The organism is Arsenicibacter rosenii (assembly GCF_001870735.1).
GTDB classification, from domain to species: domain Bacteria; phylum Bacteroidota; class Bacteroidia; order Cytophagales; family Spirosomataceae; genus Arsenicibacter; species Arsenicibacter rosenii.
In genome coordinates this window covers 1-57,671 of record NZ_MORL01000019.1, presented here as the reverse complement: position 1 = coordinate 57,671, position 57,671 = coordinate 1, and the positions used below count along the sequence as shown (strand labels likewise).

At 51.8% G+C, this 57,671-nt stretch carries 50 protein-coding genes; 24 read left to right on the top strand and 26 right to left on the bottom strand.

The annotated features are described in order from the left end of the window. The first annotated feature begins 46 nt into the window (after positions 1-46). Entirely contained in the window at positions 47-382 is a 336-nt protein-coding gene (locus BLX24_RS23410; RefSeq protein ID WP_071505642.1) for a PadR family transcriptional regulator, read from the top strand. Then, positions 379-3,009, top strand: coding sequence for an ABC transporter permease (locus BLX24_RS23405; protein WP_083422137.1), 2,631 nt, complete (start codon positions 379-381; stop codon positions 3,007-3,009). The genes BLX24_RS23410 and BLX24_RS23405 overlap by 4 nt, the downstream gene beginning before the upstream one ends. Positions 3,010-3,196: 187 nt before the next feature. On the opposite strand, the gene BLX24_RS23400 is transcribed toward BLX24_RS23405, so the two are convergent. The 3 genes from BLX24_RS23400 to BLX24_RS23390 all read right to left on the bottom strand — a co-directional run bounded on the left by BLX24_RS23400 (position 3,197) and on the right by BLX24_RS23390 (position 7,066). Further along, positions 3,197-4,621 carry a DUF4932 domain-containing protein gene (locus BLX24_RS23400; RefSeq protein ID WP_071505641.1) on the bottom strand — a complete coding sequence of 475 codons (1,425 nt, stop codon included), beginning with the start codon at positions 4,619-4,621 and terminating at the stop codon, positions 3,197-3,199. Positions 4,622-4,691: 70 nt separating this feature from the next. Then, positions 4,692-5,438 carry a LytR/AlgR family response regulator transcription factor gene (locus tag BLX24_RS23395; RefSeq protein WP_071505640.1) on the bottom strand — a complete coding sequence of 249 codons (747 nt, stop codon included), beginning with the start codon at positions 5,436-5,438 and terminating at the stop codon, positions 4,692-4,694. Next, the gene (locus tag BLX24_RS23390) at positions 5,435-7,066 is read right to left on the bottom strand and encodes a sensor histidine kinase (RefSeq protein WP_071505639.1); all 1,632 of its coding nucleotides are present in this window, start codon (positions 7,064-7,066) and stop codon (positions 5,435-5,437) included. The genes BLX24_RS23395 and BLX24_RS23390 overlap by 4 nt, the downstream gene beginning before the upstream one ends. A 211-nt stretch (positions 7,067-7,277) precedes the next feature. Between BLX24_RS23390 and BLX24_RS23385 the strand changes: the two genes are divergently transcribed. Beyond that, a complete protein-coding gene (locus BLX24_RS23385) occupies positions 7,278-8,462 on the top strand; it encodes a hypothetical protein (RefSeq protein ID WP_071505638.1) in 1,185 nt (394 codons plus the stop codon). 10 nt (positions 8,463-8,472) lie between these two features. Here BLX24_RS23385 and BLX24_RS23380 read toward each other — a convergent pair whose 3' ends face one another. Next, a complete protein-coding gene (locus tag BLX24_RS23380) occupies positions 8,473-10,452 on the bottom strand; it encodes a hypothetical protein (protein ID WP_143092773.1) in 1,980 nt (659 codons plus the stop codon). A 108-nt stretch (positions 10,453-10,560) separates the two neighbouring features. Beyond that, the gene (locus BLX24_RS23375; protein ID WP_071505636.1) at positions 10,561-11,358 is read right to left on the bottom strand and encodes a sulfite exporter TauE/SafE family protein; all 798 of its coding nucleotides are present in this window, start codon (positions 11,356-11,358) and stop codon (positions 10,561-10,563) included. A gap of 65 nt (positions 11,359-11,423) precedes the next feature. On the opposite strand from BLX24_RS23375, the gene BLX24_RS23370 reads away from it, so the two are divergent. Continuing rightward, a complete protein-coding gene (locus BLX24_RS23370) occupies positions 11,424-11,660 on the top strand; it encodes a DUF4834 domain-containing protein (RefSeq protein ID WP_071505635.1) in 237 nt (78 codons plus the stop codon). Here BLX24_RS23370 and BLX24_RS23365 read toward each other — a convergent pair whose 3' ends face one another. Further along, positions 11,661-12,041, bottom strand: a complete 381-nt coding sequence (locus tag BLX24_RS23365) for a hypothetical protein (RefSeq protein ID WP_071505634.1) — start codon at positions 12,039-12,041, stop codon at positions 11,661-11,663. It lies immediately after the preceding gene. Positions 12,042-12,205: 164 nt separating this feature from the next. After that, a complete protein-coding gene (gene purN, locus BLX24_RS23360) occupies positions 12,206-12,769 on the bottom strand; it encodes a phosphoribosylglycinamide formyltransferase (protein ID WP_071505633.1) in 564 nt (187 codons plus the stop codon). A 60-nt stretch (positions 12,770-12,829) separates the two neighbouring features. Here purN and BLX24_RS23355 point away from each other — a divergent pair, with 60 nt between their 5' ends. From BLX24_RS23355 to BLX24_RS23340, 4 genes are all read left to right on the top strand, one after another. Then, positions 12,830-13,456, top strand: coding sequence for an ATP-binding cassette domain-containing protein (locus BLX24_RS23355; RefSeq protein WP_071505632.1), 627 nt, complete (start codon positions 12,830-12,832; stop codon positions 13,454-13,456). A gap of 1 nt (position 13,457) precedes the next feature. Continuing rightward, positions 13,458-14,168, top strand: coding sequence for a peptidylprolyl isomerase (locus tag BLX24_RS23350; RefSeq protein ID WP_071505631.1), 711 nt, complete (start codon positions 13,458-13,460; stop codon positions 14,166-14,168). A gap of 70 nt (positions 14,169-14,238) precedes the next feature. Continuing rightward, positions 14,239-15,150 (top strand): SDR family oxidoreductase, encoded by a 912-nt coding sequence (locus BLX24_RS23345; protein ID WP_071505630.1) that lies wholly within the window; start codon positions 14,239-14,241, stop codon positions 15,148-15,150. Positions 15,151-15,313: 163 nt separating this feature from the next. After that, positions 15,314-15,577: a DUF167 domain-containing protein gene (locus tag BLX24_RS23340; protein WP_071505629.1), complete on the top strand. Its 264-nt coding sequence runs from the start codon at positions 15,314-15,316 to the stop codon at positions 15,575-15,577. Positions 15,578-15,612: 35 nt separating this feature from the next. On the opposite strand, the gene BLX24_RS23335 is transcribed toward BLX24_RS23340, so the two are convergent. The 4 genes from BLX24_RS23335 to BLX24_RS23320 all read right to left on the bottom strand — a co-directional run bounded on the left by BLX24_RS23335 (position 15,613) and on the right by BLX24_RS23320 (position 20,835). After that, complete coding sequence (locus BLX24_RS23335; protein WP_071505683.1) at positions 15,613-16,398, bottom strand: polyprenol monophosphomannose synthase; 786 nt, start codon at positions 16,396-16,398, stop codon at positions 15,613-15,615. An 89-nt stretch (positions 16,399-16,487) separates the two neighbouring features. Next, the gene (locus BLX24_RS23330) at positions 16,488-17,534 is read right to left on the bottom strand and encodes a class I SAM-dependent methyltransferase (protein WP_071505628.1); all 1,047 of its coding nucleotides are present in this window, start codon (positions 17,532-17,534) and stop codon (positions 16,488-16,490) included. A 96-nt stretch (positions 17,535-17,630) separates the two neighbouring features. Continuing rightward, positions 17,631-19,172, bottom strand: coding sequence for a YifB family Mg chelatase-like AAA ATPase (locus BLX24_RS23325; protein ID WP_071505627.1), 1,542 nt, complete (start codon positions 19,170-19,172; stop codon positions 17,631-17,633). Between the two features lie 217 nt (positions 19,173-19,389). Further along, positions 19,390-20,835, bottom strand: a complete 1,446-nt coding sequence (locus BLX24_RS23320; protein WP_143092772.1) for a M20/M25/M40 family metallo-hydrolase — start codon at positions 20,833-20,835, stop codon at positions 19,390-19,392. Between the two features lie 268 nt (positions 20,836-21,103). Between BLX24_RS23320 and BLX24_RS23315 the strand changes: the two genes are divergently transcribed. Next, positions 21,104-21,712, top strand: a complete 609-nt coding sequence (locus tag BLX24_RS23315; RefSeq protein WP_071505625.1) for an inorganic pyrophosphatase — start codon at positions 21,104-21,106, stop codon at positions 21,710-21,712. On the opposite strand, the gene BLX24_RS23310 is transcribed toward BLX24_RS23315, so the two are convergent. Continuing rightward, a complete protein-coding gene (locus BLX24_RS23310; RefSeq protein ID WP_143092771.1) occupies positions 21,669-22,400 on the bottom strand; it encodes a hypothetical protein in 732 nt (243 codons plus the stop codon). The two genes, BLX24_RS23315 and BLX24_RS23310, sit on opposite strands and share 44 nt — an antisense overlap. Positions 22,401-22,614: 214 nt before the next feature. Here BLX24_RS23310 and sppA point away from each other — a divergent pair, with 214 nt between their 5' ends. The 4 genes from sppA (at position 22,615) to BLX24_RS23290 (ending at position 30,112) form a co-directional block, all read left to right on the top strand. Continuing rightward, entirely contained in the window at positions 22,615-24,381 is a 1,767-nt protein-coding gene (gene sppA, locus BLX24_RS23305) for a signal peptide peptidase SppA (protein ID WP_071505623.1), read from the top strand. A gap of 72 nt (positions 24,382-24,453) precedes the next feature. Further along, a complete protein-coding gene (locus BLX24_RS23300) occupies positions 24,454-25,566 on the top strand; it encodes a helix-turn-helix domain-containing protein (RefSeq protein ID WP_229201880.1) in 1,113 nt (370 codons plus the stop codon). Between the two features lie 189 nt (positions 25,567-25,755). Beyond that, on the top strand, positions 25,756-26,970 hold the full coding sequence (locus tag BLX24_RS23295) for an acyltransferase family protein (RefSeq protein ID WP_229201879.1): 1,215 nt from the start codon (positions 25,756-25,758) through the stop codon (positions 26,968-26,970). A gap of 91 nt (positions 26,971-27,061) precedes the next feature. Beyond that, positions 27,062-30,112 carry an alpha/beta hydrolase family protein gene (locus BLX24_RS23290; RefSeq protein WP_071505621.1) on the top strand — a complete coding sequence of 1,017 codons (3,051 nt, stop codon included), beginning with the start codon at positions 27,062-27,064 and terminating at the stop codon, positions 30,110-30,112. Between the two features lie 84 nt (positions 30,113-30,196). Here BLX24_RS23290 and BLX24_RS23285 read toward each other — a convergent pair whose 3' ends face one another. The 4 genes from BLX24_RS23285 to BLX24_RS23270 form a co-directional block, all read right to left on the bottom strand. Continuing rightward, on the bottom strand, positions 30,197-30,556 hold the full coding sequence (locus BLX24_RS23285) for a hypothetical protein (protein WP_071505620.1): 360 nt from the start codon (positions 30,554-30,556) through the stop codon (positions 30,197-30,199). Beyond that, a complete protein-coding gene (locus BLX24_RS23280) occupies positions 30,535-30,957 on the bottom strand; it encodes a HEPN domain-containing protein (RefSeq protein ID WP_071505619.1) in 423 nt (140 codons plus the stop codon). The genes BLX24_RS23285 and BLX24_RS23280 overlap by 22 nt, the downstream gene beginning before the upstream one ends. Positions 30,958-31,085: 128 nt before the next feature. Further along, positions 31,086-31,433, bottom strand: coding sequence for a cupin domain-containing protein (locus BLX24_RS23275; RefSeq protein ID WP_071505618.1), 348 nt, complete (start codon positions 31,431-31,433; stop codon positions 31,086-31,088). Beyond that, positions 31,430-32,338, bottom strand: coding sequence for a carbon-nitrogen hydrolase family protein (locus BLX24_RS23270; RefSeq protein WP_071505617.1), 909 nt, complete (start codon positions 32,336-32,338; stop codon positions 31,430-31,432). Before BLX24_RS23270 ends, BLX24_RS23275 begins: the two co-directional genes overlap by 4 nt. Positions 32,339-32,547: 209 nt before the next feature. On the opposite strand from BLX24_RS23270, the gene BLX24_RS23265 reads away from it, so the two are divergent. Next, entirely contained in the window at positions 32,548-33,249 is a 702-nt protein-coding gene (locus BLX24_RS23265) for a FadR/GntR family transcriptional regulator (protein WP_071505616.1), read from the top strand. Positions 33,250-33,329: 80 nt separating this feature from the next. Here the strand turns inward: BLX24_RS23265 and BLX24_RS23260 are convergent, their stop codons facing one another. The 6 genes from BLX24_RS23260 to BLX24_RS23235 are packed head-to-tail and all read right to left on the bottom strand — an operon-like array spanning position 33,330 to position 42,578. Continuing rightward, positions 33,330-34,487 carry a sialidase family protein gene (locus BLX24_RS23260; protein ID WP_177225902.1) on the bottom strand — a complete coding sequence of 386 codons (1,158 nt, stop codon included), beginning with the start codon at positions 34,485-34,487 and terminating at the stop codon, positions 33,330-33,332. After that, entirely contained in the window at positions 34,480-35,715 is a 1,236-nt protein-coding gene (locus BLX24_RS23255) for an MFS transporter (RefSeq protein WP_071505615.1), read from the bottom strand. The genes BLX24_RS23260 and BLX24_RS23255 overlap by 8 nt, the downstream gene beginning before the upstream one ends. Positions 35,716-35,736: 21 nt before the next feature. Then, on the bottom strand, positions 35,737-36,840 hold the full coding sequence (locus BLX24_RS23250) for a tRNA wybutosine-synthesizing protein 4 beta-propeller domain-containing protein (RefSeq protein ID WP_218160714.1): 1,104 nt from the start codon (positions 36,838-36,840) through the stop codon (positions 35,737-35,739). Continuing rightward, the gene (locus tag BLX24_RS23245; protein ID WP_071505614.1) at positions 36,821-37,774 is read right to left on the bottom strand and encodes a dihydrodipicolinate synthase family protein; all 954 of its coding nucleotides are present in this window, start codon (positions 37,772-37,774) and stop codon (positions 36,821-36,823) included. Before BLX24_RS23245 ends, BLX24_RS23250 begins: the two co-directional genes overlap by 20 nt. Before the next feature lies 1 nt (position 37,775). After that, entirely contained in the window at positions 37,776-39,254 is a 1,479-nt protein-coding gene (locus tag BLX24_RS23240) for a RagB/SusD family nutrient uptake outer membrane protein (protein ID WP_083422135.1), read from the bottom strand. Between the two features lie 30 nt (positions 39,255-39,284). After that, positions 39,285-42,578 carry a SusC/RagA family TonB-linked outer membrane protein gene (locus BLX24_RS23235; RefSeq protein ID WP_071505679.1) on the bottom strand — a complete coding sequence of 1,098 codons (3,294 nt, stop codon included), beginning with the start codon at positions 42,576-42,578 and terminating at the stop codon, positions 39,285-39,287. A 539-nt stretch (positions 42,579-43,117) separates the two neighbouring features. Between BLX24_RS23235 and BLX24_RS23230 the strand changes: the two genes are divergently transcribed. Further along, entirely contained in the window at positions 43,118-43,972 is an 855-nt protein-coding gene (locus BLX24_RS23230) for a lytic transglycosylase domain-containing protein (protein ID WP_071505613.1), read from the top strand. Positions 43,973-44,088: 116 nt separating this feature from the next. Here BLX24_RS23230 and BLX24_RS23225 read toward each other — a convergent pair whose 3' ends face one another. Together BLX24_RS23225 and BLX24_RS23220 are read right to left on the bottom strand one after the other, a co-directional pair. Next, positions 44,089-45,783: a DUF262 domain-containing protein gene (locus BLX24_RS23225; protein ID WP_071505612.1), complete on the bottom strand. Its 1,695-nt coding sequence runs from the start codon at positions 45,781-45,783 to the stop codon at positions 44,089-44,091. 30 nt (positions 45,784-45,813) lie between these two features. After that, the gene (locus BLX24_RS23220) at positions 45,814-47,037 is read right to left on the bottom strand and encodes a TlpA family protein disulfide reductase (protein WP_071505611.1); all 1,224 of its coding nucleotides are present in this window, start codon (positions 47,035-47,037) and stop codon (positions 45,814-45,816) included. Positions 47,038-47,164: 127 nt separating this feature from the next. On the opposite strand from BLX24_RS23220, the gene BLX24_RS23215 reads away from it, so the two are divergent. The 3 genes from BLX24_RS23215 (at position 47,165) to BLX24_RS23205 (ending at position 48,646) form a co-directional block, all read left to right on the top strand. Beyond that, positions 47,165-47,593, top strand: a complete 429-nt coding sequence (locus tag BLX24_RS23215) for a cation transporter (protein ID WP_071505610.1) — start codon at positions 47,165-47,167, stop codon at positions 47,591-47,593. 113 nt (positions 47,594-47,706) lie between these two features. Beyond that, positions 47,707-48,192, top strand: a complete 486-nt coding sequence (locus tag BLX24_RS23210) for a group I truncated hemoglobin (protein WP_071505678.1) — start codon at positions 47,707-47,709, stop codon at positions 48,190-48,192. Positions 48,193-48,298: 106 nt separating this feature from the next. Beyond that, positions 48,299-48,646: a glutamyl-tRNA reductase gene (locus BLX24_RS23205; RefSeq protein WP_071505609.1), complete on the top strand. Its 348-nt coding sequence runs from the start codon at positions 48,299-48,301 to the stop codon at positions 48,644-48,646. Between the two features lie 63 nt (positions 48,647-48,709). On the opposite strand, the gene BLX24_RS23200 is transcribed toward BLX24_RS23205, so the two are convergent. After that, a complete protein-coding gene (locus BLX24_RS23200; protein ID WP_071505608.1) occupies positions 48,710-49,117 on the bottom strand; it encodes a DUF1573 domain-containing protein in 408 nt (135 codons plus the stop codon). Positions 49,118-49,373: 256 nt separating this feature from the next. On the opposite strand from BLX24_RS23200, the gene BLX24_RS23195 reads away from it, so the two are divergent. The 6 genes from BLX24_RS23195 to BLX24_RS23170 all read left to right on the top strand — a co-directional run bounded on the left by BLX24_RS23195 (position 49,374) and on the right by BLX24_RS23170 (position 56,071). Continuing rightward, entirely contained in the window at positions 49,374-50,672 is a 1,299-nt protein-coding gene (locus BLX24_RS23195; RefSeq protein WP_071505607.1) for a sensor histidine kinase, read from the top strand. A gap of 94 nt (positions 50,673-50,766) precedes the next feature. Further along, positions 50,767-51,474, top strand: coding sequence for a response regulator transcription factor (locus BLX24_RS23190; protein ID WP_071505606.1), 708 nt, complete (start codon positions 50,767-50,769; stop codon positions 51,472-51,474). Positions 51,475-51,706: 232 nt separating this feature from the next. Next, positions 51,707-52,987 (top strand): WD40 repeat domain-containing protein, encoded by a 1,281-nt coding sequence (locus BLX24_RS23185; protein ID WP_071505605.1) that lies wholly within the window; start codon positions 51,707-51,709, stop codon positions 52,985-52,987. A gap of 84 nt (positions 52,988-53,071) precedes the next feature. Next, positions 53,072-54,568, top strand: a complete 1,497-nt coding sequence (locus tag BLX24_RS23180; RefSeq protein WP_071505604.1) for a gluconokinase — start codon at positions 53,072-53,074, stop codon at positions 54,566-54,568. Positions 54,569-54,656: 88 nt separating this feature from the next. Next, positions 54,657-55,655, top strand: coding sequence for a biotin synthase BioB (bioB, locus tag BLX24_RS23175; RefSeq protein WP_083422133.1), 999 nt, complete (start codon positions 54,657-54,659; stop codon positions 55,653-55,655). 98 nt (positions 55,656-55,753) lie between these two features. Then, positions 55,754-56,071, top strand: a complete 318-nt coding sequence (locus tag BLX24_RS23170) for a low molecular weight protein tyrosine phosphatase family protein (protein ID WP_071505602.1) — start codon at positions 55,754-55,756, stop codon at positions 56,069-56,071. Positions 56,072-56,075: 4 nt separating this feature from the next. Here BLX24_RS23170 and BLX24_RS23165 read toward each other — a convergent pair whose 3' ends face one another. After that, complete coding sequence (locus tag BLX24_RS23165; protein WP_071505601.1) at positions 56,076-57,524, bottom strand: Gfo/Idh/MocA family protein; 1,449 nt, start codon at positions 57,522-57,524, stop codon at positions 56,076-56,078. Between the last annotated feature and the right edge of the window lie 147 nt (positions 57,525-57,671).

Genomic DNA, 57,671 nt, shown 5'->3' with positions numbered 1-57,671 from the left:
TATAATACATACATTTACGGAAAATATAGCAACTATATAATGACGTATGAAAGGAACTAACCTGGGTGAGTTTGAAGAGCTGGTATTACTAACCATAGCAGCACTGGGACGTGATGCGTACAGTGTGGCCATTTGTGATGAACTGGAGCGGTACACCGGCCGTGCCGCAAAACTGGGAGTGGTACATGCCGTTCTGAACAGGCTCGAAGAAAAAGGATTAGCGAAAAGCTATCTGGGTGAAGCCAGTGCCACGCGGGGCGGCAAACGGAAGCGGTTTTACGAAATCAGCCAGGCGGGTAAGGTGGCGCTGGTGCGGTCGAGAGAGATCCGCGAAACCATCTGGCAGCATATTTCGGGCCTCAATCTGGAAGGATTATCATGAAAAGAACCCGACAAGACGAAACGCCTCCACAATGGGCCGTCAGCTTTCTGAGATGGTATTGCCATCCGCGTCTCGCCGAGGATCTTGAAGGCGACCTTTACGAGTATTTCCAACGTAACATTACGGAAAAAGGGCTGCGCCGCGCCCGATTGATCTATGCCATTGATGTGATTAAGTTTCTGCGCCCTTATACCATCCGTCCTGTTCAACCGCTTACTTTTCTTTCCCGTTTCATCATGCTCAGCAGTTATCTCAAATCGTCCGGACGCAACCTGGTGCGGAATAAGTTATTTTCTTTTATCAACATTGCCGGCCTGGCCATTGGCATGTCGGTTGGCCTCCTGGTGATAGCGATTCTGAACGACCTGCTGGCCTACGATCAGTTCCACGAGAAAAAAGGCCGGATTTACCGGATTATTACCCACCATCAGGAGCACGGCAATCCGGAAATGAAACTGGCCTCAACATCGGTCAAAGCGGGCCGGCAAATCAGGGTCGCAATTCCCGGCATCGAAGATGTCACCATCCTGCGGAGCGGGTTCGGGGGAGATGCACAGATCGGGGAGAAAAAAATTCCGGTTGAAGGCAAATGGGCGGATAATTCCTTTTTCCGGGTCTTCTCCTTCCCGCTCGTAGCCGGTGATCCGAAAACAGCGCTGAATGAGCCTTATTCGCTGGTTATCACCGAACAAACTGCGAAGAAACTGTTTGGCGATGACAATGCGCTGGGCCGTACCGTTCGTTTTGACAGCCTGGCGTATACCGTAACCGGCATTGCCAGGGAGGTTCCCCATCAATCGCACCTGCGCTTAGACGTTCTTGTTTCATTTGCCTCCGCTGACGCCACGCTCGGGAAAAAACAACCGGATTTATACAACTGGGATAACATCTGGCAGAATTACGTATACCTCACCTTGCCCCCAACAACCACACCCGCCGCCGTTCAGCCTGCCCTCGACAAACTGTGTGCCGAAGAAAACAAAGCCTTGCATGACCTGAAGCTGACGGTTTCCCTGCAATCTCTCAGCGAGATTACATTCAGCAAAGGCCTGAATAATAACATCGGACCGACCGTTGATCCGCTCTGGTTGTGGGGGCTGGGCGGACTGGCGTTCATTGTCATTCTGTCGGCCTGCTTTAACTACACCAATCTCTCGGTCGCCCGCTCGCTGCGCCGGTCACGCGAAGTAAGTGTACGAAAAGTAATCGGCGCACGGCGAAGCCACATTATGGGGCAGTTCATGACCGAATCTGTCATTATTGCCTTAGCCAGCCTGCTGATTGCCTTTGGGTTATATATTTTTCTGCGAAAGGAGTTTCTGTCACTTACCCCCGAAATTACGGAGATGGTATCCCTTACCTTATCCGTTCGGACTATGCTTTATTTTATCGGGCTGGCAGTAGTTATCGGTCTGGCGGCCGGGTTCCTGCCTGCGGTTTTCTTCTCCGGAATCAACGCCCTGGCGGCCATGAAGACCAGGCTCGCCTTTAACCCGGGCAAACGCTTCGGACTACGCAAGGTGCTGATTGTTACCCAGTACACGTTCTCGCTGATTTTTATCTCAACGACTATTGTTGGGTATAGTCAGTACAAAAAGATCCTGCACTTCGACTTAGGGTTCACGACTGACAACGTTATCAACCTGAAACTGTACGGTGCTGATCCGGCAGCTCTGAAAAAGGACCTGGCCGGACTTCCGGAAGTTAAACAAATTTCGCAGTCGATGATGGTGACCAGTCTGGGCAGTTTCTTCGGGTTTACCATGAAGTACCAGCCCGGTGATTCGGCTCTGGTTTGGGAAAACCGGGTGGATGAGCATTATCTCCCGCTCCATGAGCATACGCTGCTGGCCGGAACCAACTTTACCGTACGCCCGGAAAAAGGCCAGGAGCGTGAAGTCATTGTTAATCAGCAAGTCTTGAAGCGGTTTAACATCGGCGGGCAGAGCCCGCGCAACGCCATTGGCCAGTTTGTAACAGTCGACGGACAGAAACTGGCGATTGTCGGGGTGTTGAAAGACTTCAATTACGGCACACTGGAGCAAAAAATTGACCCTGTAATGTTCCGCTATACCCGAAGTGAGCCGTGGGGCTTTCTGAATCTTAAGGTGACTACCGATGACATGGCCGCTACACTTGTGAAGCTTGACGAGGTCTGGAAAAAATATGACAAGGTTCACCCGATCAACGCCCGTTTTTATACGGATCAGATCGAAGCGGCTTACAGCCGGTATGCTATCATGGTGAAAGTAATCGGGTTTATTGCGGTACTGGCTATCTGTATTGCTTCGCTTGGTTTGTTCGGCATGGTCGTTTTTACCATCGAAACGAGGCTGAAGGAAGTCAGCATCCGGAAAGTGCTGGGCGCCGATGAGGCCGGACTGGTTTATTTGCTGTGCAAGAATTTTCTCCTGTTACTGCTGCTGGCCGCCGCGATTGCCCTACCCGTTACTTACCTGCTGTTTGACAAGCTGGTGCTGCCACGGTTTGTGTACCACAAACCAATTGGCTGGGGCGAATTGCTCATTGGTTCCCTGCTGGTGATGTTGTTTGCCTTGCTGATGATCGGCTCTCAGACAGCCCGGGCGGCCCGGATCAATCCGACTAATGTATTAAAAGGCGAATGAGGCCGTAGCAACATTATTTCGTAAAAACACAAAGCCCGCTTTGCGAGGGCAAAACGGGCTTTGTTGCTGTGTATGGTGGTAAAACGCCTGAGATTGGTAAAAAGTTTATGCAATGAAAAATAGTCTGATTATTTTCCACATTATTCACATTGTGCATAATTATGCATAAAAGGTAACGTCAATACCCTCATCTATGGGCCTGCAACGTACTCCTCACGGTAATTTTGACACGCGAATAAGGCGGTAAATCAATTCCCTGACGGCTTCTGAGCGGCACGCTGGTTTTCCACGGATAATTAAACAGCAGGTGGTTAACCGCCCCGCCGGCTAACTGAATCCGGAAACGTACGGCTCTACCATTCTGCAACCAGGTGAGCTCATTTGCTTTTCGGGTCAGCATGATACGTTCCTGCGTTGTGGTCCCCTGATGCTCAGCAACCCTGACAACATCCGGTGCCGACAGCCGGTGCATGGGTTCAGAAAAGGTGATCATAACAGTGGCGGTAGTGTCACTGACGGTTTGATCAGCCAGGTTACAGGCCTTAATCGCCGGTTTCCGCAGGGTTTGTTGCAGCTTGCCAAGCTGTTTGATAAACACCGGATAAATATCCCGGAGGGTCTGTCCGGCTTTGCGTTGCCGGTAAAGTGAGGTCAGTTTCTGCGTAAACAAAGCGCTTGCCCAAAAGCCACGGGTTTCATTCTGCAGTGTCCAGTCGGTACACACTGTTGACGGCACCGACGGGAAGTAACGCGCCACAAACAGGTCATACACAGCCCAGGTCATGTACTCGTTAAACGTTGCCAGGCTATCCCGCTCATAACCACTGCCTGCGTCCCACAACCGGTTGTCGAAACCGGTCTGCACCAGTGACCGGTACTGCTCCGTCAGCGGGTTAACAAAGGCATGATCCAGCTCGGTGAATAACATGTGAGTCCCCGAAGCGATTTCGGCCGGCGTAGCCTCCTGCACCGCTTTGCCCGACAGCAGAAAACCGGGTAGGGTGATAAAATCCGTACCAACCCCGCCGTTGGTGCGGTGGCAGTTCATCCGCCCCACCAACGGCGACATAACAATGGCATAGGTACCGGCAGCAGTTTGTTTCCCCAGCTCGGTTTCCAGAAACTGCCGCATTTCAGGATAATGCTGCGAAGCCAGATAGGCCGTTGCCAGGTTCTGATAATAAGGCAGATGCGCGCGGTAAAACTGCCGGAAGCCCGATACACGGGCAAACGCTTCGACCTGTGCCACATGCTCCTCAAACGGGTTAACCCCTTTATTGGTCATCAGCGGAAACTGCCGTACCAGCCGGCCGGTACTGTCGAAGGCAAAGGCATAGGCGTCGGTCCGGAAGCTGAGGTACTTTTCCCACTCCTTCCGCGAATAATTCACACTCGCCAGCAGCGGGTGGTTGGTAAAGGCGTCAAAATGGGTGCGGACTTCACGGTAATAGGCCGATTGCTGCGATACCTCCCACGGATCGGTTTTGCCGTAGTCGGTCAGCGCCAGAATGATATTGGCCAGCTCATAGGCTTCGGATAAACGAACGGGCGAATCCGTACCGGAAAGACCCTGCCCCATCGCACCGGAACCGCTCCAAAAGAGCATAAGCATAACAGCTGATAAGTATCTCATCAGAAAAAGGGAGTTAATAAATTGTAGAGAAAACTAAAACAGGGCGATGCTACAGCCGGAGCGCAGCTTTGACGGCCTCCTTTTTACCACGCGACACAGGCACCTGTGCTCCGTCGGTCATTTGCAGGAAGTCGCCGTATTCTTTCTGCCAGCTCCGGATAAATGCTTTATTGACCAGATGGGACTGGTGACAGCGGATGAATCCGTAAGGGGTCAACAGATCGTCGTATTCATAAATCGGTTTGCTGACCAGCAACGTCATACCGTCGCTCAGCCAGAAGGTCGTATAGTTATTGGCCGACTCGCAACGGATGATTTCCGTCGTTTTCACAAAGCGGGTTTCCTGCATCGTTGACAGGGCAATCCGGAGGTCTTCCTTCTGCGATTGTGCTTCCAGCCACTGCATCAGGTAGCCGACCTGCCGGTTCTGCGCCTTTAGCTGACGTTGCTTTGCCGCACGGTCTACCGCAGCCTGCAATTCGCTGATGCTAACCGGCTTCAACAGATAATCAACCGCCGAAAACCGCATGGCCTGAATGGCATACTGGTCGTAGGCGGTCACAAAAATGACTTCAAAATCATAGCTGCTCAGGCTACGCAGCAGCGAAAATCCATCCTGTTCCGGCATCTGAATATCCAGAAAAAGCAAATCTGGCTGATGAGTATACAACGCCGCTTTGCCCCCGGCGGCATGCTGCGCCATAGCACACACCTCAACCTGCGGGCAATAGGTTTCCAGCAACGCTTTCAGGTTGTGCAGGTTCGGTAGTTCATCATCAATCAGAATCGCTTTCATGCAAGCCAATGAGTAAGGGTCAGGACCGCTTCGGTACCGGTTGGCCGGTTAACGGCAAACGTCAGTGTGATCGGTTGTTCAGGATTGATTTCGTTTAACAACCGGATGCGGTTGCGGGTTAGCGGCAACCCATACCCGCCGGTCTTTTCCAGGCTCGGTATTCCGTTGCCATTATCAGTGATCGTAACAACCAGATTATCGGCCAGCCGGGTAACGCGAACTGAAATCCGGCCCGCCTCCTGCAAGGAAGCCACGCCATGCTTGACAGCATTTTCCAGCAACGGCTGCCAGAGCATAGGCGGCAGGTTATTACCGAACACATCCAGCTGTTTATCGACGTCAATGGCGTATTGAAACCCAAACCGGAGTTGCTCCAATTTCAGGTAGGTTTCCATCATTTGCAACTCCCTGCCCAGCGGAACCTCCTCTTTACTACCATTAGAAAGCGATTCCCGCATCAGCCGGGCAAAATCAGACAGATAGTCGTTAGCCGCTTTGAGGTCCTGCCGGTTAACCAGTCCCTGAATCGAACTGAGCGCGTTAAACACAAAATGCGGATTCAGTTGCGCATAGAGTACCTGCATTTCCATTTTTGCCTTTTGCTTCCGGACGGCTTCCAGCCGTGTTTTGGCCCGTTGCCGGATCAACAAAAGCACAAAGACAATCAGCGCCGTAACGGCCAGCAGGATACCTCCCATCGCCAGCCGGAACCAGATGGTCTGATACCAGGCGGGTTCGACGGTAAACCCACATTCAGTGATGTGCTGCGGCTGGGCGGTATACCGGATCTGAAGCCGGTACGTGCCGGGTTCAGCCTTGTTCAGCCAGATAAAACTGTTGTCGTACTCATTATCCCCCCAAGGCCGAATTACCTGCCCATCGTGTAACAACCGGTATTGCAGCTGCGTTTTTGCATAAATGTCGGCCTTGAGCACATAGACCAGGTTATCGTTTGTGGCCGGTAGCCGAAGCCCGTCCAGGGAATACGTCAGCCGGCTGGTTCTGGTTTTAGCCCAGGGATATTGCAGTTTTTGCAGAAAAATATCGAGATCGGGCGAGGCATAGATACCAGTAACTACGGGCCGGATCGACTCCCGGGCAATGAGATTCGTCGCTACAATAGCGCCGGTTGCCCGCCTGCAGACGTCAACAATCAGCATCTTGCCTAAAGATGTTTTATAACCGCCCAGATAAGCCATTTGCGGCAAACCTGAAACCTTGCTGAGTTCGGCATCGGTAAAACGGGTAATAGCCTGCCAGGGAACTACTACCCGCTTCGACGGATACTCTACTACCCGAAACTGGTAATCAGCGGCATTACGGGCATTGACACCATGGAGAAAAAACTGCGCCCGTGCCGTATCAAACGTGGTCCTCGCGACAGCTCCTTCCGGACGAATGCGGGTCATGGCCGAATCCCGCGCAAACTCCGTAAAGCGATCACTGCTTTCCTTTACCGTCCAGAACGAGTTGTTTTCCTTTGGAATAGCCAGGATCAGGGCTACCGTTTCCGGCTTGTCCATTGCTCCTTCCTTAAAACTCTGTGAGTAACGTCCCCACGGTATCTGTGCGTGAAGGCCGGCAGGCAGGAGGATAAGGTAAAGCAGAAAAAAGCGTATCGGGTTCATGACTAGTGTTACTGATACCTCAAAGGTCTGCGGTTTTTCCGGATCGTTTAGGCGAAACTGTGAATCTGGCAGAAACTACTGTGAATTCCGTGAGTCAATACTACCTTAACGCTTGCCAATAAATTACCATAACACACACAATTGTAACTTATCTCAGGCGTTATGCTACAAATCAACCATCCATCTATGTCATTAATCTACTCCCCACCCTATGTTCCGGCTTATTGTATTTATTTGTCTGCTGGCGGGCTGGCTGTCGGCATGTAGCAGCGGCCAAACCGCATTCCGGGAGGGTAATTATGACCTTGCGGTTCAGCGGGCGGCGTTCCGGCTCCAACAAGCTAAGGGGCCTTTCAAACGCGGGCACCGGCTTGCCCATATCATTATCAGGGAAGCGTTTGTCCGCGCCTATAACCAGCATCAGGCAGCGATCCGGCAGTTGTCTGCCCGGCCCGACCCCGCCAATCCGTTCCGGTGGGAACCGGTTTTTCAGCGGTACACGCAGCTACAGTTGCTGACCGACAACGCACGCAGTGGCTCGCCCCATCAGTGTGATAGCTGTGCGGCATGGCTGGCTACCTATCCGGCATCGTATGCAACGCAACAGCATGAAGTCCGGCAGCTGGCGGCAGAAGATCGCTATCAGGCGGCCGAAGACGCCTTCGCGGAGCGTATCCGGGACCGGTTAGCCGCCAAAGAGGCGTATCTGAACTACAATAAAGCTACAGACTGGGTACCCGGTTATCGTGACTCGCGGGATAAATCGGCACAGGCCCTGCCGTTTGCCATTCTGCGGGTGGTTGTCGACCCGATTGGCCCTACCCGCGAAATCGACTCCGACGACAACCGTGAACTGGAACAGCTTATCTTCCGGAACATCGAACGTAACCCGACCCCTTCGACATTTGTCCGGCTATACCTGCCACAGCAGGCAGTGGATACAGATTTTAACGTTCATCAGGTAGTTCAGATGAAGGTAACCGATTATTCGCCGTTTAACGAAACCCTCTCGTCGTCATCGACCAAGGTGTATAGTAATCAAACCTACAAGGTTGGCGAGAAAAAGATCAATGACTCGACCAAGGTGGCGATTATGGAGAAAGTCAGCGGGACACTTACGACACACCGGCGCGAAATCAAGGCCGGTCTCGATTTGCGGATGCGGGCCCTCAACACATTTACGGACAAAGTCGTGTGGGAAGAAACCGTTTGGGAGACCCGCACCTGGGTAACGGAATGGGAAACGTTCAGCGGCGACGACCGGGCCCTCAACGGCAATTCGCTCAAGACCGCCGACCTGCATCCGCCTTCCCGCTGGCAGCTCTACAGCAGCATGCGCGACGAACTCGCCGACGACGTTGCCCGCCGCCTGCGGTCGCGGTATGCGAAGGATTAGCGCAACGTTGTTAGCGCACAGTACGGCGTATCTGACCTAATAAATTACTCCCGTTCCGGTTTGCATATTCAGTGTATTCCAGACTGAATGGCGTTAAAATAAGGTTTTCCCAGTTATACGTTGTAGCGGACTCCGTAATGCGAACCTTTGTTCGTTCTGCATTGACAAAATTCCAAGTAATTGGCTTCACAATTCCATCATTGGTGTACTCTCCTGTACCGTCGACAAAAAAACGGTATATATTGCTGTTATCATAGTTACTGGTATTACCGGTAGTCGCACCACGTTTGTAGTAGTCAATAACATTATTGGACATGCTCCTTAATTCATCAACCTGCCACGTATTCTGCGTCAGTAATGTATGAGGATCAGCCGTCATCGGATTACAAGGCTCTCCGCCTAGCCGCAGCAAACTACCTTTCTGAAACAAAATCCTGCCTCCCGGACCATAGGACACTTGTTTTGCCTGTCCCGCCACATAGTTTGGTACTGTCACGGTATGGCTAATCGTAACAGGGGTACTCAAATCAGGAACGCGTCCCCACAACCAGATCGACGGGCTATTCCACGGTCCCGACTGTACCGTAAAAAGGGCATTATTACAAACCAAGACATACGTCAATGATTTGCCAAAACACTCATTATCAGGATTATATTGCTGATCTCCGTTAAGGTCAATATAAGGTATTGCGGTCACACTTATCACTACTGTTACGGCAGGATCAGGTAATACAAATGGACCGACACTTCGGTCAAAATACCGGTTGTTGACCGTATTTGCTCCGGAACTAAAGGTCAGTGAAGCTGCCGTTATCAACCCAATATCGGTTATGACCGGGCTACTATAGGTTACTTTTTCAAGGAACCGCAGATTATTTAGCGGAACGTTTGAGGTACCCTGGCTAAATTGTAATGAACCGCCACTCCCGAGGATTATTGTCGGACTTACCGGACTAGTGTTAGAAAGCGGTACCGGCGTGTTGCCGGTTAATGTATAGCTGAATGTAACATCGGCACAAGCTATGGTCGTACTAACCGGCCTTTTAATTTGATATACAAGGTAGGCCGGTTTTCCCAGGCACTCTGTTCCCGCATTATACTGACCATCAAAATTCAGATCAAGATACGGTGTAATGGTTGAGCTAAGTACAACAGATATACTTGACTCGGGCAACATGTATGGTCCATATGTGCGGTTGAAATACGTACCAGCGCTTGTATTGAAGGTAAGTAACGGAGCTGTAATCAAGCCCATATCCGTAATAACGGGACCGCTGAAAGCAACATTTTCGATGAACCGGAGAGCTGCCACAGATGTGTTGGTTGTAAGCGCTCCTACCTGAAAATAGTCCCCGCTAGTCATCTGAATTGTCGAACTCGACGGGTTTGTATTGGCAACCGTCACCAGATTCGTTGTAGACGAACTGCTCGTTACGACATAACTAAATGTAACGTCAGTACAGTTTGTTGTACTGACAGGGGCGTTAATCACAAACGTAATCAATACAGGAGCTCCGATACACTCACTTGCTTCATCAAACTGCCCGTTATTATTAGCATCAATAAATGGCGTCATCGTCTGACTCGTAAACCCGCTTATTGCGGGGTTAATCCGCGAGTAGCTACCATACGAATTGCTGAAATAGCTCAAGTCTGATACCCCATCCGGACGACTGACCGGCAGTGGTATCCCGCGTTCTGCCACATTCCCGTTTGACGTCCATTTGGTTAAAAAGCGCAAGTTATTGGTTGATATTGTAGCCGTTAGCGGACTAACCTGCATCATTCCTTCATTAGCAATGACTACAGTTGTACTAACACCATTATTGTTTAAAGTAGATGCCGCTGCGCCAGTGATCGTAAAACTAACGCCAATAGAAGGACAGGTTTCGCTGACAACTGAGCTGGTTAAGGACTGATGAGGCTTGGCGGAAGCCATAACAATAACTGCGAAAAAAAGCAGTGTGAATAGCGTAGTGATCTTTTGCATAATCTTATGTCAATGAGTACTGAACTATTTAAAATATGATAAAAAAGCAAAAAGTTGTTGGATAGTCAATCTCTGCTCTTTGAAAAAGGACAGCTTCTTGTTATTCAGTCACAACACCTCCCGCAACACAATATACCCCGCCACCACCAGTACAAACCAGCCGAAGCCCCGGCGCAGATGGGCCGGATGAATGAACGGGGCCAGCCAGAGCCCGCCGAAAATACCTATTACTGACAGGCCAGTGAAGGGCAGCAGAAACTGGTAATTCAGGTCAGTATGGTGAATGTCACCCAGAAAGCCGACAAATGAGTTGGCCGCAATGATCAGCACAGACGTCGCAACGGCGCGGTGTACGGGCAGACCCGCCAGCAGAACCAGCATCGGCACAATCAGGAAACCACCACCGGCTCCGATGGTGCCCGTCAGCAAACCAACCGCCAGGCCATCAAGCGCCAGCGGTACATAGCGCGGGCGGCCGTCGGCCGCTTCACCGGCCTCGGGGCGCTGGTTCCGGATCATGGCGCGGGCGGCCATAATCATCACAAAGGCAAAGAAAAAGAGAATGGCTTCACTCTTAGGCAACGCATAAGTCCCGAACTGGAACAGCGGGTCGGGCAAAGCGGGGACCAGCAACCGGCGCGCCAGATATACCGATACAAACGAAGGCAGTGCAAACGCCGCCGTTACCCGTAAATCAACGCGGCCGGCGCGGAGATGGGCCACTGAGCCCACTAACGAGGTCACCCCAACCACAAAAAGCGAATAAGTAGTGGCCAATATCGGCGGAATAGAAAACAGGTAGACAAACACCGGAACCGTCAGAATCGACCCTCCCCCGCCTGCCAGACCAATGACAAGACCGACCACCAACGCTGCGATATATCCGATAATTTCCTGTGTGTTCATGCTGGGCAAAGCTAAAGGTTTAAACTAAATTTGTGCCCGGCACGTTTTGATTAAAAGAAGAAGAAATTATGTTAAAGTACCTTTTTATCGCCTTTTTGATTATCGTTTTTGTCCCGTCGGTCCGGCGGTTTCTGTTCTGGCTGCTGGTTGGCCGGCAATTGGTAAAAGAGCAAAAACGGCAGAATGAGCAATTCCGGCCACGTCGGGATGGCGAAACGTACGTGCAGCCCCGCACACCCGACCAGAAGCCGGGACAGGGCTTCAAAGGCGGGGAATACGTTGATTATGAAGAGGTAAAATAACTAGTTCTCCTGCCGGTAGCGAACGGCCGTTGCCGTCAGGGTATATCCGTTGACAGTAGCGGTGGTGTAGTAGGTATACTTAATATTGACCAGCGCAGTTGCTCCCAGCTTCTTGGCTTCCATCGACATTTTTGCCAGCAACAACTCTTTATCCTGCATATTATTTCCACGGCTGATCATCCGGCCGCTTTCCATCTGACGGCTGGTTACCAGGGTTTCCTGCGTCATTTCCAGCTTTTGTAATTCTTCAAATGACCGGTCGGGCCGCTGATTTTCGTAAAAGACATCAACGGGGTAATTAGGTTGCGTCGAAATCGGAATGGCCGGCCGGAAACACCCCGTCAACCCCGCCAGCAACCCTGCAATCAGTATTTTTCTCATCAGTCGTGTAAGAATAGTTATGGACCATGAATCATCAGAGGCCATCTTCCCGGAATCCTGTTGCTTCTAAACCACAGAGCTCACGGAGGTATAGCACAAAGAACACAGCGTTACAACATTAACGGGTTTCCGGTTTACCCTCATTATTCATCATGCATTTTACATTATTTTAACAATTCATCGACCACGCGGGGGAAGTGCTCGTGTTCGAGTACCTGCACCTTACGCGCTACATCGTCCGGCGTATCGGTCGGCTCTACCACACAGCTGGCCTGGAAAACCGGAGCCCCTTCGTCGTAGTGATTGTTTACAAAATGAATGGTAATCCCCGACTCCCTTTCACCCGCTGCCACAACAGCTTCATGCACGAAGTGGCCGTACATGCCTTTGCCGCCATATTTCGGCAACAACGCCGGATGGATATTGACAATTTTGTCCGGAAAAGCCGCTACCAGACCCGCCGGTACAAGCCACATAAATCCCGCTAATACAACCAGATCAACGTGCTGCGCCAGCAGGAATTGCGTGATGCGGTCGGTTTGGTAAAAAGTTGTCCGGTCGAAGAGCAGCACCGGAATATGCAGCCGCCGTGCGCGGTCGATGACACCTGCTTTGGGGTTATTGGAAAGGATAAGCGAGATCTCTACGTCTGTGCGACCCGCAAAATAGTCGGCAATCTTTTCGGCATTACTGCCTGAGCCCGAAGCAAAAATGGCAATACGTTTCATAATGGGCGAAATTACGAGTTTTGCGTAACTTTGTCCGAACCGTTGCCCCGACAAATCAACATGCTGACCACTCGTCAACTGACATTTTCCTACTCGCCAGCGAAACGATTTGCGTTTCCGGACCTGAATTGTGCCGACCGGGAAGCCTTGCTTATCCTCGGACGCTCAGGAACCGGCAAAACTACGTTTCTGCACTTACTGGCGCTGCTCCTCAAACCGGAAACCGGATCGGTGACCATCAACACAACCGACCTGACGAAGCTGAGCCCTGCTGAAACGGCCGCGTTCCGGGCACAGCATGTGGGTATTATTTACCAGAAACCGCACTTTGTCAGTTCGCTCTCCGTAATAGACAACCTGCTGTTAGCCAACTATCTGGCCCAGAAGCCACAGGACAAATCCCGTGCCCGTCAGCTGGCCGAACAGCTTGGCTTTGCCGAGCACCTGTCGAAGAAAACGAGTCAGCTGAGTCTGGGCGAGCAGCAACGGGTCAGCATTGCCCGCGCCATGATGAACCAGCCCAACATGATTCTGGCCGACGAACCGACCTCCAGTCTGGATGATGTAAATACGGAAAAGGTGATTGCCCTGCTGCGGCAACAGTCAGAACAGATCGGAGCCAGTCTGGTAGTAGTGACCCACGACCAACGGCTGAAAGATGCATTTGCCAACCGTGTTGAATTGTGATATGAAACAGGTATTACTGATATTGTGTCTGTTGCCGCTGACGCTGGTGGCCCAGAACAAAAAGAAAAAAGATTATCTGGTTAAACTAACCACCGACTACGGGACCATGCACCTGATCCTGTATGACCAGACGCCAAAGCACAAGGAAAACTTCATCAAGCTGGTTGATTCGTCCTTTTACAACGGGTTGTTGTTTCACCGGGTGATCCAGAATTTCATGATTCAGGGCGGAGACCCGAACTCAAAAAATGCGCAGCCAGGGCAGGCTCTGGGCAGTGGCGGCAAAAACTACCGCGTACCGGCAGAGTTTGTACCGGAGCTGTTTCACAAGAAAGGAACACTGGCAGCCGCCCGTGACAACAACCCTGAAAAAGCCTCCAGCAGCTGCCAGTTTTACATTGTGCAGGGCCGTGTCTGGGACGAAGCCTCGCTGGCTCAGCAACGCGACCGCATTAAAGGCATGAACGGCCACCTGCCTACCGAAGAGCAGGCCAACGTCTACAAAACGCTGGGCGGAACGCCCCACCTCGATGGGAATTACACGGTTTTCGGCGAGGTGATTGATGGCCTTGCGGTAGTAGACAGTATTGCAAAACAGCCCCGCGACAACCGCGACCGTCCACAGAAAGACGTCCGGATGAATATGGAGGGGAAATGGATAAAAAAGAAAAAGATCACGAAACAGTTCGGATATATCTACGCTAAAAAGTAACGGCACGTTTTGGCAACTCAACCGGTTAGCCCTTACTTGCACAGGACCTTTCTCATGCGTTACCTGATTTATGGCAAAACGAATCTTAATCACCGGCTCCAATGGGTTATTGGGCCAAAAACTGGTTGACCTCCTCGTTAACGAATCAACAGTTGAGCTCATCGCCACCGCACGCGGCGACAACCGGTTACCATATACGGAAGGCTACGAATACCGGCCGATGGATATTACGAGCAAGGAACAGGTCCTCGACGTGATTACCTCGGTAAAGCCCGATGTGGTGATCCATACCGCGGCAATGACAAATGTCGATCAGTGCGAGTTTGAAAAAGATGCCTGCTGGCAGCAAAACGTGCTGGCAGTTCACTATATCATTGAGGCCTGCAAGGCAACCGGCGCCTTTCTGTGCCACGTATCCACCGACTTTGTGTTTGACGGTACCGCAGGCCCATACACCGAAACCGACGAACCAAATCCGGTCAGTTTCTACGGCTGGAGCAAGTATGCGGCCGAAAAGGCCGTAATGCACTCCGGCATCAAATGGGCCATTGCACGCACCATGCTCGTCTACGGCATTGCCCACGACATGAGCCGGTCGAACATTATTCTCTGGGTGAAAAAGTCGCTGGAAGAAGGTAAAAACATTAAGGTCGTTACGGACCAATGGCGCTCCCCGACACTGGCCGAAGACCTTGCCATGGGCTGTTACCTGATTGCCGACAAAGAAGCCGAAGGTATTTTCAATATTTCGGGGAAAGGCGTACTGACACCCTACGAAATGGCGATTCAGACGGCCGACTATTTTGGTCTGGACAAATCGCTGATCGCTCAGGCGGATTCGTCAACGTTCACCCAACCAGCTCAGCGGCCGCCGCGTACCGGCTTTACGCTCGACAAGTCAAACGCCATACTGGGCTATGATCCGAAAACTTTTTCGGAAGGCATCGCCATTCTGGCCGGGCAGATTTCAGCAAACGCGTAGTATTCAGGTACCGTCTATATACTGCAGAAGCACGGCAACTGCCACTCGCAGTCATGTCGTGCTTTTGTTTATGAACCCCATGAGCCAGATAAAGATTTACGGAGTCAGAGAAGCTTTGCGAGGCGATGGCGTAACGCTCAACTATCGCATCAACGTCTGAGGTATGCAACTCCACGTGAAAGTAAAGCCAGGGAGCAAGATGGATGCCTTATTTTATGATGAGGCAGGGTTGTTGAACGTAAAAATCAAAGCTCCCGCTCAGGACGGGAAAGCCAACACCTATCTGACGGCTTTTCTGGCAAAACAGTTCGGTATTCCAAAGTCAGGGGTCACGATTCTTTCGGGTTTTACCAGCCAGCATAAGCGGCTTGAGATTGAGGCCGGTGAGGCCACGATCCGCGACATGCTGGACTCCCTGAAAAAATAAACTCCCTGAGGCAGGGAGTTTGTCGGAAGGCACTTTTATTCCGCTTCAGCAGAGGCTTCAACCGCTTTCGGATAGGGTTCCTGCGATTTAGGCCGGATATAATGCCGGAAGAAACTGCTGATTTTCATTTGTACCACGCCGAAGACCGCTTCCTTAAAAATACGGGTCGACATTTTAGAGACGCCTTTAGTCCGGTCGGTGAAGATAATCGGTACCTCAACAATCTGAAAACCATATTTCCAGCAGGTAAATTTCATCTCGATCTGGAAGGCATACCCCACGAAGTGAATCCGGTCCTGCAATAAAACCTCCAGCACCCGCCGCCGGTAACAGATAAACCCGGCAGTCGGATCCATCACCGATAAGCCGGTAATAAACCGCACGTATACCCCGGCAAAATAAGACATCAGTACCCGTCCCATCGGCCAGTTTACCACATTAACGCCTTTGATGTACCGGGAGCCCACCGCCACATCGGCTTCCTGATCGCGGCAGGTATAGTATAAACGCACCAGATCTTCCGGATTGTGCGAAAAATCGGCGTCCATCTCAAAAAAGTATTCGTAGCCATACGGCATTGCCCACCGGAATCCGTCCAGATAAGCGGTTCCCAGCCCCAGTTTGCCTTTCCGTTCCAGCAAATGCAGCCGGCCGGAAAACTCAACCTGAAGCCGGCGCACTACCTGAGCCGTACCATCGGGCGACCCATCGTCGACAATCAGCACGTCAAATGGCTCCGAAAGGCTGAATACTTTCCGGATAATGGCTTCAATATTTTCTATCTCGTTATAGGTCGGAATAACTACCAGGCAATTCTTCACAATCAGGTTCGCGCGCGTTAACGGTGCCGCTAATTTTAGAACAACAATTTTGCAAAGTTCGTACAAATCTGTTGTTAAAAAATCTAAATCTACGGTTTCCTGCCTACAATCATGGCGCGTCCGGGAAGTGTCCGGTACCAGACCTCCCGATGGTGCTTTAGTCCCGCGGCTCGATGCCAGGTCTTTATTTCGGCCAGACTATAATTCCCGGCAGCACTCGTGAGCCCGTAAAACAGATCGGTGCTGCTGCCGACAAGCTCCGGTTTGGCACCCGTACCCGGCCGTATAAACTCATTGATGATGTAGACACCGCCAGGCTTCAGGGCCGCCGAAACACGCTGTGCCACGGCCTGATTCTGTTCCGGCGTAAAATGGTGGGCAAGGCTCGACATCAGCACAATATCATACTGTTCCAGTCCGAAATCATCGGTTAATGCATTACCCGCCTGGTGCTGCACACGGTCGCCCATATCCGATTTTGCCAGATAGGGAGCCGCCTGCGCAATCGCTTCGGGAAGATCAAGAATGGTAGCGGTGAGGGCGGGCAACCGTTTACATAAGGCCACGGCATGTTGTCCGTGTGCTCCGCCAATGTCCAGCATGCGGGTAGCGTTTTTGGGTACCGGTGCGCGCCGGCCAAACTCTTTGGCTTCCGTTCCCGTGGCCGAACTCATGGCATGCTGGTAGTAGCCCCACTCCTCTGTATTAAGTTTGCTGTGGTAATCGATTCCTTCACCGGTTTGCAGGTAATTACCCAACTGCTCAAGCCAGGGCCACACCACACGATTGTTGTACAGCATCATACCAACAACTGATTCAGGGCTTTCCCTCAGCACCCATCGCCGGGCCGAATCCGTGATGGTAAAGGTTTCCTGCCGGAAGGTAAAATAGCCCAGGGCGGTGAGCAGGCCCATCAGTTCGCGCGTCGGTTTCGGCTGCAGGCCACAGACTGACGCAATGGCCTCAACCGTCTGATGTCCGTGATCAACCGCTTCGAACACGCCCTTGTCGGCCGCCTCCAGCACGGCTTTGCTGATGACGGGCATAATCTGGGCGTGCAACAACGGCCACGGCACCATATTAATTTTCAGGGCCAGCCATTCGAGCGGGTTGTCAGGGGTGATGCTTAGCTGCATAAGGTTGTTTGCGAAACGTCTATGGTCGTAAGCACATTCCGGCAAAAAATGTTTCCTTGATCTTTCTGTAGGACAGAATGGTGTTCCGTTTTACATTTACCCCGCCCAGTTCTCCCGATCCAGGCTCCGGTACTGAATCGCTTCGGCCAGGTGCTCAATCCGGATTTCTTCGGTACCGGCGAGGTCGGCGATGGTGCGTGCTACCTTTAGAATGCGGTCATAAGCACGCGCCGACAGGCCGAGGCGCTCCATCGCCGTTTTCAGGAGTACCTTTCCGGCCTGATTAATTTCACAAACGTCTTTTACCATCTGCGACGGCATCATGGCATTGGAATAAATGCCGTCTTTTTCCTCAAACCGTTTTGTCTGAATGTCCCGTGCCTTTATCACCCGCTCCCGGATCGTTTCGGAACTCTCGGCCGGCCGGTTGGCCGTCATCTGGTCAAACGAGACCGGAGTGACCTCCACATGCAGGTCAATCCGGTCGAGCAGCGGCCCGCTGACTTTGTTCAGATACCGCTGTACAACGCCCGGACCACACACGCATTCTTTTTCGGGGTGGTTGTAATAGCCACACGGGCAAGGATTCATGCTGGAAATCAGCATAAAATTTGCAGGAAACTCAACAGCCCATTTTGCCCGCGAAATGCTTACCTTACGTTCTTCCAGCGGCTGCCGCATCACTTCCAGGGCCGACCGCTTAAATTCCGGCAATTCGTCCAGAAACAGGACGCCGTTATGGGCCAGTGAGATCTCACCCGGTTGCGGAAAGCTCCCGCCACCGACCAGTGCGGCATCCGAAATCGTGTGGTGCGGACTGCGGTACGGGCGTTTTGACAATAATTGCGCCTGTTTACCCAGCTTCCCGGCCACCGAATGAATCTTGGTTGTTTCCAGGGCTTCTGCCAGCGTCAACGGCGGCAATATTGACGGTAGCCGCTTGGCCAGCATGGTTTTGCCCGCGCCCGGAGGCCCGATCATAATCACATTGTGCCCTCCGGCGGCAGCAATCTCCATCGCCCGCTTGATGTTTTCCTGCCCCTGCACGTGCGAGAAGTCAGCCTCATAATCGTTCTGGCTGTTGAAAAACAAATCGCGTGTATCGACCACGAGGGGTTCAATATCTTTTTTGCCTTCAAAAAAGGCTACCGCATCCTGAATGGTCCCGACCGGAATCACATCCAGATTATTGACAATGGCCGCTTCGCCGGCATTTTCAACCGGCAGCACAAAGCCCTTAAATTTCTGTTTACGTGCCTCAATGGCAATCGGTAACACGCCTTTTATAGGGCGCAGCTGCCCGTCGAGTGAGAGTTCGCCCATAATGACGTATTCACTCAGATTCCGCTGAAAAGTCGTCTGCTCCGACGCTTCCAGCACCCCAAGCGCAATGGGCAGGTCATAGGCAGATCCTTCCTTCCGGATATCGGCAGGTGCCAGGTTCACTACTACTTTTTGCCGTGGCATCCGGTAACCGGTATATTTCAGCGACGCCTCAACCCGCTGTTCACTTTCCTTCACCGCACTGTCGGGCAAGCCGACCATAAAGAAATGCAGGCCCTGTCCTGCCGAAACCTCTACTGTGATAATCGTTGCATTGACGCCGTAAACGGCCGCTCCAAACGTTTTTGCAAACATACAAGTTACTATTTGTACCGCCCCCGCCTTGTCTGAGACCCATCAGCTTCATCATCTGACACATCTTTAAACACCAGAGGCCTATATGACCAGAAAGGCGCCCCATCGAGCGCCTTTTACTTTTACTAACTCCGTGTTGGCACGACGTTGAGTCGTGCCAACACTACGAATACCTTCCAGAACATGGAGCCATCCATAACTCAGAACCGACGGAAGACTATTCCTTCCACCGCCACTCATTCGCAATCTGCAACGGCGTACGTAACCCCTGAGCAATGAGGTAATCACGGGTTTTGGTATCATCCAACCGTTTGGTGGGAATATCGTCGGCGTCAGCCAGCGCATAGAGCACCATCGACGTATAACGGACCGTATTGGTCATGTGGTCCTTATTCACCAGATTAATACGGTCGCAGTTAGCATGATAACAGTCCAGTACCTCTTTGGTCAGACTGCCGCTCATGCCAACCACCGGAATGCCTTCGATCATAAACGGCTGGTGGTCAGAATGTAATCCGGCCTGATTGGCAGATGTATTGGCAAAAGCCGGATCAACTTTCTGAATAACCTCCCCGATTGATTTAAAGAATGATACCATTTCTTCGCGACCAAAGGCATTGATTCCGCCGGGGTTGTTCGTCATGTCAAGGTTCATCATATACCGCACCTTGTCCATCTGACCGCTGTTTTTCAGGGCAGAAGCCATTGCTTTTGAACCCAGCAGCCCCTGCTCTTCGCCCATAAACATCACAAACTCGATGGTTCGCCGCGGCTTAATGTTCAGTGCCTTAAAGGTACGGGCAATATCCAGTACCGAAAACGACCCGATCCCGTTGTCGATGGCGCCCGTTGCCAGATCCCATGAGTCAAGATGGCCTCCGATAATAATCTTCTCATTCGGGAAATCGGTTCCGCGCAGGGTGGCGACCACGTTACGGGCGCGGATTTTCCGGCTTTTGTTGGTCATGTCGATTACCGCATGCAGCTTGTCTTCCTTTTCTTCCTCGATCCATTTCCGGAGTGCAACACCGCTTTCGTAGGAAATACAGACCGCCGGAATCGGAATCAGCTTCCCCGTTACGGATGCAGTACCGGTCAGGAGCACATCGCCCGGCACCAGATTGACCATAATCACCCCGACAGCACCATGCTGAATCGCCAGCGCCGTTTTTTCGGAGCGGTGCAGGTTACGGGCACCCTTAGCGCCGGCAAGCCCAATGTTGACAAGGGCAATTTTGCCTTTAATTTTGTCTTTAACGGCGCCAAAATCTCCCTCCAGGCCATTACCCACGTCGATGATCTCGCCACGGACATGCGCCGACACCGGCGAATGGGCCAGCGATACCACCTTCAGGTCACGGAAATTATCGCTTTTGTTGGGCACCACACTCAGCGTTACCGTATCCCGCATCCAGGATTCGACTTCGAACGGCTCATAACGAACCTCCTTAAAGCCATACGAACGGAGCAGGTCATAGGCATACGTCTCGGCTTTCGATCCGTTGGGGCTTCCCGTCAGGCGGTGGCCGATCTGCTGCGAGGCATCGGCCAGGGTAGTGTACGCCTTACCGTTTTTTAAAACCTCTTCGTTAATTTTGCCGAAAACTTTCTCAAGAGACGACCGACGATTGTTCGGGCCGGTGAAGGTAAATGCAGTAAGCATGCCTACTGCACTGATTAACAAAACAGTGGTCAACCGCGATTTACGGTAAAAGTACAGGTGCATAGAGTAGTAAAGCGTGAAATTCTCTTAAAAGTACAAAAAAACCATTTTTTCCGCTAAGACATTTTTTGCCTGGAAATTGTTACATACCGTATATCCTCCGTGCATACGATAGGTATATCCCGCGATATTGACCAAAAAACGAATTACTCCTTTAATTTAAACATTTTCATTTTACTGTCCGGCGACTGTTCGCTTATTTTACAGTATGAAACAATCATTTAAAGCACATCCGTGGCATGGAATCCCTATCGGGGACCAGGCTCCCGCCCTCGTAACAGCATTTATTGAAATCGTCCCCACTGATACGGTTAAGTACGAAATCGATAAGGCAACCGGTTACCTCAAAATTGACCGGCCGCAACAGTTTTCAAACATCATTCCTGCCCTGTACGGTTTCATTCCGCAAACATATTGTGGTGATAATATTGCCAAATTTGCCAGTGAGCAAGCCGGTTTTACCGTTGAAAAAGGCGACGGTGACCCAATCGATATCTGTGTACTGACCGAGCGTGAAATTACACACGGCAACATCATGTTACAGGCGATTCCGATCGGTGGTTTCCGGATGATCGACAAGGGCGAAGCCGACGACAAAATCATTGCTGTTCTGAAAGGTGATGCGATGTATGGCCAGTACCGCGAACTGAGCGACATGCCCGAAGCGGTTCTGAAGCGCCTTCAGCACTATTTCCTGACCTATAAAAACCTGCCGGGCGAGAAGTCAATGACACAGATCGCTAATGTATATGGACGCGAAGAAGCGCAGGAAGTCATCCGGATGTCGATGGAAGATTACGCGATTCTTTACGCTTAAACACTTTGTCCCTGACCCAGCGAAAGACTTCCGGATAGATGGTCGTTCCGTATGAGTAGTACGTACCATCATAATTCTGCTTAATATCGGTTTGTACGAGGGTGTAGCGGTAACCAAACTGACCACTGAGGCCAATGTAACGGGTTGCCCGCCACTCAACGTACAGACCGAGTTGAACAGGCAGAAAAATATCTCTTCCCAAACCGCCGGTCCGCTCACCGGTCTGCACTTTCTTCCGGAAAATATTCGACACGCCGCCGCCGATTTCACTCGGTACGGCCACCAGAAAACGCCGGTTATTCACGATGTTATACTGGTACATGAAACTCCCGAAGTAGATCTGATTACCAGTATACTGCGGTAATTTGCCGATAATGGCCGTAATCCGGGCCTTTTCCAGCAACTGCCGGTAAGATTCGGGCTGCAGGAAATAACACCCGAACGTAATCCGGTGCCGTTTTCCGTAGGCAAACCCCAGATTCCCACCCCAGATATTAACCGGTTTGTCGGCAATGAATGAATTCCGGGTATCCAGGCTGATAACAAAACGGGGACGTAACTTACCGGATGCGCGCAGACTATCCCCTCCTTTCCAGCGGGGTGTCTGTATCTCCACACTCGGAACCTGTGCATAGGCAGCCTGCAAACTGCCCAGACTTATGCATATGATCCAAACCCAATGACGCATTCAGTACTGATTATGACCAAGGCTTATTTGTTACTTTTTCTCCAACAGTGTTCTGCAACACTCTGTTCAGCCCTAACGTAAAAATTAATAGTTTCCTTATCTAACCACTTATCCTTTAAAGCAAACACTCAACACTTTTCTAAGCATAATGTGTCTTTTTACGTTTTATTTTTGTTATTGCTAAAGACTAACTTTTTAGTGTTTTAAATCATACATGCGACAGTTCCTGAAATATGTGCTGGCAACCATCGTCGGCCTTTTCCTTTTTTCATTTGTCGGGTTCCTGCTTCTGATCGGAATCAGCGCCGCATTCTCTTCGGCAGCTGACAAGCAGACCGAAGTAGCCGGTAATTCCGTTTTAAAATTAAATCTCAATGGCAATATTGAAGAACAGGGTGTTGATAACCCGTTCAACGGTGTCGGCCCGTTTAATGCGGAGGCGGATGTAATCGGGGTCATTGATCTGAAAGATGCCCTTAAAAACGCCAAAGCCGATCCGGCCATTAAAGGCGTTTACCTCCAGGCCGAATACCCACAGGGTGGCTGGGCTTCGCTTGAAGAAATCCGTAATGCCCTGATTGACTTCAAAAAATCAAAGAAATTTGTCTATGCCTACGGTGAGGTTATGACCGAAAAGGGGTATTACCTGGCTTCGGTAGCGGATAAAATCTACGTGAATCCGGCCGGTAGTATCGAATGGAACGGCCTGAACGCTGAACTGACGTTCTTTAAAGGTACGCTCGATAAACTGGGCATCAAACCGGAAATTTTCCGGGTCGGTGAGTTTAAGAGTGCCGTTGAGCCGTTCATCCTCGACAAAATGAGTGCGCCGAACCGCTTACAGGTTTCGTCCTTTCTGAATTCAGTTAACAGCTATTTTGTCGGAAACGTGGCGCAAAGCCGTGGCCTCACGGTGGCAGCCCTGAAAAATCTGGCCGATAGCCTGAAGGTTGAAACCCCGGCCGACGCACTGAAAGCCAAAATGATTACCGACGTGGCCTACCACGATCAGGTTGAGACCGATATCCGTAAACAACTGGGCATCGACGAAAAAAAGAAAATCAGCTACGTGACGCTGAGCAAATACAGCAAGGCCGAAAAGCACGTAAAAGAAGGTGATATCAACCAGCGGATCGCGGTTATTGTCGCTTCGGGCGACATCGTCAGCGGGAAGGCAGAGGACAGAAACATTGGTTCGGAAAGCTTTAACAGTGAGCTGCGCAAAGCCCGGCTCGACGACAAGGTGAAAGCCGTTGTGATCCGGATTAATTCGCCGGGCGGTAGTGCGCTGGCCTCAGATGTAATGTGGCGGGAAATCCAGCTGACCAAAAAAGTGAAGCCGGTTATTGCGTCTATGTCTGACTATGCTGCGTCGGGTGGTTATTACATGGCCATGGGTTGTGATAAAATCGTAGCCGAACCCAATACCATCACCGGGTCAATCGGCGTTTTCTCGCTGCTGTTTAACACCGAAACGTTCTTTAAGGATAAGCTGGGCATTACCTACGACCGCGTAAACACCAACGCCAATTCAGACTTTCCGGCCGTGACCCACGAAATGACACCGTTCCAGAAAAAAACCATGCAACAGAGCACCGAGCGGATCTACGCGGCCTTCACCCAAAAAGTGGCCGAGGGCCGTAAATTGCCGGTTGACAGCGTGCGGAAGATCGCGTCCGGCCGCGTCTGGACCGGTATTCAGGCTAAAGCCAACGGACTGGTCGACCAACTGGGCGGGCTGGACGATGCCGTTAAACTGGCCGCCAAATCGGCGAAGCTCGGAGACGGTGATTACCGCGTTAAGTATATGCCGCGGAAAAAAGACTTCTTCGAACAGTTGTTCAGTTCATTCAGCGACGACGAAGAAACAAAGCTCCGAGCGCAGCTCGGCGAACTGGCCCCTTACGTGTCGTACCTGAAAAAACTGAAAACCATGCAGGGTATTCAGGCCCGGATGCCATTCGAACTGAAAATAGACTAATTTTCTTATTCTTATAGTGGTAGTGCAAAATGGCCGGTTTACGAACTGGCCATTTTTGTTTACTTTTCCGGCATGATGCCGTCGCAGCCCCTCCACTTTGATGTTTTTGCGCTGATCATTCTGCTGGGAATGGTGCAGGGTGTTCTGCTGGGAATTTTCTTTCTGACAGGTAGCCGCCGCTTCGATGCCGGTAACCGCTGTCTGGGCTGGATGATGCTGGCCGTTGCCAGCATGACGACGGAAATCTTTCTGAACTACACCAATTACATGTTCCGGATGCTGACGCTCGTTGATTTTTCGGAACCAGCCAACTTTCTGCCCGGCCCCCTGTTTTTTCTGTTCGTGTATACCCGTACACACCTGACATTGCCTAAACGCTGGTGGCTGCACTTCGTTCCGGCGGGCATCTGGCTGCTGAATGCAGTGACCTGGCTTTACCAGCCCACCGTGTTTAAATACAACTCCTACCTTAACTCCCACCATCCCGAACTGCCGTTTGTTGAGCCCTGCCCCCATTATTTGCCGGAAGACTTCACTGGCTTACGCCCTTACGTCACCGAGCTGACCTTATTAAGCCTGGTTATCTACGTGATCTGGTCATTTATCATCATCGGGCAAACATTCCGGAAACTGGGCGGGCGTTTTTTCAGCAGCCAGCCTGCTTACTTGGCCCGCATCCGTAACCTTACCATTGGCATCAGCCTGTTACCCATCCTTATTGTAGTCGTCAAACCCAATTATCACCATGATGTCGGCGACTATATGCTGGCCTGTTACATCACCATCACGATCTACCTTACTACGATCATGGTCATGAGCGGTTCCAGTTTTTTCCGGCCCGAAGCCCTGCCTGTGCCGGCCGGGGAGAATGCGTTACCCGGAGAGCCGAAAAAAAAATACGGTAAATCGGCCCTGTCTGAAGAAGTGGAGGACACCCTGCTCAACCGGCTGACCCAACTGCTGACTACCGAACAACCGTACCTCGACAGCGACCTGACCCTGCCGAAACTGGCGCAACGGCTGAATACCTCACCCCACCACCTGTCGCAGGTACTTAACAACCGGCTTCAGCAAAGTTTTTTCGATATGCTGGCGCAGTACCGTGTGCAGGAAGCGCAACGCCTCCTGCAGGACCCTGCCAATGGTCATCTGAAAATCGACGAAATTGCGGAGCGGGTCGGCTAGAATTCTCCCTCGGCCTTTCATACAGCATTTAAGCGGCTGGCAGGGCAAACACCGGCCCAATACCGGGCCTCGCAGACGACCTCAGGCTCCTGATAGATGCCCACGGAGTGCTTACCAATCGGGATGAACTTCTTGATCGCCGGGAAATAGTGGTTTCAGGCCGGTGAGGCGGCAATTTTGGGGTATCTAATGCGTATAACAACAAATGCCATGATGCCCGATCAGACTGCTAATTCAACCACAATGATGCCTGCTCAACCACTGGCTTCGCGCCGCTATGACCTCGACTGGCTTCGTGTTTTTGCCATCATGATCTTACTCTTTTACCATACCGGTATGATCTATGTCAGCTGGGGCTGGCACATCCAGAGCCAGGAAACCAGTATCGTTTTTGAAACGGTCATGCGGTGGCTCCATCGCTGGCGGATGCCGCTGCTCTTTTTTATCTCGGGAGCCGGTACCTTTTTTGCGCTCAGAAAGCGGAGTTACGGGGCCTACGCCTCGGAACGGTTCAAGCGGTTGTTTGTGCCGCTCATATTCGGGATGTTTGTAATCGTGCCGCCGCAGATTTACCTCGAATGGCTGTTCCGGGGCCGTTTCTCGGGCTCCTATGCGGAGTTTTATCCCAACGTATTTCGCTTTCAGCCGTATCACGACGGCGGCACCGGCGGAGCCTTCAGCTGGCATCACCTCTGGTTTATCTGCTACCTGTTTCTGTATTCACTACTCAGCATTCCTTTTTTCATGTTTATCAGATCGGCCGGAGGCCAGCGGTTTGTGGATCGTATCGAACGGCTCACCGCGCGTAAAGGCGGCGCACTCTGGCTGGGTCTGCTGATCTTTATCAGCCAGCTGATGACCCGCCCCTTTTATCCCGACGAAACCCATGCGCTGCTCAACGACTGGGCTTATTTTGTCGAAAATCTGCTGCTGTTCTGGCTGGGGTATATACTGGTTAGCCGCCCTGTTTTCTGGCAGCAACTCGCGGATCAGGGCCGTATTTTTCTGGTGGCCACCCTCTTTTTTACCGCGATTATGTACGCCATGCCCCCCCTTTTCAGCTTCGATCGTATTGAGAATGAGCTACCGCTTGATGTTACTTACTTTTTCAACAACCTGATGCTGATGTGGGCATCGGTGCTGCTCTCTGTCGGGTATAGTTATCGCTATGTAAACCGGAACCACCGGCTGTTGCCCTACCTCAACGAAGCGGTTTATCCCTTTTACATCCTGCACCAGACCGTTATTGTTATGATCGGATATTGGGTATTGACACAAAACTTTGGTGTATACGGCGGCTTTTTATTTACAAGCCTAGCGACACTACTGGTTTGTGCTGGTCTTTACTGGTTTCTGATCCGTCCCTTCCGGCTTACCCGCTTTTTATTTGGCATGAAATCCTGATCTCTTAAAAAAGTACAGGTAACCTGAATGTGAGATTATGTAACGTAAAATAAATATTTTGTAAATTGTCCGTTCATTATGAACGCTCTGTATGATTCGTTTACTTCATCTCACAATTTTATTCTGTCTTCCGCTTTCCCTTTTTGCCCAAATCAACAAACGACCGCTGACGCATGCCGACTATGATCGCTGGCAAAGTGCACGGTCAGAAAAGATTGCAGACAACGGCCAATGGATCAGTTACCAGGTCGATGTTCAGGAAGGCGACGGCACGCTGTATGTTCGCCAGAGCAACCGCAGCTCAGCAGCCAATCTACCGCAGGAATTTACCTTTCCGCGCGGGTATCAGGCTCAGTTTACCGCCGACAGTAAGTTTCTGGTGGCCAAGCTGAAAGCGCCTTATGCCGACACGCGTAAGGCCAAACTGAAAAAGAAGAAACCAGACGAAATGCCGAAAGACAGTTTGCTGGTTCTGAACCTGTCAACGGGTCAGGTAACGCGCTTCCCGAACGCCAAATCGTTTGTCATCGGCAAAAACGGCGGCAACTGGCTGGCCTTTTTGCAGGAGCGCAAGGAGGCCGGTGCTTCCGGGCTGACCGCCGAGGCCCGGTCTGCGCCCACACGACGCCGAAACGATACCGATCTTGACGACGATCTGTCGGCAGAGGCCGACACAACGGCTCCGGCTCCGAAAACAGCCGCCCCGCGCTCACAGTCGGCAACCACGCGTGCCGCTGCCGCCAAAAAACCGAAAGGCGATGATTTGCTGATCGTCAACATGGCTGATGGTTCCAAACAGATGATCCGGTACGTCAGCAGCGTAGTGGCTTCCGATAATGGCCGGTCTATTTTCTTTAGCCGCGAATCGCACGTTGACTCCCTGAAAGCCGGGCAGAATCCGGTACCCGGTGTGTATTTGTTCGATACCCGTAGCCGGCAGATAGCCACCGTTGATACCAGCTCAAAACGCAAAATCTATAAGGGACTGGCCGTTGACACCACCGGCACCCATCTGGCCTGGATTGCTTCGGCCGACTCAGCCAATGCTGAAGTAAAGGTCTTTACGCTGTTTTACAAAAACATACAGCCGCTTACGGGAGCCGTTGCCGGTGGCAAAAAAGCAAAAATGACCAGTGTCGCGCCGGCAGTCTGGACCATTGCCGACACAACGACCAAAGCCTTGCCTAAAGGCTGGTCTATCAACGAATTTACGACACCGCGCTTCTCGAAAGACGGCAAACGCCTCTATTTTGCGACAGCACCGATTCCGCAGAAGGCAATCAAGGATACCCTGACGCCCGACGACGAAAAGGTTAAAATGGACATCTGGAGCTGGACTGACAGCCGGTTACAGCCGATGCAGCAAAAACGGTTGAAAGAAGAAAAAGAGCGTGGTTTCCTGACGGTCTGTGACCTGACCACCAACCTGCCCGCTACGGCTACCGCCCGGCCAGGCAATGTAGTAATGCTGGCCAGCCGCGAGGTGCCAAATGTACGACCTGACTACAGCAGAAACCCGCGGTATTTACTGGGTTCCAGCGACCTGCCGTATCAGGTAATCAGCTCATGGGACCCCGGCCATACGGATCTGTACCTGATTGATACCCAGACCGGCGACAAAAAGAAAATTGCGAACGACCTTATGGCGTCGGAAGTGCAGCTCTCGCCGGGCAACAAATATGCCTACTGGTTTGATGAGCGCGATTCGCTGTGGCGGGCGTATTCCATTGCCGACAGTAAACTGATCGACCTGACCAAAGGGCTGCCAGGCAAGTTTTTCGACGAAGAGCACGATACCCCGAACCTGCCGGGCAGCTACGGGGCCGCTGGCTGGACAACCAACGACAAGTACTTCTGGTTATACGACCGCTACGATATCTGGCAGCTTGACCCCACCGGCCGCGAAAAGCCGCTGAACCTGACCATGGGCTGGGGCCGCCAGAATAAGGTGCGTCTGCGCCGCGCCGATCTGCAGGAAAGCGAAGAACGTTTTGAGAACGAACCGATCAATGCGGCCGAATCGCTCTACCTGACCGGAATCTGGGAAAGTGATAAGCATACCGGTATTCTGAAAGCCATGCCGGCGAAAAATAACGAACGGCAAATCAGCATCCTGACGCAGAGCAACCACCGGTATTTCGGCTTGTCTAAGGCGAAAAACGCGCCGGTTGTCACGTACTATAAAGGCAACTTCCAGGAGCCGATCAACCTCTACCAAACCGATACCACGCTGGCCTCGCCGGTGAAACTGACCAAAGTTAACCCGCAGCAGGACAGCATCCGCTGGGGCAGTGTGGAACTGGTAAACTGGATGGGTACCAACGGCGTGAAGCTGGAAGGGCTGCTCTACAAACCGGAAGGCTTCGATCCGAAGAAAAAATACCCGATGCTGGTGTACTTCTACGAACGCAACAGCGAAACCCTGAACGACTACAAGGCTCCGTCGCCGAGCCGCTCGACGATTAACATCGCTTATTGTGTATCCAACGGGTACCTGGTATTCGTACCGGACATCGTGTACACAACCGGTCAGCCGGGACCGAATGCCTACGATTGTATTGTGCCGGGTGTACTGAGCCTGATCGACAAGGGATTTGTAAACCGCGACCGTATTGGTATTCAGGGACAAAGCTGGGGTGGTTACCAGACGGCTTACCTCATTACCCGCACGAACCTGTTCCGTGCGGCAGGTGCGGGCGCACCGGTAGCCAACATGACCAGTGCCTACGGCGGTATCCGCTGGGGAACGGGCATGAGCCGGATGTTCCAGTACGAAAAAACACAAAGCCGGATTGGCGGTACGCTCTGGGATAAGCCCCTGAACTACATCGAAAACTCGCCGTTATTCTTTGCTAACCGCGTGGAAACGCCGCTGTTTATGACACACAACGATGCCGACGGTGCCGTACCGTGGTATCAGGGCATTGAGTTCTTCACAGCCCTGCGCCGGTTGAACAAGCCGGTCTGGATGCTGGTCTATAACGGAGAAGACCATAACCTCGTGCAGCGCCATAATGCTAAAGACCTGAGCGTACGGATGTATCAGTTCTTCGATTACTACCTGAAAGATGCGCCGATGCCCCGCTGGATGAGCGAAGGGCGGTCGGCCGCCGAGAAAGACCGCGGCGAGATGAAATACTAAGTGTCTGCATCAAAACGCCCCGTCAGTTGGATCTGACGGGGCGTTTTGATGCGTTAACCGGTAAGTTTAATACCCTGCTATCTCTTAATACTTCATTTCTTCCAGTTCATGAACAGGCCTTTCCAAAAGTTCACCGGAATTGTCGTCAAAGTCGGACTTCGCATGTTTTATTAGCTCTTCTTTACTAGCATAAACACGAATGCGGTCGATTTTGCTACGCTGCTCTTTTGGTACATAAGTGTGAAGCATATCAATAAACACATCCGCTTTATCGAAACTATCCATTCCTTTCAGGGAAGGGGTGCTAACCCCTAATATAAAAGCATTATTTATCATTCCTCCATACGCAGGCGCCAGCAAAAATGCATCAACTTTAATGTGTTTATTATTGTACAGCTTTAAAAACATTTGTTTTAAAGCCTCTACCAGTGTGTCTGTATCCATTGGTAAAAAACGTTTATGGCATCAAGAAACTGTCTGCATTTTTCTTCACTGATGAATCGTTCGTATCTCCGTTCTTCACTCCATGCCGACACCCTGTTCCAGGCTTTCTGAAGATCTATATTACCATTGTTTATGTCTTCCTGATGTTGCTTTCTTAAGCCCGCAAACACAAGAAGCGTGGTTAACTTATGGATTTTAAATGGCTTCGAAATATCATCTCTGACATCATTACTATCGAACATTTCGACATTAAGCCGTGTACATATGGCTACTTTCAGAGCCATTTCAGCACAATAACCAGCAATATAGTAAGCACCATAAAACTTGCCGGTCTTGTAAAGAATTTCGGCCTCTTCAAGTCGATCGGCGGCAAGAAGCCTGCAATCTGCTACGGTAGGCATCGCTAACTACTAACGAAGATAATATAAGTTCTGCCTTCTTATTACACAATTACAAGCCTATTTGTCACCAGAAACCTTCATTGAATAAAAATATTTTCATATTTATTCAATAAGAAAAAAGAGCTTATCTATTGCGTAACCAACACGCGGTCACCATGGCTGGGTGGTACGGAAATAACCAGAAAAACCACCTCCTGATCAGCTTCATTCCGGACCTGATGAGCCTCGCCTGCCATGACCTGTAACCCTTCCCGGGCACTGAGCCGGTAGAGCCGGGAACCGACCTCAATGGTCAGCTCACCGTCGAGCACGTAAAAAAACTGAACCGTGTGTTGGTGATAATGCCAGACCTCGGCCCGGCCCGGTGGCACCCGCTCCTGAATAACACTTACGGCCGGGTTACTCATCAAATGCCAGCCGTCGCAGTCACCACCCCAGACATAATGCGGGGCATTCTGTATCGATATTGGGTTCATGAGGGAGTAGTAATCGTTAACTGAAACAGATCATCACGGGTGTAATGGCCGATTACGTCGAAATCGAGCTTACTCTTAATGACTTCATCCAGATCAAGGTCGGCAACCAGAACCCCTTCCTGATCCCAAAGCGGTCCGGCCAATATCTCGCCCTGCGGCGATACGATAACGCTTCCACCCCGGCAAATAATGTCTTCCGTGCTGTCGGCAATGCCTTCCCGATAAGCCGCCGGATAGTCTTCCACCCGGAAAAACTGGTTGCACCCCAGCACATAACAGCGTCCTTCGCAGGCAATGTGCTGCATGGTGGCCGTCCAGGTCGGGCGGGAGTCGGCGGTTGGGGCAATATAAATTTCTACACCTTGCCGGTACATCGCCATGCGGGCCAGCGGCATGTAGTTTTCCCAGCAGATCAGGCCCCCGAGTGTACCGATTTCGGTCATGAATGCCTTCAGACTATCGGCTCCGCCTTCGGCCCAGACCAGCCGTTCGACGCCGGTCGGTTTTATTTTCCGGTGTTTCCCTAACAACCCTTCCGATGGCGACACATAGACGGAGGTACAGTACAGGCTGCCATTGACCGGGTCCCGCTCGGTAATACCGACGACCAGCCAAACCCCGTACCGGCCCGCAATTTTTTCCAGCCGGGCAAGGTCTTCGCCACCCGCTTCCATACTCTGCTGCCAGTAGGTTTTATACAAGTCACGGCCTGTATCCGTCCGCCGGCCAATGGTTGCGCCAAACGTAAAACCGCGCGGATAACCGGGAATAAACGATTCAGGAAACACGACCAGCCGGACGCCTTGCCCTGCCTGTTCAGCAACCAGGCTTTCTAGTTTCTGTAGTGTTTTTTCACGGTCAAAAAATACAGGAGTAGCCTGAATTACAGCAACTTTTATAGACATACGATCTTTATTCAGGAGTATGAACCAACAATTAGCCTACGACCGGGCGGCCTGGAAGTGGCGACCGGCCGGTAATCACGTCACAGCTTGTAAAAATCAACAATTTTGGTACATCCGCCAAAGGAGTTTTTTTGTATAAATGTACCACATATAAATTTTCATTACCTTAGTAGCGAAGAAGGCATCAAGAACGCTTAGGTAAAAGTATTATGAGTGACAAACATGAATCGCCGTTGGATATCCTGCCTATCGTGTCAACCACAATGGCTGACCAGGTAGAAGAGCGACTGCGCGAATATATTACGAATAAAGCGTTTATACCAGGCGATGCGATTCCGAAAGAGCTTGAACTGGCAGAAGCACTGGGTGTGAGCCGGAATGTTGTGCGCGAAGCGCTGAGCAGGCTCCGCATGCTGGGGATGATTGAAACGAAAAAACGCCGTGGCATGGTACTGGCGCAACCCGATATCCTGAGCGGGATGGAGCGGATGCTGCACCCGCATATTCTGGGCATAGATACCCGTAAACAGATCTTTGAATTCCGGTTAGTGCTGGAAGTCGGTCAGGCCTCGCTGCTGTTTGCCCGGAAAACGGACGAAGGTATCCAGAAGCTGGAGGCTATCGTTCAGCGCGAAGCGCAGGTACAAACAACGAAGGAAAAGGTAGAATGTGAAATCGCGTTTCACTCCAGCCTGTATGAAATGGCCGGTAATGAAACCATCAAACGGTTTCAGGCCATGCTGATGCCCGTTTTTGAGTACGTCGTCGAGTATGAAACAGAGCATCAGTTCCATGCCGTCGGCTCGGTTACGCATCAGGACTTAGTTGATATTCTCAAAACCGGCACCGCTGCTGATTTTGCGAGCGGGATGCTCAAACACCTGGAACCCCATATCAGGCTGCTATCCTGATTATAGTTTACGAAAGCAGCCCTCCTGCCATACGCAAAACCGGTTTTCCGGGACTAGTCTCAGCCCCGGAAAACAGATGATCACTCCTTGAATCCATCAAGAGGCAGCTCCTTAAAGAAAATGCCTTCGTATGGCTTCTTCTGCCCCGCCTCATAAAAGCACGCCAGGGTGCCGTCAGGAGTTACGACCAGATTGGAATAGGCTGATGGCCCTTCATAGACAACCTGCTTCAGTTTCCAGGTTTTGCCCTGATCGTACGAAAGCCGGACGGTCATATTCACCCTCGCTTTCTGATTGGCCGGATTAGAAAAAGCCAGAAAGGGCTTCTTCCTTTTATAATTGTACGAGAGCAAACTCCCCTGACACACCGGCTCAATCAATGTAGTATCGCTCCGAAGCGCGGCCCACGATTGTCCCCCGTCGGTACTGGTCGACACCTGACGAACCCGGGTACTGGTATAATTCCGCATGTTCAGCATTAAGACCCCTTCAGGCAATTCCGCAATCGTACATTCGTTGACCTTATCGGTTGGCGTTGTGCCGCCTAACTGCCACGTTTTCCCGCCGTCGTCGGAGTGAATGCTGTGTGAGAAATACTTCTTCGTACCGGCTTCAATGTGATCACACGGAATGACTAACCGGCCTTTGTACCGTTTATGTTCCAGCTGGATCCCGTTGCAGGGGCCGGTCGCATACCAGGTCCAGCCGGGTTGTTTGACATCAGCGGTGATTTCACGCGCCGCCGACCAGCTGACACCGTCGTCAGCCGACGAGAGAACAAATACCCGGCGGGTATCCTTGCTGGTTCCTTCGATAATTTGCTTTTCGTGATCGCTGCCCAGATTCCAGGTCGTTACCAGTATGATGTTGCCGGTCTTTTTATCAACTACCGGCGCCGGGTTACCACATGTATTATCGGCATCATCCCAGACCACACGCATTTCCGACCACGTTTTACCGCCGTCCGACGAACGTTTCGACACAATATCAATATCACCGGCATCGCCGCAGCTATTCCGGCGTGCTTCGGCAAACGCCAGGAGCGTCCCTTTTTTAGTGGTGACGATGGCTGGTATACGAAAACAGGCATAGCCGCTGTCACCTGCCCTGAACAGGGCATTTCCTTCCTGAGCACAGGCGGCTATACTGACCAGACAGGCGGCCGCGATCCGAAACGCCTGCCAGAAGCGGAGAGGTCTTTGTGTGTGCTTACGGTTTACCGGTTCCATTTTATTCATCGTGAAAATCATCAGTTTGGGGTTTCAGGAAAATCAGTTGCAGGGCTACGGCTACGATAACCAGCACAACCAGCATGGCAAAGGCATCGCCTAAGCTGTTGCTATCGGAAAATTTACCTAATACGGTCGTAGCCACAGCCCCGGCAAATACACTTAACATATTCATCAGGCCGTAGGCGGTTGCCCGGTATCCGGCCGGTACGAACTGGCAGACAACCGGCATATTGTTGGCGTCGAACATTCCGAAACCAAAGCCAAAACAAACCGCTGCCAACACCGACTGCACCAGCGAATGCCCGTAGCCGACCAGCAGGAGGGCCGGAATGGTAAGCGACACACCGATTGCCCCCGTATACAAACGGGCGCGCAGGTTTTTCCGGCTCCACCGGTCCGATAGCCTTCCGCCAAACACAACCCCGATCAGGGCAGAAAACGAAATGGCAATTGTGGCGATGGGACCGGCTTTGGCCATCCCGATGCCGAGGTTTTCGGAGAACAAGGTTGGCAGCCAGTTTTTAACCGCCCATCCCGGAATACCCGGTAAAGTAAAATAGAGCAGGATAACCCAGAAAAAGGGATTTTTTAGCAGCAGGAATACGCCTTTGAATAACGGCGGCTTCGGCATACCTGATTGGTAATCAGCAGTATTTCTTTTTTTATCTTTCAGGAAAAGCAATAAGACGAGTGAATAGCCCATGCCGATGTATCCGAACAGGCTGAATGTAAACTGCCATGAAAACTGCTGCGCAATGGTTGCGCCAAAGCCGCCCAGGGCCTGCCCGATATAAATGCCCGTAACGTGTATAGCAATGGCCAGAGACCGGGTGCCCGAGGGGTGAAAATCGGCAATCATTGCCAGACTGGCCGGTATATACAATGCCTCGCTTACCCCCATCAGCGCCCGCAGGACGTATAACTGATCGAACGTGGTGGCATGACTCATGGCATAGGTAACCAGCGACCACACAAACAAACTACCCACAATCAGCCGTTTCCGGCTGAACTTATCGGCCACAATCCCGGCAACCGGACTCATTAACCCATAAATCCAGAGGAAAACGGCCATGAGCCGGCCAAAGTTGACCGCCGATTCTAATTCATGGATATCCAGCTGCATCCCCTCCCGCATCGTCGACAGCATTTGCCGGTCCAGGTAGTTGAGCATGGCTACCACCCAAAGTAAGCCCACCAGCACCCAGCGATATGTTTTTTCTGCCTGGTTATTCATCGATTACCCTGTTTTCTTTCCTCATTTAAACCAAAGTACCCCGGGCGTACGCGTCCCCGGACGGGCTTCTCCCCCCGGCATCACAAAGCCACCTTTCCACGGAACCAGCGGGGTCGTAACGGGCAGGTAGGTACTCGCATTAGGATTTGATGCCGCATCCGGCCGAATCACCGCCGGAAATTTTTGCCGTATCATCCATGGACCGGCAGGTAGCGGCAACGCAAGTATATCCGTACTGAAACCGGGATGGTTGTCTTTCAGCACCTGGGTCTGGCTGGCATATTCACCGGTATCCCCCCCGAAAATCACAACCTGACCATCCCTGACCAGTGCAGGGCCCACAGCCGCCACCGTCGGGTGCGGCATATCGGGTAAGCGGGTCCATTGCTTCTTGCTTATGTCGAAAACATGGGCATCGGTGAGGTACACCCGGCTCGCAGTTCCGGTCGTTTTATCCTGCACCAGGTCGGTTCCCGAAAACAGAAAGAACCGGTTTCCGGACCCGGCGGCCACGCTTAACATGCGGCCAGCGCCCTCCCAGACCGGCAGGGGCTGCCACGTACGGTTCGGCGCCGCCAGATCTAACGCGTAGAACTGCCGGAGTGTCTGCGTGGCATCCGGCTTTTCCAGACCACCTGCCACATACAATACATTACCGACCAGGGCGCCACAGGCGTTGGCAATGGGATGAGGGAAGGCCGGCAGTGGCTCAAACCCGATCTGTTGCTTTTTCCAGCGCATGAGAAAGGCCGCGGCGACATGCCCTTTTTCGTTGCTGCCCCCCACACAGACCACCGCATCTTTCCAGGAAACGGTAACCGCATATCCCAGTGGGAACGGCAGTTTGCCCGCCTCTTTCCACTGCCCGTCCGGCGATTCGAGCACCAAAATCCGGTCATACCATTTTTTAGTGTCACCACGCCAGGGCCGGCCGCCGTTGGGGAAGTTGCTCCCGCCGGCAACCACTAACGCTCCGTTTGAGACGCCCGCCAGGGAGCCCGCAAACCCATCGGCATCCGGAATAGGCGGCAGCTTTTTTACGGAAAAAGTACGCTGCGCCACAGCTGAACAGGAAAGCATCAGGAAAAACAGATAAAGGATACCATTAAGCCTCAGTAACTGCATCAGACCAGGTAGTAGAGGTGAACGTTTTCAGTGCCTCCCAGAAGCCAATCTCCTCCAATTCGCTTTTCAGGGCATCATAACTGGCCTGCGACAGGGTCACGAGCGGCAGACGGCACCCGCCCACATCCACTCCCAGCATATGCATGATGGCTTTCTGGGCCGGAATCGGCGGGTATTTGACAAACGCCCTGACCATATCGATCAGCATATTCATCGTTTTACGGGCCGCGTCCATCCGGCCGGCTTCGTAGTTCGTGATCACATCCAGGTAGAGCGGCGCCGCAAAATTGTAGGTGCTCCCGATGGCGGCGGTTGCCCCCGCTCCGAGCGCCGGCAGCAGCATTTCGTCAAAGCCGTACAAAATGTTGAACCGGTCGCCGAAATGGTTCAGGCAGGCCTGAAACTCCCAGATGGTGTTTGCCGTGTACTTAATCCCCTGCAGGTTTGGAATCTGTTGCCCGGCCAGCTCCAGAAACCGCAGCATATCCATACCGACCCCTGTCAGCATCGGTATATGGTAGTAATAGAACGGCAGTTGCGGGGCGGCCGACGCGATCTGCGCCATGCAATCGACCAGATTATCGACCGATGACGGCTTAAAATAAAACGCGGCCACGGCCGAGGCAGCATCGGCACCGATCTCACAGGCATGTTGCATCAGGGCGCGCGACTCGGCAATACTCGAATGCCCGACATGGACCCATATCTGTAAACGCCCGTTGGCTGCTCCGACAAATGCCTCGGCAACGGCCATTCGTTCGCTGATGGTTAAGTTAGGTCCTTCGCCGTTGGAACCACAAATAAAGGCGCCCGTCAATCCATCGGCGATGAGTTTTTCAACCAGGACCGGAATCATCTCCGGATTCACGCTACCATCAGGGTGCAGAGGCGTAAAAGGGGCGGCAAACAGCCCCTTAATGGGTGTATGTTGCATATTAATAACCTTCGGTTTGTACGAGTTTTGCGTTTTTCCCCAGGTTGGTAATTGTTATCGGCCAGTACAGCGGCGTGGTTTTCCCAACAAGGTTCGGAACAAATTTATAGATATCGATAGTACCTCCTTTATGAAATCTCACCAGATCATACCAGCGCTTGTTTTCAGCATACAACTCACGGCCGCGCTCCGTCAGAATGGCGGTTTCGAGGGTGATTTTATCCGTCGCGCCGGTATAGTCGCCGATCCCGGCGCGTTTCCGTATTTTGTTTAATTCCGTTACGGCATTTTGTGTATTACCCAACGCGGCATAGGCTTCGGCTTTCAGCAGGATAATGTCTGCAAGGCGATAAACCGGCAGATCATTATCGGCCACCCGGTCATCAGCGTATCGGGTTCCCGGATGCTTTACCACCCAAACCGACCCGGTTGGCCCGGTTGCCCGCCGTTCAGTCACATACGTAAACGGAATGCGTTTGTCGGCAGCGCTGGAAAACCACGACCTGGCTCCCGGGCTCATCAGATACCCCGACTGTGCATAGGCGGGCGATACAGCCGACACAATACTGTCGGCATTTATAACGCCGGTAATGGTGCTGGTGAGCGCCATCAGGTTAATGGCAAAATTGGTTGCGCCTTCATCGCGCAGAAAAAAAGCGGTCAGGATATGCTCCGGATTGGCCGCTCCTCTGACGGCAATGACATTTTTAAAGTCGGCATTGAGCGAAACACCGCTGGCTTCTACCTCGGCCGCCGCTGCCAGAGCAGCATTAAAATCCGCAGCCCCCCCACCCAGCACCTTGGCGCTCCACATCCGCGAATCCATTTTAAGTGCCTGCACGCCCGCGTAGCTAAACCGGTATTTCGTTGACGGAAACACATTTTTGGCAAAGTTTGTCATCGACGTAAAGTTCTGAACCGACGCCTCTATATCGCTCTGAATCTGCTTCATTACCTCGGTTTCAGCAGACCGTTCGAGCAGCGGGACATTATCGTCGGTTACGGCCTGCAACATCAGCGGGACCTTACCAAAAATGCGGGTAAGGGAAAAGTAAAAATAGGCCCTCAGCGCGTAGGTTTCGCCTAAAATACGTTTTTTGGTGTTAGGGCTGTCCGCAAACTCAAACCGCTGAATTTTGTCGAGCAGCAGATTGCAGTTCCCGATGGCAGTATACCAGGGTTGCCAGTCGGCCGCACCGTTGCTGGGACTCAGCTGATGCAGCGAGACCGCCGCATTTAGCCGGGCGTTGATGCCGTTCACGTATTCGTCGCCGCGCTGCGATCCGTATAAATCGGAATTGGCAAAGCTGCGCATGGCGCTGTAAATCCCGGTCAGATATGGTTCAAAATCGGCTTCGCTCGTAAAATAGGTCTGCTCGGTAATCGACGAGTCGGGTTTTACCTCCAGCAGCTTATCACAGCCCTGGAGGCACGGCATCGCTATCAGCGCCATCGCCATGACATATAGTTTCTTGTTCATTTCGTTTCGTGGCTTGTAAGGATGAGTCAGTTAAAACCGCAGGTTAGCCCCCAGTGAAATCTGGTGCGGACGTGGATAGCCACCCGGATCATAGCCCGTATACACTTCCGGATTCAGGCCCTTGTAGGCAGACAGATAGCCGAGGTTATAGATGCTTGCGAACACGTTGATATTGGCAGCTCCGATCTTCTTCGCCGCCGGCTTCGGCAGGTCATAGGCCACGGTCAGCTCGCGAAGCGCCAGAAAATCGCCTTTGTCAAACATAGCCGACACGTCGGACCCATACGAGTTGTTGATCCCGACGGATGACGCCCTGATGTAGTTTTTCTGCCCCACATCGGCATCGCCCAGCGAGAACCGCGCGTAACGCTTACCGGTATCCCCCTCTTTTTGCCAGATGTCATTGCCCAGCGCTTCCGACGGCGCTCCTTCGTTAAAGGCCCGTCCGGTACCCAGGGCGCGTGCCAGCGCACCGTTCGAAATCATGTGTCCCAAGGCATAATCGGCGTTAAACCGCACCGAAATGCCTTTGTAGGTAAACGTGTTCTGAATCCCGCCTATCATCGTCGGGGTCCGGTAACCGATGAAAACCACGTCTTTCTGGTCGATAATGTTGTCACCGTTCAGGTCGCGGAAGATGTAATCACCAGCGTGTTTTTTCACCGTCAGGCCATTGGTCGTCACCATGCGGTCAGTATATTGCGCATTCCATTTCTGGGCGGCCTCTTCGGTGGCAAATACTCCGTCGGTCTGGAACACATAGAGTGCATACGGCCGTTCGCCTTCAGCAAACCCGCCGACTTCACTGTCTTTTCCGGTCACCGGATCGGCAATGATCGTGCCGCCCTGACGGTTTTTCGCCCGGCCATTGTCCGGCAGTTTCAGGATTTTCTGGTTGTTTCTGGCAAACGTAGCGTTGATCCGCCATGAAAAATCACCGGCTCTCACGGCTTCGGCCCCCAATTCAATTTCAATCCCTTTGTTTTGCAGAATCCCGTTATTGAATACAATTGAACTAAACGGCGACTCGGCCGGCAGTGGCTTTGAGTCGAGCCGGTCTTTGGTCAGTTTATTGTACCAGTCAACCGTCAGGTTCACGCGGTTGTTGAACAGGCCCAGATCAAGGGCGATGTCCGTCACTTCGGTTTTTTCCCATTTCAGGTTCGGATTGGCCAGGTTGGCCCGCAGAACTCCCGGCGACTGGGCATACTGGCTGGCATTATAGCCGCCATAGGTATCCGTATAACTCAGTCCGCTCGTTCCGGATATGCCCCAGCTCGCTCTGAGTTTTAAGTTGCTGACAGGCTTGACGTTTGACAGGAAACTCTCCCGGTGGATGTTCCAGCCGCCCGAAACAGACGGGAAGGTCGCGTATTTATTGCCAGGGGCAAAATTTGAAAAGCCGTCATAGCGCATCGACGCCGCCAGCAGGTACCGGGCATCATAGTCGTACTGCAGCTGACCGAAAAACGAGGCTGATTTGGTGACCCCGATACCGGTCCCGAAGGCGGTAACGTTGGTCGTCGGCACTCCGTTGATGGAGGTAATCGAGGGTTCGTTAATGGTAAAAATATAATCATTCGTCGCCCGTTGCGAGCCAATCGTTATGGTATTGTTGTAGTTGCGGGTGAAGTTAAACCCGGCAAGCGCCGTGATGGTATGCAGCCGGTTAAAGGTATGGTCGTATTGCAGAATCTGGTCAACCATCAGCTGGCGGTAGAAGTCAACGTTTTCCCGTTTCTCACGGATGGTTGCGGGCTTTGAAAAGTCCGAATCCGGAACCCCTTTGCGCATAAACAGAAACCGGTAGTCGCTCATCACATACGACAGGGAAGGCCGGTATGACAGCCCCGGTATAATGTTGTAGGTTAAGCCAACCCGTGAGGTAATCCGCTCGGTGTTTACGCGGTACTCGTCGTATTTCAGCGTATGAAACCAGTTCCGGACCGAATAGCTCTCCCCCGATTGCGGGTTACCGTCTTCCTTGAACGTACGGATCAGCGGCGAAATCCGCATCCCGCGGATGGTGGCATTCAGGTAATTGTCCTCCACATTGTTCGGAATAACGTTCTGATAATTCACCATCGCGTCGAGTGTCACGTTTTTACTCAGCTTAAAGCCGAAATTGCCGAGGGCGTTATAGCGTTTGTAGCGGGTACCCACCAGCGTACCATCCTGAAGCGTATACCCCGCCGACACGTTGTAGTTGGCCACATCGCCACCGCCGCTGATACTCACGTTATTATCCTGCGTTACGCCTGTTTTCCAGAGCATATCCTGGTACCGGTTATCGTAGAAAAGCAGTTTTGTCCCCGGATTGACCGGGTCGTCTATCGTCTGATAGCCTTTTGCCAGCAGCGCGTCTACATATGCCTGCCCCTCAACGGCCACCATGTTATTGTAAAGCGCCGTGGTATACAGCCCGTTGCCGTAATCACCCCTGTTGGTATAAAGCCGTGTACCGGCCGAAAAGCCTCCGTTGTTTAAAAATGTATTTTTTTGTGTAGCACTGAGATCATAGGTTGTATTGGCCGTAGTTCGGGCCAGTTTCAGATAATCCGCTGCATTCAGGTAATTATAGCTTCGGCCGGGCTGTTCAAACGTTGTCCGGTGTGATACGCTGACACTCGTTCTGGCGTTGAATTTACCCGTCCGCGTTTTCACCACAATGACTCCGTTTGCGCCCCGGGCACCATAAATGGCAATGGAAGCCGCGTCTTTCATCACCTGCACACTTTCTATATCGTTCGGGTTGATATCGTTGAATTCGGAACGGGTACGAAACACGCCGTCGATTACAATCAGCGGGTTAACATCTGACGCATTCGACCCCAGCGCATTATTACCGTCAGTACCATATACGTTACTCTTCGTACCGCCCCGGATGATGATATTGGCAGACGCAAGACCTGGCTGCCCGGTAGAAACCGGAATCGATACGCCCGCCATTTTGCCCTGAAGTGACTGAACCGGGTTAGCGTTCGGTGTATTTTTCAGTTCGGTTGCACTCATTTTTGACACCGCCGACGTAACTTTTGCCTTCGACTGGGTGGTATAGCCCACCACCACCACTTCGGATAACGACGCTGCATCTGCCTGTAACCGGATGTCAATAGTGGTCCGGTTGTCAACGACTGCCTCCTGACTCAGATAGCCGATGTAGCTGAAAACCAGTATAGCACCGCCGGGTACTGCTACGCTATACTTCCCGTTTTCGTCCGTAACAACGCCGGTCGTGGTTCCCTTAACCAGTACGCTGGCGCCAGGCAGGCTGCTCCCGCCGGCATCAACTACCGTACCCGTGATCTGCCGGTTTTGAGCCATGGTTAAGGTGGCTGTAAAGCCAAACCAAAAGGCGGCGAGTAGCAGTAGCTGCCTGAAAATGCGTTTCCTGTTGCTAGCCGGCACCGACCCTTTCACCGGATTCATAGCGGATTGTCTACGCAGTAATGGCGGTTCAATTACCAATTGGTTGCTATAACATTCGTTCATAGTTACTGTAGACTTAAAAAATGATTGTCAATAATTATGTAGAACATAATGGCAAATGTAAATTCCCGAAAGCGTAAAATCCAACGGTTTTAGAAAAAAAGTGCAAAAATTTTCCAGAACAATGCAGTTATACGATATAGCTCCGGAAATGACAGGCTTAAAGCGGCGTTACCAACGGGAGATGTTCACCCAATCCGGCCATATGGTTCGCATCTGAACAGACAGTTGTCCGGACTGAATTGCGGGGTAGCCGGTTCGGGAGCCGACCTTACTTTATGGATGGAAAAGGCAATATGCAGACAACCACACCGTTATACTTATATTATCAATTTACTAGAGTTTTGTTAAAACAAGTTGGATTTTCTTTGCTCATGGCCGCAGTTAAACCGGCCCTGGCAGTAGCCCCTAAGATTGTCAATGTGTCAACCGCTCTCGCCGACGCAACCAGTGCAGGCAAATTCACAAAGACATTTAATGAGACCCGCGAAGGCAGCGAAGTCGAATTTCCGGTGTTAGACGTAAACTTCTGTGGTGAATGTGTGCCGTTTGAACAAGTCAGCGTTCTGGATCGCTGGAAACAGGTCATGACGACCTATGGCCGCCGGAATGATGACCTTGAACGGCTTCGTCAGCGTTCGGATAAGGTCTTTCCGCTGATTGAGCCCATTCTTGAGCGTCACGGCATTCCGAATGATTTTCTGTATGTGCCCGTAGCCGAAAGCAGTCTGAATGGCCGGGCGGTATCGAGGGTCGGGGCGGCCGGTTACTGGCAGCTGATGCCGGGCACGGCCCGCGATCTTGGCCTCAAAGTCGGCAAACGCGTCGACGAACGCTTTAATCTGGAGAAAGCCACCGACGCTGCCTGCCGGTATATCCGGCAACTGTACGACAAATTCGGTTCATGGTCGCTGGTCGCTGCGGCGTATAATGCCGGTCCGGGTTATATCAACAACCAGCTCGTCCGGCATAACCAGCGCGATTATTACCAGATGAAATTGCCGAAAGAAACGCGCCTGTATCTGTACCGGATTCTGTTTTACAAGGAGATATTAACCCGTCCTGAGTCGTATGTGCCCATCTTTGCGGCCCGTACGGTCGGGTACATGCTGCGTACGTTGTCGGCTCCCCTCCAGGGGTCGGGCCTCACGGCACATCCGTTCCGCGCGCTGACCGGCACGGCCGATGCCTGGGTGCAGCGGTTTTCGTGGCAGCTTCGGGCGGCGTAAGTTTATTTTTTGTCGCGAACGGGGTTAACCCATCAGAACAGTAATGGCCGGGTCAGAATATGTACACCCGACTCAGCCATTACTGTTTAATAGCTGATGAATCCCAACGATCATAGTTATTTGAGTTGATTAACACGCCAGATTACCGAAGCGCTGGCAGCCATTTGCCGTTGTCGGCCGGCAATCTGACTCCCCCCCCATTCGCTGTACGTCTCTGCTATTTTTCTGGTAATAACAAATTCACTATCCTGATAGACAAGCCGTTTAGCTTCATAAGGTATATTTCCCATACGGCGATTGGCATCCGCATTCATGATAGTCATATTCCCTAATCGAAAGACAAATTGTTCATGATCCTGATCACTGACAGACTCCCAGCCTTCGGCGGGATTTTCAGGAAGGATATGCTCAATATTATACCGCTCACTATCGAAGTCGTAATCATTAGCAGATTCATAGCTTTCGAGCTTAAAGAGTATATATCTGACAATCTGACGGTTACGCGGAGTTTTCAATACCTTATCAGCAAAGGCAATCTTAAATGAAGCATCCGTTGGATAAAGCGGTTTGAGCTCATGTATCAATGCCGGCAGCGTTGTTATTTTAGCGCTGGTTAAACTTTCTGCCAGTATAGGATATAAGCGATCCTGCTCATTTGTTGGCAGGTTACCGATTACATTATATCTAAATGACACAACACTGCTTATACGTAGTAGCTTTGTGAAATCTTCCTGGTTAAAACATCTGTAAGCGCTGATAAGCAACGGATAGATCTGCCGTACGTTAAATAGCTTTAATTCCCTGATATATTTACGCTGCTCCGGTGTCCAAAGCTCGTCATCAGGTTTTGACAAGGCAACGTAAACATCAACATCCATTTCCATCTCCCGCATCAGATTAAATACAGAAGAACGGTCTTTCATCGAATCCCGGATTCTTTTATAAAGTTCTGCATGTCGCAGGAAACGCCGGCGGCTATTCCAGTGAGTACGTAAAAAATCGGGGAAACTTTCACTCCCAAGTTTTGACACAATTCCCTCCCACCGGTTATCTAAATCGTTTAATTCCCATTCATTATGGTTCTGGTTATCAACTACCTGAAAGAGGTGGTTTTTCAATAAATCCGTTGAGGATAATTTTACGCCTCTCGCATTCAGTGTCTCAAAAACCTTATATGCATTTAATTCATCACTCACCGTAATCACGGTAAAAAACAGCTTATCCGATAGCTGATCAATAAACTTAGCGAGTGCCTCTCCGGTTGTGTATCGTTTATTCACCCGCTCATCAAACCAATCAAACGCTTTACGCATCAACTGCTCTGTGGCTTTAAGCCCGCGTTTGGGTGTCGGCTGTAGCGGAATAAGATATTGCTGAAACAGCGTGTTATTATTCCGGTTCAGGCTAAGTTTTGAACGGGAAATAAGGGTAACCGGATCAAGATACCCGATGAATGAACTGCGCAACTGCTGAAGGCGAAGCGTATTTGCCTCTGCATCAATCCCGCTGTCTATTAATTTACGCAAATTTGACAGTGCCGCCAGAACGACAATGCTGAGTGTTGTCAGGCGTTGCTGACCATCAATAATGCCAAAGTTTTTATTATCCTCCGTCTGTAATACTAAATAACCCATGTAGTGAACCGACTCGCCTTCTGGTAAAAAAAGCGCATCAATATCATGCCAAAGGTCATCCCAAAACTCATCTGTCCAACTATAATCACGTTGAAAACGAGGAACAGAATATAAGAGTCCATTCCCCATCAACATTCGATAGGTCTGATTTGATGTACTGAAACTGCCTACTGCCATACTTTTCTGTCACAATGTTACTTGTATACCTTACCCCTCTGCCAGTTTCAGCATATCCTGTAAAATAGCATCGCCGCTGCTCGGACGTTTGGCATTACCGTCAATGATCTGCCCTTTCTTGTCAATCAGCATATAGCGCGGAATGCTCGGGATGCCGAAATACTGGGCTGCGCCCGGATTCCAGCCCTGCTCGCCAATGAGTTGCAGAGCGTTCAGCGCATTTTTCCACGTAGGCTCCTTGTCGTCGATGGAGATGTAGAGGAACACAATTTTTTCCTTTTGCTTATCTGTCAGCCGTTCATGCAGTTGCTTTGAGAACGGAAATTCGGCACGGCAAGGCCCGCACCAGCTCGCCCAGAAATCGACGTATACAACTTTCCCTTTGAAATCGTCGAGAATCACTTTTTCGCCCTTCAGGTTAGTAAAAGTAAACGTATTCGGAGGAATATTCCGCTGTTTTGGGGTGGTGGCAGCCACTACCGGCTCATCCTTTTTATTCATTACATCGCCGATTCTGGCTTTTACCGCCTCTGCGTAAGCCGCTGAATTGGGCGTGGCGGTCAGCATGTTGTATACCGCCCGCACCGACGACGGCGCAACTTTGTCATAGTTTTCGAGCAGCAGCCGGGCAAGCGCATACTGATACGGGGCGCCGGTCAGGTGTTGTTTAGCGTAGGTTGCCTTGTCGCCCAGCGATTTGTTGATATCCTCCTGCGTATATTTCAGGAAACCACGGGCCCGCGAGTTAAAATAGGTCACGTAGTAGAGCAAAAAGTTGCGGTATGGTTCGGCAGCCAGTGCATCGGCGTCGTTTGCCTTTGCCTCATCAAACCCGTCGAGCATCACTTCCGGCAACGACATTACTTTGGTTTGGGTCGTCTGCGCATTGCCGCGCAGAATCGGGTAGGCCAGCATCAGATGCCAGTAATTCCAGCGGATCACCGACTCGGTATACTTCTTAAATGCGTCAGAAAAATCCCCCGCCTGCGGATAGCTTTTGTAAAACTCTGCCTGCGCTTTCCGGGCATTAAACAAACTCATTTCCCACTCATCGACGTTCGTGGCGCGGGCCTTCTCATACTGCGCTTTGGTATCAAAATCAGCCTTAAACTTATCGTCAAAAGCCTGCATAAAGCTTTTTTCGGCCGGTTTTGTAAATAAATTTCCGGCTTTGGGGCCGTGATAAATATCCTGTGCAACACTGCCGGTAAGTAGGAGTAAACCAAGCAGAAAGGTAAAGATGGTCGTCTTCATAGTATGGTGAAATTAGGCAAAAACGATACCAGTCGTACTATTCCTCCGGCAACTTTTTTCGTCCGGTGCAATCTAATCTCCCATCCGGTGCGTATATCTCCCCAACCATAAGCTATTTCATTATATCATGAATGTTTTACGCAAGACAGCAACCATTGCAGGCTGGACGGGCGTGGCCTGTCTGACCGGCCTGCTGACATGGGCTAACTGGGAAGCCCCGCCGCTCCATGCACAAGCGAAGCCAATCGGCGTAGCATTGCTGAAAGTCGACGGGTTGACCGACGAAGCCAGAGCGGCCGGCATTCGCCGCAAAATCGACGGATTGCCGGGCGTAACCGCCTGCTCAGCCAATCCGGCAAGCCGGTTACTGGGTGTTACGTACGATACCGATATTATTTCGGAAAAAGAACTGACAGCGTTTGTGAAAAAGCAGTTTAATCAGGTAAGCCAGCCATCGGTAGAGGAGACAACCGTTAAAGGTCCGCAGTGCCCTGTCCCGATGGAGTATATTCTGAAAATGGAGCGGTTGAAATACGCCCTTTGCTTCCGGCAATAACCATCAGCCTCGGTACCAGCTTAACTAGTTCATATTGGCTATCCGCAAAATAGCCGCCGGAGACGTATTGTCTTCACCTTAGATTTTTGTTCACCTATAACTATTTCATTCCGATGATCAGAAAGACATGGGCAGCAACGCTGTTGCTGGCCGGCACCCTCGCGTTTACAGGTTGTAAGAAAGACGAACCTGCTGCCCCGAAATCCCTGTATGACCGCTTAGGTGGTGTCAACGCCATCTCTGCCGTTGTTGATCAGTTTATGCTCAACGTGGCTGCTGACCCGAAAATGGCCCGTACGTTTGCTCCGCTGGTGCAGGATGTCGTAAAGAATGGCGGCGATCCGGCCAAATCAACCCGTTTTCAGTCACTCCGCAACAACCTGATCGACCAGATCGGACAGGCCAGCGGCGGGCCGCAGACCTACAAAGGCAAGGACATGGTAACTGCCCACAAAGGCATGGCGATTACGGACGATGAGTTTAACTCGCTGGTGAATGACCTGGTTGCTTCCCTCAACAAATTCAACGTTCCATCGACCGAACAAACTGAATTACTGACCGTTCTGGGTGGGTTGAAGCCACAAATCGTTGGCAAGTAATCCGTTTGTCCCCGGCATACAACTATGCCGGGGACAGCAACGTATACTACCGGCGTTAGAACCAGGCACTTCGCGTACTAACCCGTTTTTCTGCTCATACATCGTTATGATCGCTTATACAACCCATGTTGTTGCCCAGCCTGCAACGATTGATCTACCGGTTGCCTTCCGGTTGCCGGAGGCCTCTGCATCAGACACTCAACTTCCGGGAAGCCTGGTACTGAAGCGTTTCCGGGAAGCCTTGTTAGATATTCAGCAGTCAGAACTGTCGCGATACCGGAAAAAGTTATCGGATACAGAATATGCCTTGATTGAAGCCGTTGCCGGACAGATGATGCAGCGTATTGCTGTGCATCCGGCCAGCCAGCTTTTAGCCGCCAGTAAACAGGACGATACCGGCCTGACGGCTGAGCTCTTTGCCGGTCTTTTCTGTCTGACCCCTGCTAATCCATAAAAGCCAGGCCCCCTACATGGCCCGGCTTTCATCGTTGTCTGTTTACTGTTCCGTTTTATTCCGTTAGTTGCCGCTTGTCCCTGTGGCGTTGTTCACCACTTCGCCTTTGAACATCAGCGTTACCATACCACCTTCTGCATTCGATTCTACCGTTACCGTTTTGCTGAATGCGCCCATCGCTGCGGCATTGTAGGTAGCCTTCACCTCGCCGGTTTTGCCCGGCATCACCGGATCTTTCGGGTAATCAACGCCTGTGCAGCCACACGACCCGCGTGCATTGCTGATGATCAGCGGCGCTTCGCCTTTATTGGTAAACTTGAATACTGCCGTTACCGGCTTGTTTTGGGCAATTTTCCCGAAGTCATGTGAGGTGCTTGTCCAGCCGAAAGCGGCCATGAAGTTTGTATTCGCCAGAACCAGGGTAGCGGCCATCAACATCAGGCCGAAAGAGAAAAGGATAGTGCGTTTCATACAATTTTGTTGTTGTTGTTTAAATGACCCGCTGACGCGGAAAACCCTATCGAACATGTTCATGACAAAGGTATTCCGGCTTTCCGGGTTGGCTTGTTAACGGCTTGCTAACGTTTGTTAACGACTTGTTAATGCCTGAAGCTGAATCCATAGCCCGATTGTGAATGACCGGCGCTTTGGGTTATTTTGTATTACCCGTTCCTGAACACTACCTTAGTTATATGAATCTGTATTATCTATAATCAGTCATTTATACATGTCCCGGTCTGTCATACGCGTCCTTGTAGCGCTTTCTGTTGTATCCATTATCGGTATCCTGACCATCCAGGCGGTCTGGGTCCGGAAAGCATACGCCCTACGGGAACGCCAGTTCCGGCAAACTGCCTTTATCGCCCTACAGGAAGTAGCCATGCAGGTGGCCCGTTTCAATCACGTCATGCTTAACCGGTATGCGGTTAAGCAGTTGTCGTCCGATTATTTTATTGTCAATACCGATTCGCCGATTGACCCGGTAACGCTGGAGACGTTCATTCAGACTTCGCTCCGTAAACACAACCTGATAACCGACTTCGAATACGGGATTTACGACTGTTCGTCGGATCAGATGGTATACGGCGATTACGTAGCAACGGGTACACCCGGCAAACCGATGTGCCACATGCCGAAGTTTTCGGGATTTACCTACTATTTCGGGATCCGGTTTCCGAAGCAGACCGGCTATGTGGTCGAACAGCTCGACGGCTGGATCTGGTCGACGGCGGCCGTTCTGCTGCTGGTGGTTATTTTCGGTTATACCCTCAACATTGTCCTGAGGCAACGCCGGTTAACGGAAGTGCAGCGTGATTTTATCAACAACATCACGCACGAGCTCCAGACCCCCGTTTCAACCATCCGGATTGCGGCCGATGTGTTGCAGCAGGATGCCATCCGCCACCAGCCGGAGCGCTTCGGGCAGTATGTCCGGATTCTGAAAGAAGAAAGTCAGCGGTTGCAGAAGCAGGTAAACAATGTCTTACAACTGGCCCGCTCGGAGCACAACAGCCAGGCGAAGGGGCAGTTTAGTTTATCCTGTAGTGAACAAAACCTGCATACGGTCCTGACGGAGGCCTCCGGCTCTTATTCGGCCAGCCTGACCCTTGATTTGCAGGCAGATGTGCCGTTTATCTATGCCGACCGCTATCATCTCGACAATGTCATTCATAACCTGATTGACAATGCCGTCAAGTACACAAACGGTAAACCCGATATTCTGATCCGGACCCAAAACCGCGAAGGGAAGCTCGTCTGGTCGGTGCAGGACAATGGCATCGGCATTGCACCTGAGCACCATAAAGCCGTTTTCCGTCAGTTTTTCCGCGTCCCGACCGGTAATGTACATAATGCCAAAGGGTTCGGCCTCGGCCTTTATTACGTCCGGAAGATCATAAAAGCCCACCGCTGGCAGATCCGGCTCGACAGCGCCGTTGGCCGCGGTAGCTGCTTTGTCATCACCTGTCCGGTTATGGCCGGAGAGCAGAGAGCCAAAGAGCGAGAAAGTGAACGAGCGATGGAGTGAAAGAGCAACCGTTGCCACCTCTAACCCGGCAACAACCAGAACCATCAGTATTAAGCATCCCGTATTGAGTTATCAAACGTCCAGTATCAAACCTATGCCGAAAGCCCATATCCTTTACGTTGAAGATGATGTGAACCTGAGCTTTGTGACCAGAGACAACCTCGAAATGGCAGAATACGCCGTTACGCATTGCACTACGGGTGATGAGGCCAAAGCGATCTACAAGCCCGGACAGTTCGATGTCTGTCTGCTCGATGTCATGCTACCGCAGTGCGATGGTTTTTCAGTCGCCCAACACATCCGGCAACAGGATATGCAGGTACCGATTTTATTTCTGAGTGCCCTCGCAGACCGCGACAACCGCCTGCACGGCCTCCGGCTCGGGGCCGATGACTATCTCGGCAAACCATTCAGCGTGGAAGAGTTATTACTGAAAATCAATGTATTTCTGCGGCGCAGTGCCAGCCAGCAGGCCACGCCGAAACCGGCATCGGCCAGTACGACACTGCGGCAGGTGGGTGCCTTTGGGTATAATATGGCCGAGGGGGTTCTGTCGTATCAGGGTCAGTTACAGACGCTGACCCAACGGGAGGCTGAAGTGCTGACCTATCTGATCGACCGCCCCAATGAGCTGATCCGCCGCGATGATATTCTGAAGGCAATCTGGGGAGATGATGATTATTTTATGGGCCGTAGTCTGGATGTATTTATTTCCCGCCTTCGCAAACGCCTCGCTATAGACCCCGCCATCCGGATTGAAAATCTGCATGGCGTTGGCTTCCGGCTACGGCTCAACGGGTAATCACGATCAACGGGTAATCACGATCAACGGGTAATCACATGGGGTCGCCCCTACAAACATATGGGGGCGACCGTACAATTTATTGATAACCAAATACGATTTTGTATTACTCTTACGTTACGCAAGATTTTCGCTATTTAATACCCTCTTACAGTAGGAAAATTACGCATCTGGCTTATTTTTGCAAGACTACCAAAACCATCGGTATACAAAAATCTATAGCCAAAGACGCATGAAAAAACAAAATTTAACGATTGCTTTATCTATGCTGGCCGGGGCAGCATTTGCCCAGCAAGCCCCTATTCAATTTGCGGCAAAAGGAATTGTAGCGGTGTCGGATGCCGACATGGCCGCCTCTGCGCTGGTAGACGGTAACCTGTACAAAGATAAAGGCACGCGTGATGCCTTAACGCTGATCCAGTTCCCCCTCAACCGGAACGGACAAAACATTAACACCGCCCTCGTTTCTAACTCAATGACCCTTTCAGACAAAACCATTGCCATTACCAATAATGGCAAGCTGGCATTTGTCCTTGAAGGTCGCGGACAAGTATCTGACAGCTTACCCTCGCTCAAAAACGGTATCGCCGATTTTCCGGCGACCAACGCCATGTTCGTTGTTGACCTGAGCGGCGCCAAGCCTGCCGTTAAGTTTAAATTCCCGACGGGTCCGTCGCTTTCGGCCGTCACGCTGAACCCACAGGGCAGCACGATGCTGGTAGCCTCCAACGACGCGGGCAAAGAAATTAAAATCATTGATATCGACGCAACGGGTAAGCCGACCCGGGTGCTGGTTGCCGCCTCACCGACGCAGGGCCAACAAATCACGGACCTCGTTTTCCACCCGGGTGGTCAGTTCGCTGCTTACACCATCGGTGCAACCGGTGAAGTCGGTCTGCTGAAATATGCCATTGACGAGAAAACCAAAAAGCCATATGTTATTGCTCATGGCAAGCCGGTGAAAGTGGGTGCCATGCCGGGTTCAGGTAAGTTTACGCCGGACGGCAGCTTCTTCATTATTCCGGACGGCAAGAAAGCGTTAGGTGCTGGTGGAACCGGTGCCGGTGAGGTATTTGTCGTTCAGTTCAGTACGGAAGATACCGCGGGTGAGCACAAAATCGTTGCCCAGGCGGCTACCCCGGAAGCCCCGGAAGCGGTAGCGGTCAGCCCCGACGGATCGATGGTTGCCGTCGTATCTGCCGGCCAGTCGTATGCCCCGTTCGGTACTGCCGGAGCCGGCAAAAGCACAGTGGGTATTTATTCGCTGGCGAAAGACGGGAAACTGACCTTAGGCAATGAATATCCGTTTGAAGGCGTGCTGCCGCAAAGTGTTGAGTTCGACCGCGATGGCAGTGCCATTGCTGTAGCCGTCAGCGAGTACCTCGACTATGGCAACCGCAACGGCGGTATCGAGTTCTGGACCGTAACGAAAGGCGATAAACCGGCACTGGCGAAACAGCCCGGCCGTGTTGCTCTGACACGCGGCGCCCATGCACTGCGCGTGATTTACTAGTTTTTTTTTCAAACTTACCTGACATCCTGTAACTTCCCGACTGTTTACCGCATTCGGGAAGTTTTTTTTTACCCTTTTCCTTCGATGGCCTATATCCTTGGTGCCGACATTGGCACAACTAACGTTAAAATACTGGCCTATGACCCTGCCACTGATCAGCTTGTCGGTTCAGCCTCAACGCCAATAACGACGTATTATCCGGAACCTAACCAGTGCGAACAGTCCCCGACCGAAATCTGGGATGCGTTCGTAACGGTATTTAAAGAACTGATCGGTCAGCTGGAAAACCGGCAGCCTGTTCAGACCATTGCGTTCAGTACGGCAATGCACAGCATCATGGCGGTTGACGGCGAGGGGAAACCAATCACTAACGCCGTTATCTGGTCAGACAACCGGGCCGAGGAAGAGGCACATACGCTCAAGACAGAACAGGCGGCGCTGGGTCAGGCCATTTATCACCAGACCGGTGTGCCGGTTCACCCGATGATTCCGCTGTGTAAACTGGCTTACTGGCGGCATCATCAGCCGGACCTGCTGCATCAGGCGGCCCGCTTTATTTCGATCAAGGAGTACCTCTGGTTCCGGCTTACGGGCGAATATGAAATTGATTATTCCATCGCCAATGCCACCGGCCTGTTCGACCCCGAGCATAAGCAATGGAGCGATCTGGCTCTTTCCGTAGCCGGTATCCATACCAGCCAGCTGTCCAGACTGGTGCCAACTACGCATCAGCGCCCGTTTGTGCCATCGGTTATTGATAATGCGTTGCCATTGACGGGCGAGGTCTCGCTGCTGATCGGCGCCTCAGACGGCTGCCTGGCCAATCTCGGGGCCGGTGCCATCCCGACCGGCACCACCACCCTTACCATCGGTACGAGCGGTGCTATCCGCCAGACCGTCCGTCATCCATTGCGCGACAAGCAGGGACGGCTGTTCTGCTACTACCTCGACGAAGGCTACTATGTTGTCGGCGGTCCGACCAACAACGGCGCAAACGTATTGCAATGGCTGGCCGAGCGGTTTACCCAAACCGAAACAGAAGCCGTTCTGACAAAGGCCGCCAGCATTGACGCCGGAGCCGAAGGGTTACTGTTTTACCCCTACCTGCACGGCGAACGTGCACCACTGTGGGACGCAGCCGTGCGTGGCGCCTACCTGCATGTCGACTGGAATCACACGCAGGCCCACTTTCTGCGGGCGTCGCTGGAAGGGGTCTTGTTCAACCTCTGGAGTATTAATAAACTACTTACCCCGCACACCCACCCAACGCAGGTGATCCATGCCAACGGTGGTTTTGCACAGTCGGCGTTCTGGGTGCAGATGCTGGCCGACATTGCCGGTGTGCCTGTCCGGCTTAATGCCAGTAATGAAAGCGGAGCCATCGGGGCTATTTTGCTGGCAATCAAAGCCAACGGCACGGTTTCTACACTCGACGAAGCCGCCGGTTTAGTTACATTTGGCGAAACGTATCAGCCTGATGCCGAACGACATACAAAATACCGGCAGATTTTTGAGGAATGGAGTAAACGACTAACCCTGTCGGCACATGCGGAATTATTCCGCAATCAGTCCTATATTTGACAGTTAAAGTTGATCAGAAAACAGAGCTCCAACGTTGTGAATGATTTATCTCCTCCCACAACGCCTGGCTCGCATAACCACTGATAGTATGATTCGTACCGATTGGACCCGCAAGGAGATTACGGACATTTACAATACGCCGATTCTGGAGTTGATTTATCAGGCAGCAACGGTGCATCGGCAACATCATGATCCGCAGGAAGTACAGGTGTGTACCCTGTTGTCGGTTAAAACGGGGGGATGCCCTGAAGACTGCGCCTATTGCCCGCAGGCGGCCCGTTATCATACCAATGTCAAGGTGCACAAGCTCATGGAAGTGGATGAAGTACTCGACGCTGCTCAACGGGCAAAAGAATCCGGCAGTACCCGCTTTTGTATGGGTGCCGCCTGGCGCGAAGTCCGCGACAACCGCGACTTCGACAAGGTACTTGACATGGTGAAAGGCGTTAACGGTATGGGGATGGAAGTGTGCTGTACGCTCGGCATGCTGACTGATTCGCAGGCTCAGAAGCTGAAAGAAGCCGGGTTGTATGCCTACAACCACAATCTTGACACAAGCGAAGAATTTTACGACGATATTATCACAACCCGTACGTACGATGACCGGTTGGAAACGCTGGGTAGTGTCCGGAAGGCGGGCATTTCGGTCTGTTCGGGCGGTATTATTGGTATGGGCGAACAGCAGGAAGACCGGATCGGTATGCTGCTGACGCTGGCTACCCTACCGGAGCACCCTGAGTCGGTGCCGGTAAACGCCCTTGTACCGGTCGAAGGTACGCCGCTGGAAGATCAGGAGCGTGTTTCAGTCTGGGAAATGATCCGGATGATTGCCACCGCGCGTATCATTATGCCGAAAGCCATGGTTCGTCTGTCGGCGGGCCGCGTCCGGATGAATACGGAAGAGCAGGCACTGTGTTTCCTGGCGGGTGCCAACTCTATCTTTGCCGGCGACAAGCTGCTGACGACGCCAAACCCGGAAGAAGATGCCGATAAGCAATTGTTCCAGACGCTGAACATCCGGCCGCGCCCTTCGTTCAAAAACGGCGAAGCCCCTGTCAAGTTCGAACAAATCCCGGTACATGTGTAATGCGGAATGTCATTCCGCGCTACAGGTAAATAGTGGTGGCACCACTTGGACAGAAACGTCTGGCCGTGCCACCACTATCTTCCCGTCACCAGCCTTTCATGAACCTGCTCTTCGTTTGTAGCCGCAACCAGTGGCGCAGCCCCACCGCCGAAGCCATTTTCCGCAATCATCCCGTACATGAGGCTCGTTCGGCAGGCACCGAACCATCAGCCCGTATCCGGATTTCGGCCAGATTACTGACTTGGGCCGATCTGGTATTTGTCATGGAAAAACGCCACAAACAACGTCTTACCCAACGATTTCCGGATGAAATGGCCGGCAAGTCCGTGATTGTCCTTGATATTCCTGACGAGTATGGCTTTATGGACGAAGAACTTATTGATTCAATCAAAACAGCCGTTGCTCCTTATTTGTAGCCCGCTACACCGTCAGGTTCCAGCCATCGCGGTAGTCGCGTTTGACGTACTGATTAGCCAGATCGTAGTTGGTCACCTTCATATTAGCGGCATCCCAATAGAGCTTTTTACGTCCGTTGTATTTATCAACCGTCCGCTTGCCCGACGGGTTGTCGCGGAGCATCCAGCTACGGATAGCCAGGTTACCGATCAGGATACTTTCCGTAAACGGAGCTGCGTACTCAAACGGCGAACTGGTTTTTCCTTTGCCATACCCATCGATACAGGCATTCACCCATTGCAGGTAGTGATCTTCGTCAGGCACCCGGGCAATGGTTTCCGGGATATTCAGATACTGGTTGTCTTTCAGAGGCAGTAAGCGCGGATTGGCACCGTAGCAGTCAGCCATCAGCTTGCCTTTTGACCCGATAAACAGCACGCCGCCATCCGAATTACCAAAGCTTTCGCCAGGCAGCAATTCCTCCGGTAGCTCGGGCAACACGCCCCCGTCATACCAGCTCAGCTTAATATCCCCCTTGTTGTCCTTGCGCGGGTAGTTCAGGTGAATTGAGGTAGAGAACGGTGTCCAGTCCGGATTATCATCCTGCGGACGAAGCGTAAAGGTCCACGTACCGGCGACACTACATTCGACGGAATTCGGGTAGTCGACGGGCAGGATACGGAAAACAGGGTCCAGAATATGGCAGGCCATATCACCCAGCGCTCCTGTGCCGTATGGCCACCACCCCCGCCAGTTCCATGGCAGATAGGCCTGATTGTAAGGCACCTTCTTCGACGGTCCTAACCAGAGATCGAAATCCAGCTCTTTCGGAATCTCATACGTCTGTTCGGTCGGGATTGCCTGCGGCCATACAGGGCGATTGGTCCATGCCAGTACCTTGTGCACGTCGCCGATGATGCCGGAATTATAAATCTCCTGCATCCGCCGTACGCCGTTGCCCGACCCGCCCTGATTCCCCATCTGGGTAATGACCTTATACTTTTTCGCCGCCTGCGCCAATACGCGGGCTTCGTAAATGTCGTGGGTTAGCGGTTTTTGGGTATACACGTGCTTGCCCAGCTGCATGGCCGCCAGCGTCGCCACGGCATGGGTGTTGTCGGGCGTCGAAATGGAGCAGGCATCAATGTTTTTGCGCTCCTTACTCAGCATTTCCCGGAAATCCTTGTAATACGTTGCTTTCGGGAATTTTGCCCGTGAGTCGGCGGCCTGCCGGTCATCGACATCGCACAGGGCCACGATGTTTACATTGGGGCTTTTGGCAAACGACGCCAGATCGCTTTTGCCCTTGCCTCCGACACCAATACCGGCAATGTTAAGCTTGTCGCTGGGCGGAATGTAGCCTTTACCCAGTACATGACGCGGAACAATAAAAAACGACGAAGCGGCCAGTGTCGAGGCCTTGATAAAATCCCGGCGACTGGTGTTATCAGCAGTTGCATCCTGCTTGTTCATAAAAGAAAGGGTTGTAGGGGCGACCCCACGTGGTCGCCTGTTCATATAAAATCAGCAATACGGTCGACTGGTAATACCCTACGCAATACGGTCGACTGGTAATACCCTGGTCTCCAACCGCAATACGGGCGACTGGTAATACCCTGG

What these genes read in the sequence shown, in the direction of transcription:
- BLX24_RS23380 (WP_143092773.1), bottom strand. Translation starts at nt 10,452, where the DNA reads ATGCAAAAGATCACTACGCTATTCACACTGCTTTTTTTCGCAGTTATT.
- BLX24_RS23275 (WP_071505618.1), bottom strand. Translation starts at nt 31,433, where the DNA reads ATGAACCCAATATCGATACAGAATGCCCCGCATTATGTCTGGGGTGGT.
- BLX24_RS23300 (WP_229201880.1), top strand. Translation starts at nt 24,454, where the DNA reads ATGATGCCGTCGCAGCCCCTCCACTTTGATGTTTTTGCGCTGATCATT.
- BLX24_RS23355 (WP_071505632.1), top strand. Translation starts at nt 12,830, where the DNA reads ATGCTGACCACTCGTCAACTGACATTTTCCTACTCGCCAGCGAAACGA.
- BLX24_RS23230 (WP_071505613.1), top strand. Translation starts at nt 43,118, where the DNA reads ATGGCCGCAGTTAAACCGGCCCTGGCAGTAGCCCCTAAGATTGTCAAT.
- BLX24_RS23265 (WP_071505616.1), top strand. Translation starts at nt 32,548, where the DNA reads ATGAGTGACAAACATGAATCGCCGTTGGATATCCTGCCTATCGTGTCA.
- BLX24_RS23180 (WP_071505604.1), top strand. Translation starts at nt 53,072, where the DNA reads ATGGCCTATATCCTTGGTGCCGACATTGGCACAACTAACGTTAAAATA.
- BLX24_RS23285 (WP_071505620.1), bottom strand. Translation starts at nt 30,556, where the DNA reads ATGGATACAGACACACTGGTAGAGGCTTTAAAACAAATGTTTTTAAAG.
- BLX24_RS23245 (WP_071505614.1), bottom strand. Translation starts at nt 37,774, where the DNA reads ATGCAACATACACCCATTAAGGGGCTGTTTGCCGCCCCTTTTACGCCT.
- BLX24_RS23280 (WP_071505619.1), bottom strand. Translation starts at nt 30,957, where the DNA reads ATGCCTACCGTAGCAGATTGCAGGCTTCTTGCCGCCGATCGACTTGAA.
- BLX24_RS23170 (WP_071505602.1), top strand. Translation starts at nt 55,754, where the DNA reads ATGAACCTGCTCTTCGTTTGTAGCCGCAACCAGTGGCGCAGCCCCACC.
- BLX24_RS23315 (WP_071505625.1), top strand. Translation starts at nt 21,104, where the DNA reads ATGAAACAATCATTTAAAGCACATCCGTGGCATGGAATCCCTATCGGG.
- BLX24_RS23235 (WP_071505679.1), bottom strand. Translation starts at nt 42,578, where the DNA reads ATGGCTCAAAACCGGCAGATCACGGGTACGGTAGTTGATGCCGGCGGG.
- BLX24_RS23390 (WP_071505639.1), bottom strand. Translation starts at nt 7,066, where the DNA reads ATGAACCCGATACGCTTTTTTCTGCTTTACCTTATCCTCCTGCCTGCC.
- BLX24_RS23345 (WP_071505630.1), top strand. Translation starts at nt 14,239, where the DNA reads ATGGCAAAACGAATCTTAATCACCGGCTCCAATGGGTTATTGGGCCAA.
- BLX24_RS23195 (WP_071505607.1), top strand. Translation starts at nt 49,374, where the DNA reads ATGTCCCGGTCTGTCATACGCGTCCTTGTAGCGCTTTCTGTTGTATCC.
- BLX24_RS23260 (WP_177225902.1), bottom strand. Translation starts at nt 34,487, where the DNA reads ATGAATAAAATGGAACCGGTAAACCGTAAGCACACACAAAGACCTCTC.
- BLX24_RS23340 (WP_071505629.1), top strand. Translation starts at nt 15,314, where the DNA reads ATGCAACTCCACGTGAAAGTAAAGCCAGGGAGCAAGATGGATGCCTTA.
- BLX24_RS23405 (WP_083422137.1), top strand. Translation starts at nt 379, where the DNA reads ATGAAAAGAACCCGACAAGACGAAACGCCTCCACAATGGGCCGTCAGC.
- BLX24_RS23190 (WP_071505606.1), top strand. Translation starts at nt 50,767, where the DNA reads ATGCCGAAAGCCCATATCCTTTACGTTGAAGATGATGTGAACCTGAGC.
- BLX24_RS23240 (WP_083422135.1), bottom strand. Translation starts at nt 39,254, where the DNA reads ATGAACAAGAAACTATATGTCATGGCGATGGCGCTGATAGCGATGCCG.
- BLX24_RS23325 (WP_071505627.1), bottom strand. Translation starts at nt 19,172, where the DNA reads ATGTTTGCAAAAACGTTTGGAGCGGCCGTTTACGGCGTCAATGCAACG.
- bioB (WP_083422133.1), top strand. Translation starts at nt 54,657, where the DNA reads ATGATTCGTACCGATTGGACCCGCAAGGAGATTACGGACATTTACAAT.
- BLX24_RS23210 (WP_071505678.1), top strand. Translation starts at nt 47,707, where the DNA reads ATGATCAGAAAGACATGGGCAGCAACGCTGTTGCTGGCCGGCACCCTC.
- BLX24_RS23205 (WP_071505609.1), top strand. Translation starts at nt 48,299, where the DNA reads ATGATCGCTTATACAACCCATGTTGTTGCCCAGCCTGCAACGATTGAT.
- BLX24_RS23330 (WP_071505628.1), bottom strand. Translation starts at nt 17,534, where the DNA reads ATGCAGCTAAGCATCACCCCTGACAACCCGCTCGAATGGCTGGCCCTG.
- BLX24_RS23310 (WP_143092771.1), bottom strand. Translation starts at nt 22,400, where the DNA reads ATGCGTCATTGGGTTTGGATCATATGCATAAGTCTGGGCAGTTTGCAG.
- BLX24_RS23250 (WP_218160714.1), bottom strand. Translation starts at nt 36,840, where the DNA reads ATGCAGTTACTGAGGCTTAATGGTATCCTTTATCTGTTTTTCCTGATG.
- BLX24_RS23410 (WP_071505642.1), top strand. Translation starts at nt 47, where the DNA reads ATGAAAGGAACTAACCTGGGTGAGTTTGAAGAGCTGGTATTACTAACC.
- BLX24_RS23220 (WP_071505611.1), bottom strand. Translation starts at nt 47,037, where the DNA reads ATGAAGACGACCATCTTTACCTTTCTGCTTGGTTTACTCCTACTTACC.
- BLX24_RS23185 (WP_071505605.1), top strand. Translation starts at nt 51,707, where the DNA reads ATGAAAAAACAAAATTTAACGATTGCTTTATCTATGCTGGCCGGGGCA.
- BLX24_RS23295 (WP_229201879.1), top strand. Translation starts at nt 25,756, where the DNA reads ATGCGTATAACAACAAATGCCATGATGCCCGATCAGACTGCTAATTCA.
- BLX24_RS23225 (WP_071505612.1), bottom strand. Translation starts at nt 45,783, where the DNA reads ATGGCAGTAGGCAGTTTCAGTACATCAAATCAGACCTATCGAATGTTG.
- BLX24_RS23350 (WP_071505631.1), top strand. Translation starts at nt 13,458, where the DNA reads ATGAAACAGGTATTACTGATATTGTGTCTGTTGCCGCTGACGCTGGTG.
- BLX24_RS23255 (WP_071505615.1), bottom strand. Translation starts at nt 35,715, where the DNA reads ATGAATAACCAGGCAGAAAAAACATATCGCTGGGTGCTGGTGGGCTTA.
- BLX24_RS23400 (WP_071505641.1), bottom strand. Translation starts at nt 4,621, where the DNA reads ATGCTTATGCTCTTTTGGAGCGGTTCCGGTGCGATGGGGCAGGGTCTT.
- BLX24_RS23365 (WP_071505634.1), bottom strand. Translation starts at nt 12,041, where the DNA reads ATGAGAAAAATACTGATTGCAGGGTTGCTGGCGGGGTTGACGGGGTGT.
- BLX24_RS23385 (WP_071505638.1), top strand. Translation starts at nt 7,278, where the DNA reads ATGTTCCGGCTTATTGTATTTATTTGTCTGCTGGCGGGCTGGCTGTCG.
- BLX24_RS23375 (WP_071505636.1), bottom strand. Translation starts at nt 11,358, where the DNA reads ATGAACACACAGGAAATTATCGGATATATCGCAGCGTTGGTGGTCGGT.
- BLX24_RS23215 (WP_071505610.1), top strand. Translation starts at nt 47,165, where the DNA reads ATGAATGTTTTACGCAAGACAGCAACCATTGCAGGCTGGACGGGCGTG.
- BLX24_RS23200 (WP_071505608.1), bottom strand. Translation starts at nt 49,117, where the DNA reads ATGAAACGCACTATCCTTTTCTCTTTCGGCCTGATGTTGATGGCCGCT.
- BLX24_RS23290 (WP_071505621.1), top strand. Translation starts at nt 27,062, where the DNA reads ATGATTCGTTTACTTCATCTCACAATTTTATTCTGTCTTCCGCTTTCC.
- BLX24_RS23165 (WP_071505601.1), bottom strand. Translation starts at nt 57,524, where the DNA reads ATGAACAAGCAGGATGCAACTGCTGATAACACCAGTCGCCGGGATTTT.
- sppA (WP_071505623.1), top strand. Translation starts at nt 22,615, where the DNA reads ATGCGACAGTTCCTGAAATATGTGCTGGCAACCATCGTCGGCCTTTTC.
- purN (WP_071505633.1), bottom strand. Translation starts at nt 12,769, where the DNA reads ATGAAACGTATTGCCATTTTTGCTTCGGGCTCAGGCAGTAATGCCGAA.
- BLX24_RS23320 (WP_143092772.1), bottom strand. Translation starts at nt 20,835, where the DNA reads ATGCTTACTGCATTTACCTTCACCGGCCCGAACAATCGTCGGTCGTCT.
- BLX24_RS23270 (WP_071505617.1), bottom strand. Translation starts at nt 32,338, where the DNA reads ATGTCTATAAAAGTTGCTGTAATTCAGGCTACTCCTGTATTTTTTGAC.
- BLX24_RS23395 (WP_071505640.1), bottom strand. Translation starts at nt 5,438, where the DNA reads ATGAAAGCGATTCTGATTGATGATGAACTACCGAACCTGCACAACCTG.